The 56788-nt window shown below is 65.1% G+C and carries 52 protein-coding genes and 1 tRNA gene (1 of these 53 running past the window's edge); 25 read left to right on the top strand and 28 right to left on the bottom strand.

Going from position 1 to position 56788, the window contains the following annotated elements; all coding sequences use genetic code 11:
• The 4 genes in view from odhB to UNPA324_RS01840 are tightly spaced (at most 56 nt apart) and all read left to right on the top strand, a layout consistent with a single transcriptional unit that may run on beyond the window.
• Positions 1–997, top strand: the 3' portion of a protein-coding gene (gene odhB / locus UNPA324_RS01855; RefSeq protein ID WP_128918855.1) for a 2-oxoglutarate dehydrogenase complex dihydrolipoyllysine-residue succinyltransferase. The gene continues 239 nt to the left of window position 1, outside the view; the window shows 997 of its 1236 coding nt (coding positions 240–1236); its start codon lies beyond the left edge, outside the window; it ends in the stop codon at positions 995–997.
• 52 nt (positions 998–1049) lie between these two features.
• On the top strand, positions 1050–1811 hold the full coding sequence (locus UNPA324_RS01850) for an SDR family oxidoreductase (RefSeq protein ID WP_128918854.1): 762 nt from the start codon (positions 1050–1052) through the stop codon (positions 1809–1811).
• 56 nt (positions 1812–1867) lie between these two features.
• Positions 1868–3268, top strand: coding sequence for a dihydrolipoyl dehydrogenase (lpdA, locus tag UNPA324_RS01845; protein WP_141933172.1), 1401 nt, complete (start codon positions 1868–1870; stop codon positions 3266–3268).
• A 34-nt stretch (positions 3269–3302) separates the two neighbouring features.
• Positions 3303–3833, top strand: coding sequence for a hypothetical protein (locus UNPA324_RS01840; RefSeq protein ID WP_128918852.1), 531 nt, complete (start codon positions 3303–3305; stop codon positions 3831–3833).
• A 179-nt stretch (positions 3834–4012) separates the two neighbouring features.
• Here UNPA324_RS01840 and UNPA324_RS01835 read toward each other — a convergent pair whose 3' ends face one another.
• Entirely contained in the window at positions 4013–4600 is a 588-nt protein-coding gene (locus UNPA324_RS01835; RefSeq protein ID WP_141933170.1) for a DUF4337 domain-containing protein, read from the bottom strand.
• Between the two features lie 230 nt (positions 4601–4830).
• Entirely contained in the window at positions 4831–5796 is a 966-nt protein-coding gene (locus UNPA324_RS01830) for a tyrosine recombinase XerC (protein WP_141933168.1), read from the bottom strand.
• 122 nt (positions 5797–5918) lie between these two features.
• On the opposite strand from UNPA324_RS01830, the gene UNPA324_RS01825 reads away from it, so the two are divergent.
• Entirely contained in the window at positions 5919–8129 is a 2211-nt protein-coding gene (locus UNPA324_RS01825; RefSeq protein ID WP_141933167.1) for a primosomal protein N', read from the top strand.
• A 408-nt stretch (positions 8130–8537) separates the two neighbouring features.
• Here UNPA324_RS01825 and UNPA324_RS01820 read toward each other — a convergent pair whose 3' ends face one another.
• A complete protein-coding gene (locus UNPA324_RS01820) occupies positions 8538–9035 on the bottom strand; it encodes a septal ring lytic transglycosylase RlpA family protein (protein ID WP_128918848.1) in 498 nt (165 codons plus the stop codon).
• Between the two features lie 682 nt (positions 9036–9717).
• Here UNPA324_RS01820 and UNPA324_RS01815 point away from each other — a divergent pair.
• From UNPA324_RS01815 to UNPA324_RS01790, 6 genes are all read left to right on the top strand, one after another.
• Complete coding sequence (locus UNPA324_RS01815; protein WP_141933166.1) at positions 9718–10278, top strand: F0F1 ATP synthase subunit delta; 561 nt, start codon at positions 9718–9720, stop codon at positions 10276–10278.
• Positions 10278–11807 carry a F0F1 ATP synthase subunit alpha gene (gene atpA, locus UNPA324_RS01810; protein WP_128918846.1) on the top strand — a complete coding sequence of 510 codons (1530 nt, stop codon included), beginning with the start codon at positions 10278–10280 and terminating at the stop codon, positions 11805–11807. Before UNPA324_RS01815 ends, atpA begins: the two co-directional genes overlap by 1 nt.
• A gap of 145 nt (positions 11808–11952) precedes the next feature.
• Positions 11953–12825 (top strand): F0F1 ATP synthase subunit gamma, encoded by an 873-nt coding sequence (locus tag UNPA324_RS01805; protein ID WP_128918845.1) that lies wholly within the window; start codon positions 11953–11955, stop codon positions 12823–12825.
• A gap of 81 nt (positions 12826–12906) precedes the next feature.
• A complete protein-coding gene (atpD, locus tag UNPA324_RS01800) occupies positions 12907–14340 on the top strand; it encodes a F0F1 ATP synthase subunit beta (RefSeq protein WP_128918844.1) in 1434 nt (477 codons plus the stop codon).
• Positions 14341–14432: 92 nt separating this feature from the next.
• Positions 14433–14840, top strand: coding sequence for a F0F1 ATP synthase subunit epsilon (locus tag UNPA324_RS01795; RefSeq protein WP_128918843.1), 408 nt, complete (start codon positions 14433–14435; stop codon positions 14838–14840).
• A gap of 149 nt (positions 14841–14989) precedes the next feature.
• Positions 14990–16648, top strand: coding sequence for an adenylate/guanylate cyclase domain-containing protein (locus tag UNPA324_RS01790; RefSeq protein WP_141933164.1), 1659 nt, complete (start codon positions 14990–14992; stop codon positions 16646–16648).
• A gap of 141 nt (positions 16649–16789) precedes the next feature.
• On the opposite strand, the gene UNPA324_RS01785 is transcribed toward UNPA324_RS01790, so the two are convergent.
• The 10 genes from UNPA324_RS01785 to proB form a co-directional block, all read right to left on the bottom strand.
• The gene (locus UNPA324_RS01785; RefSeq protein ID WP_141933162.1) at positions 16790–17290 is read right to left on the bottom strand and encodes an RNA pyrophosphohydrolase; all 501 of its coding nucleotides are present in this window, start codon (positions 17288–17290) and stop codon (positions 16790–16792) included.
• 64 nt (positions 17291–17354) lie between these two features.
• Positions 17355–17861, bottom strand: coding sequence for an RNA pyrophosphohydrolase (locus UNPA324_RS01780; protein WP_128918841.1), 507 nt, complete (start codon positions 17859–17861; stop codon positions 17355–17357).
• A gap of 77 nt (positions 17862–17938) precedes the next feature.
• Positions 17939–19147 carry a divergent polysaccharide deacetylase family protein gene (locus UNPA324_RS01775; RefSeq protein ID WP_141933160.1) on the bottom strand — a complete coding sequence of 403 codons (1209 nt, stop codon included), beginning with the start codon at positions 19145–19147 and terminating at the stop codon, positions 17939–17941.
• 147 nt (positions 19148–19294) lie between these two features.
• A complete protein-coding gene (locus UNPA324_RS01770; RefSeq protein WP_128918839.1) occupies positions 19295–20653 on the bottom strand; it encodes a S41 family peptidase in 1359 nt (452 codons plus the stop codon).
• The gene (locus UNPA324_RS01765; RefSeq protein ID WP_128918838.1) at positions 20650–21975 is read right to left on the bottom strand and encodes a murein hydrolase activator EnvC family protein; all 1326 of its coding nucleotides are present in this window, start codon (positions 21973–21975) and stop codon (positions 20650–20652) included. The genes UNPA324_RS01770 and UNPA324_RS01765 overlap by 4 nt, the downstream gene beginning before the upstream one ends.
• Before the next feature lie 32 nt (positions 21976–22007).
• Positions 22008–22490, bottom strand: a complete 483-nt coding sequence (rlmH, locus tag UNPA324_RS01760; RefSeq protein WP_141933158.1) for a 23S rRNA (pseudouridine(1915)-N(3))-methyltransferase RlmH — start codon at positions 22488–22490, stop codon at positions 22008–22010.
• Between the two features lie 95 nt (positions 22491–22585).
• Positions 22586–22942 carry a ribosome silencing factor gene (gene rsfS / locus UNPA324_RS01755; protein ID WP_100179365.1) on the bottom strand — a complete coding sequence of 119 codons (357 nt, stop codon included), beginning with the start codon at positions 22940–22942 and terminating at the stop codon, positions 22586–22588.
• Positions 22943–23150: 208 nt separating this feature from the next.
• Positions 23151–23795 (bottom strand): nicotinate-nucleotide adenylyltransferase, encoded by a 645-nt coding sequence (locus tag UNPA324_RS01750; protein WP_164936177.1) that lies wholly within the window; start codon positions 23793–23795, stop codon positions 23151–23153.
• Positions 23796–23815: 20 nt separating this feature from the next.
• The gene (locus UNPA324_RS01745; RefSeq protein WP_141933156.1) at positions 23816–25111 is read right to left on the bottom strand and encodes a glutamate-5-semialdehyde dehydrogenase; all 1296 of its coding nucleotides are present in this window, start codon (positions 25109–25111) and stop codon (positions 23816–23818) included.
• Between the two features lie 223 nt (positions 25112–25334).
• Entirely contained in the window at positions 25335–26456 is a 1122-nt protein-coding gene (proB, locus tag UNPA324_RS01740; RefSeq protein ID WP_128918835.1) for a glutamate 5-kinase, read from the bottom strand.
• 191 nt (positions 26457–26647) lie between these two features.
• Here proB and UNPA324_RS01735 point away from each other — a divergent pair, with 191 nt between their 5' ends.
• Entirely contained in the window at positions 26648–27649 is a 1002-nt protein-coding gene (locus UNPA324_RS01735) for a Bug family tripartite tricarboxylate transporter substrate binding protein (protein WP_246667093.1), read from the top strand.
• A complete protein-coding gene (gene comJ, locus UNPA324_RS01730) occupies positions 27604–28170 on the top strand; it encodes a competence protein ComJ (RefSeq protein ID WP_141933153.1) in 567 nt (188 codons plus the stop codon). Before UNPA324_RS01735 ends, comJ begins: the two co-directional genes overlap by 46 nt.
• A 135-nt stretch (positions 28171–28305) precedes the next feature.
• Here comJ and UNPA324_RS01725 read toward each other — a convergent pair whose 3' ends face one another.
• The 3 genes from UNPA324_RS01725 to UNPA324_RS01715 form a co-directional block, all read right to left on the bottom strand.
• Positions 28306–29940 (bottom strand): alkaline phosphatase family protein, encoded by a 1635-nt coding sequence (locus UNPA324_RS01725; protein ID WP_141933151.1) that lies wholly within the window; start codon positions 29938–29940, stop codon positions 28306–28308.
• A 204-nt stretch (positions 29941–30144) separates the two neighbouring features.
• A complete protein-coding gene (gene obgE / locus UNPA324_RS01720) occupies positions 30145–31185 on the bottom strand; it encodes a GTPase ObgE (RefSeq protein ID WP_128918831.1) in 1041 nt (346 codons plus the stop codon).
• A gap of 271 nt (positions 31186–31456) precedes the next feature.
• On the bottom strand, positions 31457–31936 hold the full coding sequence (locus UNPA324_RS01715) for a MaoC family dehydratase (RefSeq protein WP_141933149.1): 480 nt from the start codon (positions 31934–31936) through the stop codon (positions 31457–31459).
• 262 nt (positions 31937–32198) lie between these two features.
• Between UNPA324_RS01715 and UNPA324_RS01710 the strand changes: the two genes are divergently transcribed.
• Positions 32199–33113, top strand: coding sequence for a DMT family transporter (locus tag UNPA324_RS01710; RefSeq protein ID WP_128918829.1), 915 nt, complete (start codon positions 32199–32201; stop codon positions 33111–33113).
• An 89-nt stretch (positions 33114–33202) separates the two neighbouring features.
• On the opposite strand, the gene UNPA324_RS01705 is transcribed toward UNPA324_RS01710, so the two are convergent.
• The 3 genes from UNPA324_RS01705 to rplU all read right to left on the bottom strand — a co-directional run bounded on the left by UNPA324_RS01705 (position 33203) and on the right by rplU (position 34705).
• Complete coding sequence (locus UNPA324_RS01705) at positions 33203–33796, bottom strand: GNAT family N-acetyltransferase (protein ID WP_164936175.1); 594 nt, start codon at positions 33794–33796, stop codon at positions 33203–33205.
• A 150-nt stretch (positions 33797–33946) separates the two neighbouring features.
• Positions 33947–34216 carry a 50S ribosomal protein L27 gene (rpmA, locus tag UNPA324_RS01700; protein ID WP_024338898.1) on the bottom strand — a complete coding sequence of 90 codons (270 nt, stop codon included), beginning with the start codon at positions 34214–34216 and terminating at the stop codon, positions 33947–33949.
• 102 nt (positions 34217–34318) lie between these two features.
• Complete coding sequence (gene rplU, locus UNPA324_RS01695; RefSeq protein WP_128918827.1) at positions 34319–34705, bottom strand: 50S ribosomal protein L21; 387 nt, start codon at positions 34703–34705, stop codon at positions 34319–34321.
• A gap of 331 nt (positions 34706–35036) precedes the next feature.
• On the opposite strand from rplU, the gene UNPA324_RS01690 reads away from it, so the two are divergent.
• Entirely contained in the window at positions 35037–36167 is a 1131-nt protein-coding gene (locus tag UNPA324_RS01690; RefSeq protein WP_128918826.1) for an ROK family protein, read from the top strand.
• A gap of 184 nt (positions 36168–36351) precedes the next feature.
• On the opposite strand, the gene UNPA324_RS01685 is transcribed toward UNPA324_RS01690, so the two are convergent.
• Positions 36352–37215 carry an alpha/beta fold hydrolase gene (locus tag UNPA324_RS01685; RefSeq protein ID WP_141933148.1) on the bottom strand — a complete coding sequence of 288 codons (864 nt, stop codon included), beginning with the start codon at positions 37213–37215 and terminating at the stop codon, positions 36352–36354.
• 133 nt (positions 37216–37348) lie between these two features.
• Between UNPA324_RS01685 and UNPA324_RS01680 the strand changes: the two genes are divergently transcribed.
• The 5 genes from UNPA324_RS01680 to UNPA324_RS01660 all read left to right on the top strand — a co-directional run bounded on the left by UNPA324_RS01680 (position 37349) and on the right by UNPA324_RS01660 (position 41879).
• A tRNA-Ser gene (locus tag UNPA324_RS01680) sits at positions 37349–37438 on the top strand.
• Between the two features lie 3 nt (positions 37439–37441).
• Positions 37442–38809: an FAD-dependent monooxygenase gene (locus tag UNPA324_RS01675; RefSeq protein WP_246667092.1), complete on the top strand. Its 1368-nt coding sequence runs from the start codon at positions 37442–37444 to the stop codon at positions 38807–38809.
• 72 nt (positions 38810–38881) lie between these two features.
• Positions 38882–39862, top strand: a complete 981-nt coding sequence (locus UNPA324_RS01670) for a Bug family tripartite tricarboxylate transporter substrate binding protein (RefSeq protein WP_164936174.1) — start codon at positions 38882–38884, stop codon at positions 39860–39862.
• A gap of 152 nt (positions 39863–40014) precedes the next feature.
• Complete coding sequence (locus UNPA324_RS01665) at positions 40015–41286, top strand: DUF2157 domain-containing protein (RefSeq protein WP_141933146.1); 1272 nt, start codon at positions 40015–40017, stop codon at positions 41284–41286.
• Positions 41283–41879, top strand: a complete 597-nt coding sequence (locus UNPA324_RS01660; RefSeq protein WP_141933144.1) for a GDYXXLXY domain-containing protein — start codon at positions 41283–41285, stop codon at positions 41877–41879. Before UNPA324_RS01665 ends, UNPA324_RS01660 begins: the two co-directional genes overlap by 4 nt.
• Before the next feature lie 7 nt (positions 41880–41886).
• Here the strand turns inward: UNPA324_RS01660 and UNPA324_RS01655 are convergent, their stop codons facing one another.
• On the bottom strand, positions 41887–43293 hold the full coding sequence (locus UNPA324_RS01655) for an aminotransferase-like domain-containing protein (protein ID WP_141933142.1): 1407 nt from the start codon (positions 43291–43293) through the stop codon (positions 41887–41889).
• 119 nt (positions 43294–43412) lie between these two features.
• Here UNPA324_RS01655 and UNPA324_RS01650 point away from each other — a divergent pair, with 119 nt between their 5' ends.
• On the top strand, positions 43413–44273 hold the full coding sequence (locus UNPA324_RS01650; RefSeq protein WP_141933140.1) for a DMT family transporter: 861 nt from the start codon (positions 43413–43415) through the stop codon (positions 44271–44273).
• A 12-nt stretch (positions 44274–44285) separates the two neighbouring features.
• Here UNPA324_RS01650 and UNPA324_RS01645 read toward each other — a convergent pair whose 3' ends face one another.
• Positions 44286–45227 carry a LysR family transcriptional regulator gene (locus UNPA324_RS01645; RefSeq protein WP_141933138.1) on the bottom strand — a complete coding sequence of 314 codons (942 nt, stop codon included), beginning with the start codon at positions 45225–45227 and terminating at the stop codon, positions 44286–44288.
• A gap of 90 nt (positions 45228–45317) precedes the next feature.
• Here UNPA324_RS01645 and UNPA324_RS01640 point away from each other — a divergent pair, with 90 nt between their 5' ends.
• Positions 45318–46217 (top strand): NAD(P)H-dependent oxidoreductase, encoded by a 900-nt coding sequence (locus tag UNPA324_RS01640; protein WP_141933136.1) that lies wholly within the window; start codon positions 45318–45320, stop codon positions 46215–46217.
• A 43-nt stretch (positions 46218–46260) separates the two neighbouring features.
• Here UNPA324_RS01640 and UNPA324_RS01635 read toward each other — a convergent pair whose 3' ends face one another.
• Entirely contained in the window at positions 46261–47469 is a 1209-nt protein-coding gene (locus tag UNPA324_RS01635) for an EAL domain-containing response regulator (protein WP_128918815.1), read from the bottom strand.
• 701 nt (positions 47470–48170) lie between these two features.
• Positions 48171–49334, bottom strand: a complete 1164-nt coding sequence (locus UNPA324_RS01630; RefSeq protein ID WP_141933134.1) for a hypothetical protein — start codon at positions 49332–49334, stop codon at positions 48171–48173.
• 323 nt (positions 49335–49657) lie between these two features.
• Here UNPA324_RS01630 and UNPA324_RS01625 point away from each other — a divergent pair, with 323 nt between their 5' ends.
• Entirely contained in the window at positions 49658–50281 is a 624-nt protein-coding gene (locus UNPA324_RS01625) for a helix-turn-helix domain-containing protein (protein ID WP_141933133.1), read from the top strand.
• Between the two features lie 81 nt (positions 50282–50362).
• Here UNPA324_RS01625 and UNPA324_RS01620 read toward each other — a convergent pair whose 3' ends face one another.
• The 4 genes from UNPA324_RS01620 to UNPA324_RS01605 all read right to left on the bottom strand — a co-directional run bounded on the left by UNPA324_RS01620 (position 50363) and on the right by UNPA324_RS01605 (position 52839).
• Positions 50363–50611, bottom strand: a complete 249-nt coding sequence (locus UNPA324_RS01620; RefSeq protein ID WP_128919919.1) for a hypothetical protein — start codon at positions 50609–50611, stop codon at positions 50363–50365.
• Positions 50612–50710: 99 nt separating this feature from the next.
• A complete protein-coding gene (locus tag UNPA324_RS01615) occupies positions 50711–51088 on the bottom strand; it encodes an Hpt domain-containing protein (protein WP_164936333.1) in 378 nt (125 codons plus the stop codon).
• Between the two features lie 155 nt (positions 51089–51243).
• Positions 51244–51942, bottom strand: coding sequence for a Crp/Fnr family transcriptional regulator (locus tag UNPA324_RS01610; protein ID WP_181769256.1), 699 nt, complete (start codon positions 51940–51942; stop codon positions 51244–51246).
• 153 nt (positions 51943–52095) lie between these two features.
• Entirely contained in the window at positions 52096–52839 is a 744-nt protein-coding gene (locus tag UNPA324_RS01605; RefSeq protein WP_141933131.1) for a Crp/Fnr family transcriptional regulator, read from the bottom strand.
• A 437-nt stretch (positions 52840–53276) separates the two neighbouring features.
• On the opposite strand from UNPA324_RS01605, the gene UNPA324_RS01600 reads away from it, so the two are divergent.
• Complete coding sequence (locus UNPA324_RS01600) at positions 53277–53744, top strand: response regulator (RefSeq protein WP_181769634.1); 468 nt, start codon at positions 53277–53279, stop codon at positions 53742–53744.
• A gap of 425 nt (positions 53745–54169) precedes the next feature.
• A partial coding sequence (locus UNPA324_RS01595) for a hybrid sensor histidine kinase/response regulator (protein ID WP_141938638.1) occupies positions 54170–56788 on the top strand: 2619 nt, incomplete at its 3' end.

Genomic DNA, 56788 nt, shown 5'->3' with positions numbered 1-56788 from the left:
CGCAGCGAAACCCGCCGCGGCACCCGCCAAGCCCGCCGCAGCTCCGGCGCCCGCCGCTGCTGCGCCAGCTCCGGCAGCCAAGGCTGCGCCGGCCGATGCCCCGCTGGCGCCTTCGGTGCGAAAACTCTCCGCCGAGACCGGCATCGATGCTTCCACCGTTCCGGGCTCCGGCAAGGACGGCCGCGTCACCAAGGGCGACATGCTCGCTGCGATCGAGCGCGCGGCCTCGGCGCCGACCCCGGTCAACCAGCCCGCCGCCGCCGTACAGGTCCGCGCGCCGTCACCGGCCGATGACGCGGCCCGCGAAGAGCGCGTCAAGATGACCCGGCTGCGCCAGACCATCGCGCGCCGCCTCAAGGACGTGCAGAACACCGCGGCCATGCTGACGACCTTCAACGAGGTCGACATGACCAACGTCATGGCGCTGCGGGCCCACTACAAGGATGCGTTCGAGAAGAAGCACGGCGCCAAGCTCGGCTTCATGGGCTTCTTCACCAAGGCCGTCGTGCAGGCGCTCAAGGACATCCCGGCCGTCAACGCCGAGATCGACGGCACCGACCTGATCTACAAGAACTATTATCACATCGGCGTCGCCGTCGGCACCGACAAGGGCCTCGTCGTGCCCGTGGTGCGCGACTGCGACCACAAGTCGATCTCCGACATCGAGAAGAGCATCGCCGATTTCGGCCGCCGCGCCCGTGACGGCCAGCTCAAGATCGACGAGATGCAGGGCGGCACCTTCACCATCACCAATGGCGGCATCTACGGCTCGCTGATGTCGACCCCGATCCTGAACGCGCCGCAGTCCGGTATCCTCGGCATGCACAAGATCCAGGAGCGGCCGATGGTCGTCGGCGGCAAGATCGAGGTCCGCCCGATGATGTATCTGGCGCTGTCCTACGATCACCGCGTCATCGACGGCAAGGAAGCCGTCACCTTCCTGGTTCGGGTCAAGGAGAGCCTGGAAGATCCGGCGCGCCTGGTGCTCGATCTCTGATCCCTGATGCTCTGCGAGCGCCGTCGCCCTTCGCGACGGCGCGTGTCGAACCATGGAGGCGCGCGTGACGGATAAAGTCGTTGTCATCACCGGCGGCAGCCGCGGAATCGGTCGCGCGACTGCTCTTGCAGTCGCCGCGCGCGGCTTCCGCGTCGTGGTCGGCTATGCCAGCAACAAGAAGGCCGCCGACGAGGTGGTGGCGCAGATCGAGGCCAGCAACGGCAAGGCCATCGCGGTGAAATGCGACGTCGCCGAGGAAAGCGATATCCTCGAATTGTTCAAGGCGGCGGACAAGTTCGGCACCCTCGGGGCGCTCGTCAACAATGGCGGCATCGTCGGCCAGAGCGGCGTGCGCGTCGATGAGATGTCGGCCGAGCGCATCCAGCGCGTGATGGCGGTCAACGTCACCGGCTCCATCCTCTGCGCGCGCGAGGCGGTGAAGCGGATGTCGACCAGGCACGGCGGCAAGGGCGGCGTCATCGTCAATCTGTCGTCGGTCGCCGCCAAGCTCGGCGCCCCCAACACCTATGTCGATTACGCCGCGTCCAAGGGCGCGGTCGATTCCTTCACCATCGGTCTCGGCTATGAGGTCGCGGCCGAAGGCATCCGCGTCGCCGCGATCCGTCCCGGCCTGATCGACACCGAGATCCACGCTGCCGGCGGCGAGCCCGACCGGGCCCATCGTCTGGCCCATATGGTGCCGATGAAGCGCGTCGGCACATCAGATGAAATCGCCAACGCCATCGTCTGGCTGATGTCGGACGAGGCCTCCTACGTCACCTCAGCCATTCTCGATGTGTCCGGCGGACGCTGACGCGCCGGCGGACGCTGACACATCCTCATCACGCTAAACTTACGGGACTTTCTCTCATGGCTACCTACGATCTCGTCGTCATCGGCACCGGACCGGGCGGTTATGTCTGCGCGGTGCGCGCCAGCCAGCTCGGCATGAAGGTCGCCGTGGTCGAAAAGAACGCCACGCTCGGCGGCACCTGCCTCAATGTCGGCTGCATGCCGTCGAAGGCGCTGCTGCACGCCTCCGAGATGTTCGAGGAAGCCAGCCATTCCTTCGCCAAGATGGGCGTCAGCGTGTCCGCGCCGAAGCTCGATCTTCCGGCGATGATGAACTTCAAGCAGCAGGGCATCGACGGCAACGTCAAGGGCGTCGAATTCCTGATGAAGAAGAACAAGATCGACGTGCTGAAGGGCACCGGCAAGATCTTGGGCACCGGCAAGGTCGAGGTTGCCGCCGACGGCAAGTCGCAGGTGGTCGAGACCAAGGCCATCGTCATCGCCACCGGCTCGGACATCGCGCGCCTCAAGGGCATCGAGATCGACGAAAAGCGCATCGTGTCCTCGACCGGCGCGCTGTCGCTGGAGAAGGTGCCGGGCAGAATACTGGTCATCGGCGCCGGTGTGATCGGGCTCGAACTCGGCTCGGTGTGGCGCCGACTCGGGTCCGAAGTCATGGTCGTCGAATTCCTCGATCGAATCCTGCCTGGCATGGACGGCGAGATCGCCAAGCAATTCCAGCGCATCCTGGAAAAGCAGGGATTTGCATTCAAGCTCGGTTCGAAGGTCACCGGCGTCGAAGTGAACAGCAAGGCACTGCTTGCGAAAATCGAACCGGCTGCGGGTGGCGCGGCCGAGACCATCGAGGCCGACGTCGTTCTCGTCTGCATCGGCCGCGTGCCGTACACCGACGGGCTGGGCCTGAAGGAAGCCGGCGTCGCGCTGGACGCGCGCGGCCGCGTCCAGATCGATCCGCATTTTGCCACCAGCCTCAAGGGCGTCTATGCCATCGGCGACGTCGTTGCAGGTCCGATGCTTGCGCACAAGGCCGAGGATGAGGGCGTTGCGGTGGCCGAGATCATCGCCGGCCAGGCCGGCCATGTGAATTACGATGTGATCCCGGGCGTCGTGTATACCACGCCGGAAGTGTCCTCCGTCGGCAAGACCGAGGAGGAGCTGAAGCAGGCCGGCACCGCTTATACCGTCGGAAAGTTTCCCTTCACCGCCAACGGCCGCTCCAAGGTCAACCAGACCACCGACGGCTTTGTGAAGATTCTCGCAGATGCGAAGACCGATCGCGTGCTCGGCGTGCACATTATCGGCCGCGAAGCCGGCGAAATGATCCACGAGGCGGCCGTTCTCATGGAGTTTCGCGGCAGTGCGGAAGATCTCGCGCGCACCTGTCACGCGCATCCGACCCGCTCGGAGGCCATCAAGGAGGCCGCGCTTGCAGTCGGCAAGCGGGCCATCCATATGTAACAACGCGCCCAGCACCGAATCGGGCGGGAAACACATGCTGCGCCGCCTCCTTCAACCGGTCTGGGTCCTGCTTGCGATCGTCTTCCTGATCGAAGCCTGGCTATGGGACCATCTCGAGCCGATCGTTGCGAAGGTCGTCGCAGCCATTCCGCTGGCGCGCTTCAAGCAATGGCTGACGGAGCGCGTCGATGCGCTGTCGCCGGCCATGACACTGATCGTGTTCGCCGTGCCTGTCATCCCGCTGTTTCCGCTCAAGCTGGTCGGCCTGTGGCTGCTCACGCATGAGTACTGGACCAGCGCGGTCTTCACGATCCTGTTCGCAAAGCTGCTCGGCGTCGGCGTCACCGCCTTCGTGTTCGACGTGACGCGCGACAAGCTTCTGGAGATGCACTGGTTCGAGCGGATCTACGAGCTGGTGCTGAGGCTGCGCGCCAAGGCCGCCGAGCTGGTCGACCCGATCAAGCAGCGCATCCGCGAGCTGATCGCCGGCAACGGCGAGGGCTGGTCGTCACGGACGCTCCGCCTGATCCAGCGCTTCAGGAAGAGCGTGCACCAGGCGCGGTGAGCTGCCGGCCACATATTCGGTGTTCGCCACACACTCGCTGTCATCGCCCGGCTTAACCGGGCGATCCAGTATTCCAGAGACAGAGAGATTAGAACCGAGAAGCCGCGGTGTACTGGATGCCCCGGTCAAGCCGGGGCATGACACTGTCTGTGTGGCGTCAAACCGCGCGCCTCAACACCCTAATGCAGATGCAACAGATGCGGCCACCACAGGCCGAGCGCGGTCATGAACAGGCCGGCGAGCGTCAGGAAGCCGCTGACATAGGCCAGCGCGAACATGCCGGTGATGATGGTGGCCGAGGCCAGCACGATGCCGATCTGGAAGGCGGCCGAGGCCAGCTCGAAGTGATGGTATTTCGCGGTCGCCTCGTCGCGGTCGTGCTCGGCATGCTTGGCCTTCTCGGCGAGCTGCTCGGTGCCTTCGCCGGTCTCGGGCTCGGAGCGGTAGCGCTGCGCCGTCTTGGTCCAGTCGTCGACCTGCTTCTGCACGGCGGGCTTCTGCGCCTCGTCCGCGGCGGCGAGCGTGAGCTTGCCCTGTTCGGCCGCGGTCGCCACCACGGTGCGGCGGATGCTCTTGGCCTGGAAGAACGCCCAGAGGTTGGCGGCTTCGACGTTCTTGCTGATCGATTCGGTCTGGGCGCCCTTGCCGAGCGTCTCCGAGACCGCCAGGAACAGCGCCAGCACGGCGATCAGGAGCGCGATCTTCTTGTTCGAGCCGGACGCGTGTTCGGCGTGCTCGGCATGCTCCATGCTTTCATGTGCGCTCATAAGTCCCTCCTGCCTCGGTTCCGCAACGATTGACCGAACCGCGCGGCGTGCGCAAGAGGCCTGAGCGCTATGACGTCAGTATGTCAGCGGCTCTCGTGTCCCGGACGCGGCGCAGCGTGTAACGCTGCGACGCTGAGCCTGGACCCAGAAGCTACAGGCGATCACGCGCTGGGATGGGCCCCGGCTCAGCAGCGCTGCGCTGCGTCCGGGGCACGAGAGCTCGCCAAGTGTCACCGCCGCGGATGCGCGCTGGCATAGACCTCCAGCAGCCGCTCGGAATCGATGCCGGTATAGACCTGGGTGGTCGAGAGCGAGGAATGGCCGAGCAATTCCTGGATGGCGCGCAAGTCGCCGCCGCGCGAGAGCAGATGGGTGGCAAAGGAATGACGCAGCGCGTGCGGCGTGGCGCTGTCGGGAAGGCCGAGCGCGCCGCGCAGCCGCTCCATCGCGAGCTGGATGATGCGCGGACTCAGGTGACCGCCGCGCGCGCCGACGAAGATCGGGCCCTCCGCCGGCAGCGGATACGGGCACATCGCAACGTATTCCTGCACCAGCTCGAGCACGTTCTGCAGCACCGGCACCATGCGGGTCTTGTTGCCCTTGCCGGTGACGACGAGCACGTCGCCTTCGCCTGCCTTCGGCACCTCGCGGCGCTTCAGGCCGAGTGCCTCGGAGATGCGCAGGCCGGAGCCGTACAGAAGCGCCATCACCGCGGCGTCGCGCGCCAGGATCCAGGTTTCGCGATCCTCGCCGGCGCGCTCGTCGGCATCCGCAAGACGTTTAGCCGAGGCCATCGGCAATGGTTTCGGCAGGCTCTTCGCCACCTTCGGCGCGCGAATGGCGGAGAGTGCGCCGACCTTGCCCTTGCCCTCGCGTTCGAGGAAGCGCCCGAACGAGCGCAAGCCTGCGAGCGCACGCATCAGGCTGCGGCCAGCGATGTCGTCGGCCCTGCGCATCGCCATGAAGGCGCGCACGTCGGTCGCTTCCAGCGCGGCGAAGCGCTTGAGCGTGACGCGTTCGCCCCAATGGGCACAAAGGAAATCCAGGCATTGCCGCAAGTCGCGGCCATAGGCCTCCAGCGTCTTCGGCGACAGCCGCCGCTCGGCGCCGAGATGCGACAGCCAGCGCGTCATCTCCTGCGCGATCGAGGGATCGGCGCTGGCGAGCTCGATTTGGGGTGCGGCGGCTTTGCTCATCGCTCTGGACGGAATGATTCCGCTCAGTATATCGCATCACACTCGTTTATCGTTCGCTAAGGCGGGCCCCCGACGCTACCTTGACGCCTCCGGGTTCCGATTCTCCCTGCAAAGACCAGTTGATGGATCATTCGTCGCGCCGCACGACCACCCCCGCCAACGCGACCGGCATGGTCGACGTGCTGGTGCCGGTCGCGCTCGACCAGACCTATTCCTACAAGGTGCCGCGCGGGATGGAGCTGAAGGCGGGCGATCTCATCGGCGTGCCGCTCGGGCCGCGCGAGGTGCTGGCGGTGGTCTGGGGCGAAAACGCCAATCCGGATCCACGCCTGCACAACCGCCTCAAGGAGGTCAGCGAGAAGCTCGACATCCCGCCGCTGAAGCCCGAGCTGCGCCAGGTGGTCGACTGGGTCGCCAATTACACGCTGAGCCCGCGCGGCATGGTGCTGCGCATGTGCCTGCGGATGGGCGAGAATCTCGGCCCCGAGCGGCTGCGTCCCGGCGTGCGCCTCGTCGGCGATCCGCCGAAGCGGCTGACGCCGGCGCGGCAGCGCGTGCTCGAGGTGCTGTCGGACCGGCTGCTGCATGGCAAGTCCGAGGCGGCCAAGGAGGCGGGCGTCTCGGCCGGCGTGATCGACGGCCTCGTCGATGAGGGCACGCTCACGGTCGAGCCGATGCCGCCGCCGGCGCCGCCGCCGGTCCCCGATCCGGAGTTCGGCCGGCCGGATTTTTCCCCGCTGCAGCGGGCCGGCGTGGATGCGATGCGCGCGCTCGCGGCCAACGGCACCTTCCACGTCGCGCTGCTCGACGGCGTCACCGGCTCGGGCAAGACCGAGGTCTATTTCGAGGCGGTGGCGGAAACCATCCGCCGCGGCAAGCAATCGCTGATCCTGATGCCGGAGATCGCGCTTACCGGCCAGTTTCTCGATCGCTTCGCGCAGCGTTTCGGCGTGCGCCCGATCGAGTGGCACTCCGAGCTCACTCCGCGCACCCGCGCGCGCAATTGGGCGGCGATCTCCTCAGGCACCGCGCCGGTCGTGGTCGGCGCGCGCTCGGCGCTGTTTCTTCCCTACGCCAATCTCGGCCTGATCGTGGTCGATGAGGAGCACGACCAGGCCTACAAGCAAGACGAGGGCGTGCATTATCACGCCCGCGACATGGCGGTGGTGCGCGCGCATATCGCCAAGATCCCGGTCGTGCTGGCCTCGGCGACGCCGTCGGTCGAATCCGAGGTCAATGCGCGCAAGAACCGCTATCAGCGCATCGCGCTGCCCTCGCGCTTCGGCGGCCAGCACATGCCGCATATCGAGGCCATCGACCTGCGCCGCGAGCCGCCCGCGCGCGGCCGCTTCATCTCGCCGCGGCTTGCCGGCGAGATCAGGACCGCAATCGAAAAGCGCGAGCAGGCGCTGCTGTTCCTCAATCGCCGCGGCTATGCGCCGCTGACGCTGTGCCGTGCTTGCGGCCATCGCTTCGCCTGCACCATCTGCGATGCCTGGCTGGTCGATCACCGCTTCCGCCAGCGCCTGGTCTGTCACCATTGCGGCTTCTCGATGCCGCGCCCGCATCTCTGTCCGAACTGTTCGGCCGAAGAATCGCTGGTCGCGGTCGGGCCCGGGGTCGAGCGCTTGCAGGAGGAGGCGGCCGCGTTGTTCCCGCAAGCCCGCACCATGGTGCTGTCGAGCGATCTCATCACCTCGATCGAGACGATGCGCATCGAGCTCGCCGAGATCGCGGAGGGCCGCGTCGACATCATCATCGGCACCCAGCTCGTGGCCAAGGGCCACAACTTTCCCCGCCTCAATCTGGTCGGCGTGGTCGACGCGGATCTCGGCCTGTCCAACGGCGATCCCCGTGCGGCGGAGCGCACCTGGCAATTGCTCAACCAGGTGATCGGCCGCGCCGGGCGCGAGCAGGGCCGCGGCGTCGGCTACTTGCAGACGCACCAGCCCGACCATCCCGTGATGAAGGCGCTGATCGCCTGCGACCGCGAGGCCTTCTACGACAGCGAGATCGAGCTGCGCGAGAAGACGCTGTATCCGCCGTTCGGCCGGCTCGCGAGCTTGATCATCTCCGCCGGCGACCGCCCGAGCGCGGAAGGCCTGGGCCGCAAGCTTGTTGCGCTTGCGCCGCGCGACGAGCGCGTCGTCGTGCTCGGCCCGGCGGAGGCGCCGCTCGCCGTCATCAAGGGCCGCTACCGCTTCCGCATCCTGGTGAAATCGGCGCGCAATTTCGATCTGTCGGACTATTTGCGCAACTGGCTCGCGGTCTGCCCGAAGCCGACGGGCAATCAGAAGCTCGAAGTCGACGTCGATCCGCAGAGCTTTTTGTAGAGGCGGCGCACACTCTCTCCCCGTCATTGCGAGGAGCTCTTGCGACCAAGCAATCCAGAATCCCTCCGCGGAAAGCTTCCGCCTTCGCCAAGGCTTCGGCGGACAAGTCGCTCCGCTCGCTATGACGGCGAGACAGCAGTGCGCACTCTCGCCTCTCGTGCCCCGGACGCAGTGCAGCGCCCCTCAGCGCTGCGCTGCAGAGCCGGGGCCCACGTCGCTACGCTGTACCGTGTTGCTCTGGGTCCCGGCTCTGCGCCGCAACGCCTGGCGGCGCTGCTGCTTGTCCGGGACACGCTCGGCAACGACGGGCCAAACAAAAAGCCCACGGTCCCCCAAGACCGCGGGCTTGTTTCGTGCGCGCATCAAACTGATGAAAACTGCGCGTTCGATCAGACGCTTGATCGCGCCTTAGGAGACGACTTCCGCGGTGACGCGGCCGACGCCGGCGCCGGTGAGGCCGATGGCGCGGGCGGCGCCCGTGGAGAGGTCGAGAACCCGGCCGCGAACGAACGGGCCGCGGTCATTGATGGTGACGATGACGCTCGAGCCGCGATGGGTGACGCGCAGCTTGGTGCCGAACGGCAGCGAGCGGTGCGCCGCGGTCAAGGCGTTCTGGTTGAAGCGCTGGCCCGAGGCCGTGCGGCTGCCGGACTCGTTGCCGTAATAGGAGGCCATGCCGGAGAAGCTGTGGCCGGTGCCCGAGGTCGGATTCATCGACGCATTGGCGTTGCGCCAATCGGAAGTCGCGTTGGAATCGGCCTGAGCCTGGTGGCGGTGGTGATGCCGGTGATGCCGGGATTTGGCGGAAGCTTCGGTGGCAGTTCCACCGATGAGGAGAGTTGCGGCAACGAAAGCGATCGCCGTGCGCGGCCGGGTCGCAAAGCCCAGCGTCTTGAAAGACAGCATTTAGTGGTCCCTAAGCTAGTATTGCCACATATGTGGCTAGTGGAGCCCCCATCAGTTTGCGAGCGGTTTGGCGTTTCGATTCCCAATGCGGCGTGATTTGGGCAGTAAATCCATTCTGTGTCGTCATGAAACATCTTGTTACTCGAAGCCGATATTCAGCTGATGTTCCGTAATCTTCGCCTTTAACGATTCATTAACCTATTGATTACTTCAAAATACTGTAAAACGAAGTCATCGCTTCCAGAATTTAGAATTGGGTAAGTATTCGGCGAGTGGAACTCAGGGCGCCGGAATCACGCCTCAGCGATCTGTGTTCATGGCCGCTATGCGCTGGAGGCAGGAACCAATGAGAGGGAGGGCGGCGAGAGGCCCCGCCAATTTGCGACCCGGCAGGTCGCCATCCGAGTCCCTGGTCAGTCCTGATCCGATCTTCGGATCAGGCCGTCATCGACCTGGTGCAGCGTGCGACGAACTGGCGACAGAACCTCGTGCCTTTAATTTGGCGTCATGTTGCACCTGCGCGCCTGCTATGTTAGCAAAGCCGCGATTTTAACGAGCCCGGCACGTTCCGTGCTGGTCGAAAATCGAAGTCCCGCTTGAATTCCAAGGGCTTGGATCGCTAGGCGCCGCTTCGTGGCGACGGTTTTTCCCTTGCGAGTTTGACAGCAAAAAGAGCGCGTCTGTGGCTGCAGAAGATACGTCCGTTTCCGGTGTGTCCGGCCGTTATGCAACGGCCTTGTTCGAACTGGCCCGCGACCAGAAAGTGGTCGACGAGGTCAAAGCCGATCTCGAGAAATTCGAGGCGCTGCTGAACGAGAGCGCCGATCTCAAGCGCCTCGTCCGCAGCCCGGTGTTCGCGGCCGACGCCCAGTCCAAGGCCCTCGCGGCCGTGCTGGACAAGGCCGGCATTGCCGGGATCTCCGCCAATTTCCTTAAAGTGCTGACCGCCAACCGCCGCCTGTTCGCGGTGGCCGATGTCATCCGCGCCTACCGCGTCCTCGTTGCCAAGTTCAAGGGCGAGACGACGGCCGACGTGACCGTGGCGGAAGCGCTCTCTGACAAGAATCTCGACGCCCTCAAGGTTGCCCTGAAGTCGGTGACCGGCAAGGACGTCGCGCTGAACGTGAAAGTCGATCCCGCGATCATCGGTGGCCTTGTCGTCAAGCTGGGCAGCCGCATGGTCGATGGTTCGCTTCGCACCAAACTCAATTCGATCAAGCACGCGATGAAAGAGGCAGGCTGATGGACATCCGCGCCGCGGAAATTTCCGCGATCCTCAAGGACCAGATCAAGAATTTCGGCCAGGAAGCTGAAGTTTCCGAAGTCGGACAGGTGCTGTCCGTCGGCGACGGTATCGCCCGCGTCTACGGTCTGGACAACGTCCAGGCCGGTGAAATGGTCGAGTTCGAGAACGGCACCCGCGGCATGGCGCTGAACCTCGAAACCGACAACGTCGGTGTCGTTATTTTCGGTGCCGACCGTGAAATCAAGGAAGGCCAGACCGTCAAGCGCACCCGCGCCATCGTGGACGCGCCGGTCGGCAAGGGCCTGCTCGGCCGCGTCGTCGACGCGCTCGGCAATCCCATCGACGGCAAGGGTCCGATCCAGGCCGACAAGCGTATGCGCGTCGACGTCAAGGCGCCCGGCATCATCCCGCGCAAGTCGGTGAGCGAGCCGATGGCGACCGGCCTCAAGGCGATCGATGCCCTGATCCCGATCGGCCGTGGCCAGCGCGAGCTGATCATCGGCGACCGTCAGACCGGCAAGACCGCGATCGCGCTCGACACCATCCTGAACCAGAAGCCGCTCAACGCGCAGCCGGACGAGAACATCAAGCTGTACTGCGTCTACGTCGCGGTCGGCCAGAAGCGTTCGACCGTTGCTCAGTTCGTGAAGGTGCTGGAAGAGCAGGGCGCGCTCGAATATTCGATCGTCGTCGCCGCCACGGCGTCGGATCCGGCGCCGATGCAGTACATCGCGCCGTTCACCGGCTGCACCATGGGCGAGTACTTCCGCGACAACGGCATGCACGCCGTCATCATCTATGACGATCTGTCCAAGCAGGCCGTCGCCTACCGCCAGATGTCGCTGCTGCTGCGCCGCCCGCCGGGCCGCGAAGCCTATCCGGGCGACGTGTTCTATCTGCACTCCCGCCTGCTCGAGCGCGCGGCGAAGCTGAACAAGGACCAGGGCTCGGGCTCGCTGACGGCGCTGCCGGTCATCGAAACCCAGGCCAACGACGTCTCGGCCTACATCCCGACCAACGTCATCTCGATCACCGACGGCCAGATCTTTCTGGAGACTGACCTGTTCTTCCAGGGCATCCGTCCCGCGGTGAACGTCGGTCTGTCGGTGTCGCGCGTTGGTTCGTCGGCGCAGACCAAGGCCACCAAGAAGGTTGCCGGCAAGATCAAGGGCGAGCTCGCGCAGTACCGCGAAATGGCGGCGTTCGCGCAGTTCGGCTCCGACCTCGACGCCTCGACCCAGCGCCTGCTGAACCGCGGCTCGCGCCTCACCGAACTCCTGAAGCAGCCGCAATTCTCGCCGCTGAAGATGGAAGAGCAGGTCTGCGTGATCTGGGCCGGCACCAACGGCTATCTCGATCCGCTTCCGGTCAACAAGGTGCGTGCGTTCGAGGACGGTCTGCTGTCGCTGCTGCGCGGCAAGCACGTCGACATCCTCAACGCGATCCGCGACAGCCGCGACCTCTCCGACGACACCGCCGGCAAGCTGAAGTCGGTGGTCGAAGGCTTTGCGAAGAGCTTCGCGTAACGGCAAGCATGGCCGGATCCGTCCGGCCATGACCGCTTCGCGAGAGGCGAACCAATAAGAAGCGTGCCCGGCGCCCGGCCGGGCATTGCGGTAGGGACAGGCTAGCGGTCCGACGCTTCAGTCGAATCGCCGGGGTGAACGAAGAATGGCGTCACTTAAAGACATGCGCGTCCGCATCGCCTCCACCAAGGCGACGCAAAAGATCACCAAGGCCATGCAGATGGTCGCGGCCTCGAAGCTGCGCCGCGCGCAGACCGCCGCCGAAGCTGCGCGTCCCTATGCCGACAAGATGAGCGCGGTGATCTCCAACATCGCCAGCGCCGCCGCGGGCTCACCCGGCGCGCCGGTGCTGCTGGCCGGCACCGGCAGGGACCAGGTTCACCTGCTGCTGGTCTGCACCGGCGAGCGCGGCCTGTCCGGCGCCTTCAACTCGTCGATCGTGCGCCTCGCCCGCGAGCGCGCTTTGGCGCTGATGGCGCAGGGCAAGGACGTGAAGTTCTTCTGCGTCGGCCGCAAGGGTTACGAGCAGCTGCGCCGCCAGTTCGACAAGCAGATCGTCGAGCATCTCGACCTGCGCAGCGTCCGCCAGCTCGGCTTCGTCAATGCCGAGGACATCGCCAAGAAGGTGCTGGCGCGTTTCGACAACGGTGAATTCGACGTCTGCACGCTGTTCTATTCGCGCTTCCGCTCGGTGATCGCGCAGATCCCGACCGCCCAGCAGATCATTCCGCTGGTGGTCGAGGAGGGCGCTGCCGCCAACACGACGTCTTACGAATACGAGCCGGAAGAGGACGAGATCCTCGCCCGTCTTCTGCCGCGCAATCTCGCGGTCCAGATCTTCCGCGCGCTGCTCGAGAACAACGCCTCGTTCTACGGCGCGCAGATGAGCGCGATGGACAACGCGACGCGCAACGCCGGTGAGATGATCCGCAAGCAGACGCTGGTCTACAACCGCACGCGTCAGGCGCAGATCACCAAGGAACTGATCGAAATCATCTCGGGCGCCGAGGCCGTCTGATCAAGACGCTTCAGTACCCACTCAACCCAACATCCCGGTCGTAGACCGTGGCTTAGAAGTTCGGATCGAAGGAGACATTCAATGGCAGCCCAGGTCGGTCGCGTCACCCAGGTCATCGGCGCCGTCGTCGACGTGCAATTCGAAGGCCACCTCCCGGCCATTCTCAATTCGCTCGAGACCAAGAACGGCGGCAACCGCCTGGTGCTCGAAGTCGCCCAGCATCTCGGCGAGTCCACGGTCCGCACGATCGCGATGGACACCACCGAAGGTCTGGTCCGCGGCCAGGAAGTGACCGACACCGGCGCTCCGATCCGCGTTCCCGTCGGCGAAGGCACGCTGGGTCGCATCATCAACGTCATCGGCGAGCCGATCGACGAAGCCGGTCCCGTCAAGACCGAAGGCCTGCGCGCCATCCACCAGGAAGCGCCGACCTACACCGACCAGTCGACTGAAGCTGAGATTCTCGTCACCGGCATCAAGGTCGTCGATCTTCTTGCTCCATATGCAAAGGGCGGCAAGATCGGCCTGTTTGGCGGCGCCGGCGTCGGCAAGACCGTGCTGATTCAGGAGCTGATCAACAACGTCGCCAAGGCGCACGGCGGTTACTCGGTATTCGCCGGCGTCGGCGAGCGCACCCGCGAGGGCAACGACCTCTATCACGAGTTCATCGAGTCCAAGGTCAACGCAGATCCGAAGAACCCCGATCCGAGCGTGAAGTCGAAGTGCGCGCTGGTGTTCGGTCAGATGAACGAGCCGCCCGGCGCCCGCGCCCGCGTCGCGCTCACCGGCCTCACCATCGCGGAAGACTTCCGCGACCAGGGCCAGGACGTGCTGTTCTTCGTCGACAACATCTTCCGCTTCACCCAGGCCGGCTCGGAAGTGTCGGCGCTGCTCGGCCGTATTCCGTCGGCGGTGGGTTATCAGCCGACGCTCGCCACCGACATGGGCGCGCTGCAGGAGCGCATCACCACCACGCAGAAGGGCTCGATCACCTCGGTGCAGGCCATCTACGTTCCGGCCGACGACTTGACCGACCCGGCGCCGGCGACCTCGTTCGCGCATCTTGACGCGACCACCACGCTGTCGCGCTCGATCGCCGAAAAGGGCATCTACCCGGCGGTGGACCCGCTCGACTCGACCTCGCGCATGTTGCAGGTGCACGTCGTCGGCGAGGAGCATTACACGGTCGCCCGTCAGGTCCAGCAGGTGCTGCAGCGCTACAAGGCGCTCCAGGACATCATCGCCATTCTCGGCATGGACGAGCTTTCGGAAGAGGACAAGCTGACCGTGGCTCGCGCCCGCAAGGTCGAGCGCTTCATGTCGCAGCCGTTCCACGTCGCCGAAATCTTCACGGGCTCGCCGGGCAAGTTCGTCGACCTCGCCGACACCATCAAGGGCTTCAAGGGCCTGGTGGAAGGCAAGTACGACCACCTGCCGGAAGCCGCCTTCTACATGGTCGGCACCATCGAAGAGGCCGTCGAGAAGGGCAAGAAGCTGGCTGCTGAGGCGGCCTAAGGGCGAATGGCGAATAGGGAGTAGCGAATAGATTCGCTGCTCCCCCTCGGTTCGCCACTCGCCATTCGCTATTCGCTACTCGCAGGTACACCATGGCCACCTTCCATTTCGATCTCGTGTCTCCGGAAAAGCTCGCCTTCTCGGGCGAGGTTGATCAGGTCGACATCCCCGGCGTCGAGGGTGACTTCGGCGTGCTGGCCGGGCATGCGCCGGTCGTCGCGGCGATCCGCCCCGGCATTCTCACCATCAGCACCGCTGGCCGCCACGAGAAAGTCATCGTGCTCGGCGGCCTCGCCGAAGTCTCCGAAAGGGGCCTGACCGTGCTCGCCGACGTCGCGACGTCGCTGGCCGAGCTCGACCGCGCCCAGTTCGCCGAGACGATCGCGGAGATGGAAGAGGGGCTGAAGGAGCACGAAGGCGGCGAACTCGATCACGCGATCGAGCGGCTCGACCACTTCAAGAGCATCCAGCAGCAGCTCAACTCGACGGCTATGCACTAAGCCCCGGGGCACCGCTCCGGGGCCAAGCTCGAAATTTCTGAATAGATTCAGCGCTCGTCACCGACCGTGGCGGGCGCTGAAACTTTGTTGCACCGTGCTACCGATCGCGGCATTCTCCTTGTGAATGTTGTTCCCGGGGCGGGGCGCAGATGAAACGCAAGATCGCAGCGATCTTCGCAGCCGATATTGCCGGTTACTCGAGGCTGGTCGCGGAAGACGAGGAGGAGACGCTGCGGCGCCTGGCCTCCTATCGCGAGGTCGTCGACGATTTCATCGCCAGGGCCAGCGGGCGCATCTTCAACACGGCCGGCGACGCCGTGCTCGCGGAATTCCCCAGCGCCGTCGATGCGGTGCGCTGCGCGATCGACATCCAGGAAAGCTTGCGTACCCGCAACATGGCCTATCCGCCGAGCCGGCAGATGTCGTTCCGCATCGGCATCACCATCGGCGACGTGGTCGAGCGCGACGGCGATCTGCTGGGCGACGGCGTCAACATCGCGGCAAGGCTGGAAGGGCTCGCCGAGGTCGGCGGCATCTGCGTCTCGCGCGCGGTGCACGAGCAGGTCGCCAACAAGCTCTCGGTACAGTTTGCCGATATCGGCGCGCAGGAGGTGAAGAATATCCCGACGCCGGTGCACGCCTACATGGTGGCGATGCGGCGCGAGGACGGGAGCTATGGCAAGCCGCAGCTGAAGAAGCCGGCCTCCAAGCTCGCCGCCGCCCCGGTGTGGATGTGGCCGCTGGCGGTCGCGGTGGTCTCGATCGTCGGCATCGGTGTCACCGGCTCTCTCTACAACACCAAGCTCAAGCAGACCGCGAATGTCGCAGCGGCGCCGGCCGTGACGCCCAGCGCAACACCGACGTCGAGTGCCGCGGCGTCGAGCCCAACGCCGACCCAGCTGGCCAAGGCGCCGATGGCACCGCCCAATGCCGGCGCCCCGACGGCACCAACGCCGGTGCCCTCGCCATCGGCATCGCCGATGGCCGGCAAGCTTGCGGCGGATAGCGTGCCCTTCATCAACGAGCGCGTGCGCAATTTCCTCGCCGGCGACTATTCCACTGCCGGCGATTACAAGGCCTTCGCGCTCAATGTCGGCGGCTTCACCGGCTCGGCGCTGAACCAGGCAAGCGAGGAGGCCGCGCGCAACGCCGCGCTCGAGCAGTGCCAGAAGCGCGCCGATGCCGCGCAATCGCCGCGGCGCTGCGAGCTCTATGCCGTCGGCAACACGATCGTCTACACCCACGGCAAGCCGCCGATGCCGCCGCCGCCCTACGTCCGGCATGATGCGATGACCGAGCGGGCCTTCGCGTCTAAGGATTTTCCGATCGTGCGCGAGCCGCAGAAAGTGCGGATCGAGAACATATTCGTGCCGGCGGCGAAATCCCGCTCGGTCGCGCTCGGCCCGGGCGGACAATATTTCATGGTGCTCGGCGCCTCATCCGCCGAGGAGGCGGCGCGGCGGTCGCTGGAATCGTGCGGCGCGATCGCCGGCGTCGCGTGCATGGTCGTCGCGGCCGACGACAATTTCGTCGTGCCGATCCCGACCCTGTTCAGGATCACCGGCTTCTTCCATGCCGCCTCCAACGCCTCGATCCTGGCCGATGCGCGCGGCGAGGTGGTGCGCAAGCTCGGCGACGCCATGGGCTGGAATGCGGTCGCCGTCGGCACCGCCGGCCGGCCCGGCCTCGGCCTCAAGGCCGCCGACGAGCAGGCCGCCGTCAATTCCGCCCTCGGCGACTGCGCCAAGCGCGACAGCGATTGCCACGTCATCGCGATCGGCCCATTCACGGTGGGACCTGCGAATTAGCTCTCAATGTGACGAGCCTCGACCGACGCCGCGACGGCGGAGGGAATGAGAGAGTGGGGCTCTCTCCAACCGCAAATTTCCGGCGAAAATATCTCAACGATTTCAACCCCGTTCTACTGTGCATGGGGTTGTTTCGCGGTTTTAGTTTCCGAAGGGCGCGAAGTGCTGGGCCACAGCACGGTAAACGTCCCGCCGGAACGGCACCACGAGATCGGCGACACGGTCGAGGCGCTCCCAACGCCAGGCGTCGAACTCTGCGGGCTGGCCGTTGCGGGGCGTCAGCGGGTCGATCTCGTCGTCGCGGCCGGTGAAGCGCAGCGCGAACCATTTTTGCCGCTGGCCGCGGAATTTCGCCAGGCGATGCGTCTGCGGGCCGTCGTAAGGCGGGAATTCGTAAGTGAACCAATCGGTCTCGCCGAGATAGTCGGCGCTGACGACGCTGGTCTCCTCCCAGAGCTCGCGCATCGCGGCATCACGCAGGTTCTCGCCCTCGTCGACGCCGCCCTGCGGCATCTGCCAGTCGAGCCCGGGCAGGATGATCTCAGGGCCATCGCCCTTGAAGCGGTGGCCGATCAGCACGCGGCCGTCGGCATTGAAGAGGGCGATGCCCACGTTGGGGCGGTAGGGTTTTTGATCAGTCACGCGCGCATCTCTCGTCGTCTTTCCAGGCGATGCCTTAGCACCGAACCCGGAACGGCGATCTGAATTAATCCTCCGCCAGCGCGGAAAATTCCTGCACCACGCGCTCATAGACCGGGCGCTTGAACGGAATGATCAGCCCGGTCAGATTCTTCATCGGCTCCCAGCGCCAGCTGACGAATTCGGCCTTGTGGCCGCCGCCGCCGGGCTTTTCGACGTTGATCTCGCTGTCCTTGCCGGTGAAGCGCACCGCGTACCATTTCTGGCGCTGGCCGCGGTAGCGGCCCTTCCAGGCGCGTCCGGCGACCGTGCGCGGAATGTCGTAAGTGAGCCAGTCCGGGACCTCGCCGAGCCGCTCGACCGAGCGCACGCTGGTCTCCTCATAGAGCTCGCGCTTGGCGGCTTCCCAGGTGTCCTCGCCGGGATCGACGCCGCCTTGCGGCATCTGCCAGACATGGGTGTCGTCGACATGTTCGATGCCGCCGGCGCGGCGGCCGATGAACACCAGTCCCTTTGTGTTGATCAGCATCACGCCGACACAGGTCCGGTAGGGCAGATCCTCGTAACGCGCCATTCCGCCAGACCTCTCGCATGCTGCCGGTACGGCTTGACCCGCCCCCGCCAGGACAAGCGCCGTACCAATTTGTTGATTTAGCTGGATTTTGATTTCAGCATCGCGGTTGTCAATGGCACCAAAAGAATACCCCGGTCGCCCAATGTCTTGGTCCAGGCGGCGATGCGGTCGATCGAGACCGGGAGGGCGGAGGCCGTGCCGACGGCGATGCCGCGCTCGCGTGCCGCCGATTCGAGCTTGTTCAGGGCGCGGTCGATCTCGGTCGCCGTCGGCACCACGTCGATCGCGATGTCGCCCTTGCCGAACGGCATGGCCTGGTTCGCTGCCGCCTGGGCTGCGATGCTGCGGGGTGAGGAGCCGTCGTCGAAGAAGCCGAGGCCCCGCTTGGCGGCCTCGCGGATGATCGGCTGCATCGCCGGCTCGGTCGCGATGAAGCGCGCACCCATGAAATTGGCGATGCCGGCATAGCCCTGCATCCGGCTCAGATGCCAGTACAGGCGGTCCATGTTCTGGTCGGCGCTGAGCGAGGTCAGCAGCGTCTGCGGACCCGGGTCGTTGTCGGGAAAATCGTAGGGCTCCATCGGGATCTGCAGGAAGATCTCGTGGCGCTGCGCGCGGGCCCGTTCGGCGAGCTTGCCGGGATCGGCGCCATAGGGCGTGAAGGCCAGCGTCACCGCCCCCGGCAGCTTCATGATGGCGTCGGTGGTCTTGGCGGCGCCGACGCCGAGGCCGCCAATCACGATGGCGACCACCGGCATCTTGGCGGCCTTGGCGCGATCAGCCTCCGCCGCATAGACATTGAACGGCTTCAGATCGCCGGCGACCATGGGGATCATGCCGTAGCGGGACTTCTCCAGCAGCTTCTGGTCGATCCCGGCCATGACCGCCGGCGGGGCTGACGCTGCGGCATCGCCCTTATCGGCGGCTTCGCCGGCACCGATCACCACGTCGTGGCGGGCGCCTGTGGAGCCGTCGATCATGGTGACGGTCTTCTGCTCGCCGGGAGCGGCCTGCTTCGGCGCTTCCTTGGTCTTGTGCTTGCTGTCCTGAGCGGCGGCCGGCTTCTCGTCCGCTGCCTTGTCGATCGGCTTGATCGCAATCCGTGTCATCGGCTCGCCGCCGAGCGGATCCTTGTTGAAGATGGCGAAGCCGGCAAAGGTGACCAGGAACAGGCCGAGCAGGACGGCGAGCAGCTGCATGGCCGTGAACGGCAGCCGCAGCCGGCGTTTCCGGCGCGGCTTGTCCTGTCCGAGCGGGGCGCTCAGATCATCGGCCGTTTCAGTCATGCGCGATCCCGAATCACTGCGAATGACGATACCACGCCGAGGTCAAGCGGCGGCAGGCCGGGATAGGCCGGGGATGCCAGGAGTTCCCAAGCAAAAAGGGCGGCTCCGGGAGCCGCCCTTTGCGTTGGGATCGCGTGAGACGCCGACCTAGTTCGCCGCTTTGGGCTTGTCGGTCGTGGCCTTGGTGTCGCCGCCAGGCGTGGGCGCCGCCGAGGCGCTGTTCTTGATGCCGTGGAGCAGGTCGCCGGCGAGCTTGAGCGCCTTGTCGTCCTTGGCGTCCGGCGGGACGTAGGACTGCGAGCCGGTCTTCTCGTCGCCGTCGTTCTTGAGATGGCCGCGCAGCGAAGCCTCGCCCTTGGTGTCGGTGCGCGCCTTCAGCTCGTCCGGCACGTCCTGCAGCACTTCGATGTCGGGAACGATGCCCTTGGCCTGGATCGATTTGCCGGACGGCGTGTAATAGCGCGCCGTGGTCAGCCGCAGCGCGCCGTTGCCCGAGCCGAGCGGAATGATGGTCTGCACCGAGCCCTTGCCGAACGAGCGGGTGCCGACGATGGTCGCGCGCTTGTGGTCCTGCAGCGCGCCGGCGACGATCTCCGACGCCGAGGCCGAGCCGCCATTGACCAGCACGATGACCGGCTTGCCCTTGGTGAGGTCGCCCGCATGCGCGGTGCGGCGCTGGGTCTCCTCGGCATTGCGGCCGCGGGTCGAGACGATCTCGCCCTTCTCCAGGAAGGAGTCGGAGACGGTGACCGCTTCCTCGAGCAGGCCGCCCGGATTGTTGCGCAGGTCGATGATGTAGCCCTTGAGCTTGTCGCCGATCTGATTCGAGAGGTTGGTGACCTCGCGCTTCAGGCCTTCGGTGGTCTGCTCGTTGAAGGTGGTGATGCGGATATAGGCGATGTCGTCCTGCTCGACGCGCGCGCGCACCGAGCGGACGCGGATGTTGTCGCGCACCAGGGTGACGTCGATCGGATTGTCCTGACCCTTGCGGATGATCTTGAGCTTGATCTTGGTGTTGACCGGGCCGCGCATCTTCTCGACCGCCTGGTTCAGGGTCAGGCCCTGCACCGCCTCGTCGTCGAGATTGGTGATGATGTCGTTGGCCATGACGCCGGCGCGCGAGGCCGGCGTGTCGTCGATCGGCGAGACCACTTTGATGAGGCCGTCTTCCATCGTGACTTCGATGCCGAGGCCGCCGAACTCACCGCGCGTCTGCACCTGCATGTCGCGGAAGCTCTTGGCGTCCATGTAGCTCGAATGCGGATCGAGGCCAGTGAGCATGCCGCTGATGGCGGATTCGATCAGCTTGGTGTCGTCGGGCTTCTCGACATAGTCGGAGCGCACGCGCTCGAAGACGTCGCCGAACAGATTGAGCTGGCGATAGGTGTCCGCAGTGGCCGCTCGCGCGCTGGAGCCCATGAACACCGCGCGGGGCTGGGTCACGAACAGCGTCAGCGCCGCACCGGTGGCTGCGCTGAGGAGGATTACTGAAGTCTTGCGCATCATCCGCGAACCTTCTCGCCTTCATTTGCGGCCCACCATGGGCCTGGATCGATTGGAGTGCCGTCCTTACGGAACTCGACATACAGCACAGGTTGACTCGCGTTCGTCGCGAGAATGGAGGCGACTTGAGATGTCGACCCCATGGTCGCGACCGGCTCCCCCGTGAGCACAAACTGTCCGATGTTGACCGAAATACGCTCCATACCGGCGATCAGGACATGATACCCGCCCCCGGCATTGAGGATCAAGAGTTGTCCATAGCTGCGGAACGGGCCGGAATAGACCACCCAGCCGTCACACGGCGTTGTGACCTGGGAGCCTGGCTTGGTTGCCAGCGAAATGCCTTTCTGGACCCCGCCGACCCCGTCGGAACCGCCAAAATCCCTGATCTTGTTACCATTAACCGGAAGCGGCAGGAGACCCCTAGCCGAGGCAAAGGCGATCGCGGGGGTGGTCCGGGACCGGTCCTTGAATGCGCCCGGACCTGACTTGGCGCTGGCGGCCGCCTTGGCCTCGGCCTGCTTTGCGGCCTCGGCGGCCTTCTCAGCGGCCTTGGCGGCGCTTTGCAGATCCTGCTCCATCTTGGTGATCAGGCCCTGGAGATCGCCGACCTGCTTTGAAAGCATGATCGCGCGCGAGTTTTCGGCGTTGAGATCTTTTTCGCGCGCCGCCTGCTGGCGCTGCCGCTCGTCGACCAAGGCCGTGAGCCGGGTCTGGTCGCTGCGGACCCGGTCGCGGTCCGAGGCGAGCTGGTCGCGCTCGGTGGCGATGGTCTTGCGCAAGGCAACGAGTTCGCCGAGCTCGCTTGCGATCTTTTCGGCGCGGCCGCGCAATTCCGGCACCACGGCGCCGAGCAGCATCGCCGTGCGTAAGGATTGCAGCGCATCTTCGGGCCGCACCAGCAGCGCCGGCGGCGTTCGCCGTCCGGCCCGCTGCAATGCCGCCAGCACCTCGACGATGTCGGCGCGGCGCGAATCCAGCGACGCGCGCATCTCCTGCTCGCGGCCGTTCAGGTTTCGCAGCCGCGCCTCCGTATCGTCGATCTTGGTCTCCACGGCGCGCACATTGGCGGCGGTGTCGATCAGCTGCTGATTGAGCTGGGTGCGGTCCTGGCCGAGCGCGGTGATCTCGGCCTTGAGCTTGGCCTGTGCTTCCTCCGCGCTCTTCTGCCTGGCGCGGGCGGCTTCCAGCTCCTGCTCGCGCTGCTTGATGGCATCGGGCGAGACGGCTGCGGTCTGGGGCGCCGGGGTCGCCGTCTGAGCTTGCGCGAGGCTTGTGCCGGCAACGCTTGTGATCAGCAACAGGTTGAGGAGCGGCGCTCGCATCGTGTCGGCAAAGGTGCTCGTTGTGGCGCGCATCACGCGCGGTGATAGGGGTGGCCGGCCAGAATGGTGGCGGCCCGGTAAAGCTGTTCCAGAAGCATGACGCGGACCATTTGGTGCGGCCAGGTCGCAGAGCCGAACGCGATCGCGAGCTTGGCCTTACGGCGCAATTCGGGCGAAAGTCCGTCCGCCCCTCCGATCACGAAGATAGTATGTCCGGCGCCTTCGTCCCGCCAGCGCGCAAGATGCCGTGCGAATACGGTGGAATCGAGATTCTGGCCGCGCTCGTCCAGCGCCACCAGGATCGATTTTTCCGGAATATGCGCGGCGATCGCCGCGGCCTCTTCGCTCATCCGCGTCGCAGTGTCGCGCGCGCGGCTCTCGGGGATTTCGTGGATGCTGAGCTCGCGGAATCCGAGCCTGCGGCCGGCCTCCTCGAAGCGCTCGAAATAGCGGTCGGCAAGCTCCCGTTCGGGGCCCTGCTTCAGCCGGCCCACCGCAATGACAGCAACACGCATGATCTCTTCAGGGTCGCGTTTTCAACACCGCGCGCATGATGCGCGCGCACGACGCTAGCATGCGCGTCAGCCGATTCGAAATCGGCCCGATGAGCCTAGATCGCCTTCGCCGCCCCTGGGCCCTGAGTGTACAATCGCTCGAGATTGTAGAACTCGCGGACTTCGGGTCTGAATACGTGCACGATCACGTCGCCGGAATCGATCAGCACCCAGTCGCAATTGGGCAAGCCCTCGACATGGATGTTCTTGATACCGTTTTCCTTCAGGCTCTTGGTGACGTTTTCCGCGATCGCGCCGACGTGCCGGTTGGCCCGGCCCGTGGTGACGATCATGTAGTCGGAGTACGCCGATTTGCCGCGAAGGTCGATGGTGACCGTCTCTTCCGCCTTCATGTCCTCGAGGCGGGAGAGGATCAGGCTCAGCGTCTTGTCGGCGTCGGGTTGCGCCTTCAAGGCCGCAGCTTTGGTCGATGTTTTACGCGTCGGCTTGGCAACCTTGGGTAAAACAGACTTGGACAATACAGATGTGGTCAGGGACCATTCCTTTCACTGTATCGCGAACGCCGAATCCGGCGCCCACCGGCTACACTACATCATGTGGGGTTAAGGGTTTCAATATGCCAGAGAGGCGGAAGTCCACACCACCTTCGTCCCCTCCGTCTCACGTCGTTCCCTTCCAGCTCCCGTCCGGGTTCCGCAGGCCCGTCGAGGACAGATTCAGCTTCAATCCGGTCAGAAATACCCAGGCCGGCGCTGGCCGATCCGCAAGCAGGGCCGCCTTATCCTCGGGCAGACGGTAGCGCGATAACGCCTGGGCTGCGGGGGAGGCGAGGGCGCGAAAGCTCTGCGGCGGACGGTCGATGACTGCGACCGGCACCTGGGCGGCGATGCGCCGCCAGTCCTGCCAAAGGTGGAATTGAGCGAGATTGTCAGCGCCCATGATCCAGACAAAGCGCAGGCCCGAGAAGCGGCGGCGCAAGGTGTTGATCGTGTCGATAGTGTAGCGCGTACGGATGACGGATTCGAGACAGCTGACCTCGATGCGCGGATCGTTCGCGACCTCGCGCGCGGCCCGCATGCGCGCGCCGAGCTCATGCAGCGTGCCGTTCTCCTTCAGCGGATTGCCGGGGGTGACCAGCCACCAGACCCGATCGAGCTGCAATCGCTTGAGCGCGAACTGGCTGATGGCGCGATGCGCCTGATGCGGCGGATTGAACGAGCCGCCGAGCAGGCCGATGCGCATGCCCTCCGTGTGGGGCGGAGCCGCTTGCGCCACGGAACGCGGCAAGACGAAATTGTTGCTCAATGCCCCGCGCCTCGCGACGTTTACGGCCGGGTCTGCCCGGTGCCGTGGACGCGATATTTGAAGCTCGTCAATTGCTCGGCGCCGACAGGCCCGCGGGCATGGAATCGGCCGGTGGCGATGCCGATCTCGGCACCGAAGCCGAACTCGCCGCCATCGGCGAACTGCGTCGAGGCGTTGTGCAGCACGATTGCGGAATCGACCTCGCTGAGGAATTTCTTCGCGGCAGCCTCATCGGCGCTCACGATCGCATCGGTGTGATGCGAGCCGTGGTTCTGGATGTGCGCGATCGCGCCGTCGACGCCGTCCACCACCTTCGCCGCGATGATCGCGTCGAGATATTCGGTGTCCCAATCGTCTTCGCTGGCGGGTCTTACGCGCGGGTCCGTTTTCTGTACCGCGTCGTCGCCGCGCACTTCGCAGCCGGCATCTAACAGCATCTCGACCAGCGGTTTCAGATTCTTCGCAACAGCCGCGCGATCGACCAGCAGCGTCTCGGCCGCGCCGCAGACGCCGGTGCGGCGCATTTTTGCGTTGAGCACGATCGACTTCGCCATGGCGAGATCGGCGCTGGCATCGACATAGACGTGATTGACGCCTTCGAGATGCGCGAAGACAGGCACGCGCGCTTCTTGCTCGATGCGCGCGACGAGGCTTTTTCCTCCGCGAGGCACGATCACGTCGATCGCGCCATTCAATCCTGACAGCATCATGCCGACCGCGGCGCGGTCGCGCGTCGGCACCAGCGTGATCGCAGCCTCGGGCAGGCCGGCTTCGCGCAGGCCCTGCACCAGGCATGCATGGATCGCCCGGCACGAACGGAAACTGTCCGAGCCGCCGCGCAGGATCACGGCATTGCCGGATTTCAGGCACAGCACGCCGGCGTCCGCGGCGACGTTCGGCCGGCTCTCGAAGATGACGCCGACGACGCCGAGCGGCACGCGCACGCGCTCGATGGTCATGCCGTTCGGCCGCTGCCAGCTCTCAGTGACGATGCCGACGGGATCGGCGATACCGCGCACGATGCCGATGCCCTCGGCCATGCCCTCGATGCGCGCCGGCGTCAGCGTCAGGCGGTCGATGAAGGACGAGGTGGCGTTGCCGGAGGCGCGGGCTTCGGCGACGTCCTCGGCATTGGCCGCGAGGATCGCCGCAGCTTGCTGACGGATCGCCCGCACCATGGCCTCCAGCGCCCGGTTCTTCTGCTCCGGCGGCGCCAGCGCCAGCACGCGCGCCGCAGCGCGGGCCCGGCTCCCGAGATCGGACATCAGGGCCTGAAGATCGGCATTGCCGTCGACAGCTTTGAGGGGGGCGGCCATGGGGGTCAAAACCTTCTGCTAAGGCGGTGTCCTAGCACGGAAATCCCGCTTTTGCGAAGGGCGGGGAGGGTATGGCAGGTCTCCCGTCACGTTAGTGCAACTAGGCCATTGGCCAACCTCGACGTCATGGCCGGGCTTGACCCGGCCATCCACGGCTTTTCGGCGCGAAGAACGTGGATGCCCGGGACAGGCCCGGGCATGACGGTTGCAGGCCGGCTTCGTGCTACCCGCCCACAACCAGATCGTCGCGATGGATCATCTCCGCGCGGCCGCTGATGCCGAGGATGGTCATCACATCAGGGGACGAGCGGCCCCTGATCCGCTCGGCCTCATCGGCGTCATAGGCGATCAGGCCGCGGCCGACCTCGCTGGTATCAGGGCCGCGCACGATCACGGCATCGCCGCGGGCGAACTGGCCCTCGACCTTGATCACGCCGGCCGGCAGCAAGCTGGCGCCGGCACGCAGCGCCGTCACCGCGCCGGCATCGATCGTCAGCGTGCCCTTCGGCTCCAGCGTGCCCGCGATCCAGCGCTTGCGCGAGGTGATGGGGTTGGCCGGCGTCAGGAACCAGGTGCAGCGGCCGCCATCGGCGATCGCCTGCAGGGGGTGCTCGATCTTACCGGAGGCAATCAGCATATGCGTGCCGCCGGTGGTGGCGATCTTGGCCGCTTCGACCTTGGTGCGCATGCCGCCGCGCGACAGCTCGGACTCGGCGTCTCCAGCCACCGCCTCGATCTCCGAGGAGATGCTCTCGACCACCGGAATCAGTCTTGCGTTCGGATTGTTCTTCGGCGGGGCGTCGTAGAGGCCGTCGATGTCGGACAGCAGCACCAGCAAGTCGGCGCTCGCCATGGTGGCGACGCGCGCGGCAAGGCGGTCGTTGTCGCCGTAGCGGATCTCGTTGGTCGCCACAGTGTCGTTCTCGTTGATCACGGGGATCGCGCGCCATTCCAAGAGCTTGCCGATGGTGGAGCGCGCGTTGAGATAGCGACGGCGCTCCTCGGTGTCCTGCAGCGTCACCAGGATCTGGCCGGCGCCGATGCCGTGGGCCCCAAGCACCTCCGACCAGATCCGCGCCAGCGCGATCTGGCCGACGGCGGCGGCGGCCTGGCTTTCTTCCAGCTTCAGCGGACCGCGCGGCAATTTGAGCCGGCTGCGGCCAAGCGCGATCGAGCCGGAGGAGACGACGAGGACGTCGCGCCCGTCCTTGTGCAGCCTGGCCATGTCATCGGCGAGCGCGGCCAGCCAGGACGCCCGCACCTCGCCCTTGTCGGAATCGACCAGCAGCGCTGAGCCGACCTTGACCACGATGCGGCGGAATTGACTGAGTTCGGGGCTGGCCATGATGCGCCTGGACGATCTGCTCTGCGTTGGAAACGGCGGAGCGAGAGAGCGGCGCCGATAGGCCCGCTTTTGCAGCAGGACGATGGCCGGCGCAAGGCGGCCAGGATGGTAAACGGCAAATGTCGGCCTTGTCCGCGACGCGTCTCTGGTCCTAACTGATGCCAACCAAAATGGGGTCAAAGGGGAAACGCATGGATCGCCGCACATTCATGGCCGGATGTCTCGGAGGATCTCTTGGAGGATCTCTTGGGGGATATCTCGGCCTGCCGCTGCTGGCGCAAACGGGCGGGGCGCAAGCGCAGGCCGGGCTGACAAAAATCATCTTCCCATTCGCGGCCGGCGCGGGCGGCGACACGCTGTGCCGGCTGATCGCGCAGGAGATGGCGCCGGTGCTGCAGCGGACCATCGTGGTCGAGAACCGCACCGGCGGCGACGGCCTGATCGGCATCAAGGCGGTGAAGGGCGCGAGCCCCGACGGCAGCATGGTGCTGGTGACGACGGGCCCCACCATGTACCTGCTGCCGATGGTCGAGACGACGCCGAGCTTCGACACCGCCAAGGATTTCGTGCCGGTGTCGCTGCTGGCGCGGTTCGAATTCGCGCTGGTGATCAATCCGGCGGTCGAGGCCACCGATTTCAAGAGCTTTGTGACATGGCTGAAGGCGCATCCGGACAGGACGTCGTTCGGCGTGCCCAGTAATGGCACCATTCCGCACTTCATGGGCTCCAAGCTCGAAAAGGATCTCGGCATTCCCCTGACCCGCGTGCCCTATCGCGGCAGCGCGCCGATCCTCAATGATCTCGTCGGAGGCCACATTTCTTTTGGGATCACCACGTTGGCGGATGCGCTGCCGCAGCACCGCGCCAAGGGCGTGAAGATCATTGCGGTGTCGAGTGCGGAACGCTCGCCCTTCGCGCCCGAGGTTCCCACGTTGAAGGAGAGCAGCATCGATCTCGTTGCCGACGCCTGGTACGGCATGTGGCTTCCCGCCGGCAGCCCGCCGGAGTTTGCGAGCAAGCTGGGCGCCGCCGCGAGCGCGGCGCTCGCCAAGCCCGAGGTGAAGGAGAAGCTGACGGCGATCGGGCTGATTCCGGTCGGATCCACCCCGGAAGGATTGACGAAGGAGCTCGCCGCGAACATCGCGCTGTGGCAGCCGATCGTGAAGGCGACGGGCTACAAGATCGAGAATTGAATCTGGTTTGCGGGCTCATGACACAGCGGTTACTCGGCGCAGCGCGCGTATTTGCGAGCAATTATCAGATCGTCGTGTGCGACGATCCATTCACGCCCCTCGATGACGAGCAGAACTGGGACGCGGAGAAAACAAAACGAGGTTTTGCTGGCGTGCCGGCGTTTCGGATGATTGGCACGGAAGCTGATCTCAACGACCACTGGGTTGAGCTGGTGTCGTGCGACCGGCCCCCTTCATCGGATGAATGGCAGCGGATCACCTGCGTGCATTTCCATTCCGGAAGCGGGCGGATCCACGTCATGTCGGTGATCGATAGCGATCCGCCAATTTCTGCGGATATCGAGCGGGGCGACTATGCCGTCTACGCGGCGGCGCAAAATCTCGGGATCGATCAGTCGAGCCTGGGTGAAACCGGGAAACTCTCGGATGCCGAAATTGCCGAGCGAAGGGACATTGAATGGCATCGGCTCTTTCTGGTGCCAGGTAAGCCTGAATTTGAAGGGCGCGTGGTTGATCGCTAGCTAGCCGCGCGCTCTATCCCCTCATCCTGAGGAGCGCGCTTTTGCGCGCGTCTCGAAGGATGAAAGGCCCGGCTGTCGCAGCGGGGCCTGCATGGTTCGAGACGGCGCTTGCACGCCTCCTCACCATGAGGGTCTTCACATCTTCGCGCGCTGCGCGATGCCGTCCTTGATCGCCGCGAGCTCTGCCTCATCCCAGATGCCGATCAAGACCCCGCCTTTCACCTGCAGCTGATTGTCCGCATAGGCCGCGATCTTTTCGCGCGGCGTGGTGATGTGGTCGTTCGGATGCAGGGCCCAGTCGAACAGCTCGGCCTGCAGCCGCGCGATGATGCCGGCACATTCAGGATCGTCGCCGCGGTCCAAATACTCTTCCGGATCGGTTTCGAGGTCGTACAGCATCGGGCGGAAGCCGGAGGCGTGGATGTATTTCCAGCGGCCATCGAACACCATGAACAGGCGACAGCGTTCGATCGGCTGGTTCAGCTTCAGCCGCACGTCCTGCATGGCGTAGTCGTATTCGGAGAACGCCACCTTGCGCCAATCGCTCGGCGTGGGGCCGCGCAGCAGCGACAGCAGCGAACGCCCTTCGAGAATGTGGCTCGGCACCTTGCCGCCGAAATAATCGACGAATGTCGGCGCAAGGTCGATGCCTTCCACCAGCGCATCGCTGCGCGTGCCGCGCGTGGCGTCGGCTTCCTGCGAGGGATCGATGATGATCAAGGGAATCTTCGCCGATTGTTCGTGGAACAGATCCTTCTCGCCCATCCAGTGATCGCCGAGATAATCGCCGTGATCGGAGGTGAACACGATCATGGTGGTGTCCAGGAGATCGCGCTCCTCCAGAAACTTCATCAGCACGCCCATCTGGTCGTCGATCTGGGTGATCAGGCCCATATAGGTCGGGATCACCTTCTCGCGGGCATCGTCGCGTGCCATGTTGCGGGAGTAGCGCATATCCATGTAGGCGCCGAACACCGGATGCGGATTCTGCCGCTCGCGCATCGAGCGGATCGCCGGGATCATGTCGTCGGTCGAATACATGCTGGCATAGGGCTCTGGCGCGATATAGGGCCAGTGCGGCTTGATGTAGGAGAGGTGCAGGCACCACGGCCGGCCGTCGGTCTCGGCCTCGCGGATGAAGTCCATCGCGCGGCGCGTCATGTAGGGCGTCTCGGAATGCTCGTCGGGCACGCGCGCGGCCTTGTCGGCGTGCACCAGCAGCCAGCCGTTCTGCAAGCTGCCGTCTTCCGACGCGCCTGAGTTGGCCCAATGCTCCCAGGGATTGGTGGCCTCGAAACCTTGCTGGCGCAGGTACTCGTCATATTTGGGACGCGGCCGACCGGTCGGATGCAGGCCGTCATCACGTTCATAGGGTTCAAAACCGCATTCGGCGACATGCACGCCGATCATTGATTCCGGCGGGATGCCGAGCGCCTTCATGCCTTCGAGGTCGGGCGCCATGTGGGTCTTGCCGACCAGCACGTTGCGCACGCCGATCTTCTTCAGGTGGTCGCCGAGCGTGGGCTCGCCGACACGCAGCGGCCAGCCGTTCCAGTGCGAGCCATGCGAGCGCATGTAGCGACCGGTGTAGAACGACATCCGCGACGGGCCGCAGATCGGCGATTGCACATAGGCCTTGCTGAACAGTACGCCGCGCTTGGCCATGGCGTTGATGTTCGGCGTCTTTAGCGTGGGATGGCCGGTGCAGCCGAGATAGTCATAGCGAAGCTGGTCACACATGATCCAGAGAACGTTCTTCGCGCGCGCCATGCTTTGCCCTTTCCGCACATTCGTCGTTCGATGCTGCGATATAGGAGCCGCGATGACAACCTCTCCCGAAGGGAGAGGTTGATTTGCGCAGCAAATCGGGTGGGGGGTGCCACAAGAGGCAGAGCCCCTCACCCGGCGCTACGCGCCGACCTCTCCCCATGGGGAGAGGTGTCAGATCGGGGCTGCGATCTCACACTGTCCGAATCACGCCGACCACGGCTCCGCTTCGGCCGCGCTCTTGGCCTTGGCTGACACCGGGCTTTCGCCGATCACATCCGCGAGCGCGCGCAAGGCTTCCTTCACGCCCTGGCCGGTGGCGCCGGAGAGCAGCAGCGGCGTCTTCTTGGCGGCGCGCTTCAGCCGGTCCTTCTGCTTCTTGAGCTCGTCCGGCTCGACCGCGTCGATCTTGTTCAGTGCCACGATCTCGATCTTGTCGGTGAGCTGGCCGGCATAGGCGTCGAGCTCCTTGCGCACCGTCTTGTAGGCCTTGCCGGCATGCTCGCAGGTGGCATCGATCAGGTGCAGCAGCACGCGGCAGCGCTCGACATGGCCGAGGAAGCGGTCGCCGAGGCCGGCGCCTTCGTGCGCGCCCTCGATCAGGCCGGGAATGTCGGCCAGCACGAATTCGCGGCCGTCGGCGTTCACGACGCCGAGCTGCGGATGCAGCGTGGTGAAGGGATAGTCGGCGATCTTCGGCTTTGCCGCGCTGACCTTGGAAAGGAAGGTCGACTTGCCGGCATTGGGCAGGCCGACGAGACCGGCATCGGCGATCAGCTTCAGACGGAGCCAGATCCAGCGTTCCTCGCCCGGCTGGCCGGGATTGGCGTTGCGCGGCGCGCGGTTGGTCGACGACTTGAAATGCGCATTGCCGAAGCCGCCGTTGCCGCCCTCGGCCAGCACGAACTTCTCGCCGACCTTGGTGAAGTCGTGGATCAGCGTCTCGCGGTCCTCGTCGAAGATTTGCGTGCCCATCGGCACCTTGAGCACGATGTTCTTGCCGTTGGCGCCGTGACGGTCCGAGCCCGAGCCGTTCTCGCCCTTCTGGGCCTTGAAGTGCTGCTGGTAGCGGTAGTCGATCAGCGTGTTGAGGCCGTCGGCGACCTCGATGATGACGTTGCCGCCGCGGCCGCCATTGCCGCCGGAGGGGCCGCCGAATTCGATGAACTTCTCGCGGCGGAACGCCACGCAGCCGTTTCCGCCGTCACCGGAGCGGATGTAGACCTTTGCTTCGTCGAGGAATTTCATGGGCCATAGGTAGGCCAGCCAGTCCCGCGCGGCAACCCGGATAGACCCGCAAATCGGCCGAAATTCCGCGAATTGCGACCCTTGCTTAACCAGCCGGCGGCCATTCCTGCTCGTCGTCCCGGACAAGCGAAGCGCAGATCCGGGACCCCCGCGCGAGCGCTCGCGCTCGTCGCGATAGCCACAGGGAGCGGTTTGGCGAAGACTGGTCAATGCTATTCGGTGAAACGACGTGGGCCTGTAGTTATGGATCCCCGCGTTCACGGGGATGACGTCAGATGGGTCGCTTCCGGACCAGGAATTTTTGCATTCCCTCCAGCACCAGCTCCTTGCGCTGGTTGAATACAGTGCTGCGTAGCTTCACCGCGCCGGTCGTGCGTCCCGGCACCAGCTCGGTGACCTCGAGCGCCGGATAGATCGTGTCGTCGGCGAACACCGGTTTGAGAAACCGGCTCGACTGCTCGAGGAAACCGACCAGGGACTCCTCGACCATGAACGGAAACAGGCCGGCGCCGGGCGCGGTGTGGATCAGGGTCTGGAAACCGTGGGCGAGCAGATGCGGCATGCCGCGGCTGCGGCAATATTCCACGTCGTAGTGCACGGGATGGGTGTCGCCGCTCGCGGTCTGGAACGCCGCGAAGATGGCCGAGGTCTGGGTGCGGCTCGGCAGCACGAAGCGTTCGCCGACGACGAAATCCTCAAACCAGCGTTGCGTGGGGATCATGCGATGCCGGGTCGGGTCGAAATCGGTCATGTCAGTGCTCTCTGCTCGTGATCGGCTTATCGCTACCGCGATGCTAACGGTGCGACAATCCGGTCAATTCGGCTTGCGCGGGCTTGTCGCGGCGGCTCACGTCATTAAAACGACCGCAAGCGACTCTATTCGCCGGATTTCCGCGCTCTCTCCGCTCGTCATTGCGAGCGAAGCGAAGCAATCCAGTCTGTCTCTGCGGAAGCAGACTGGATTGCTTCGTCGCAAGAGCTCCTCGCAATGACGGCTCCCACACGCGACAGCAATGCCCCTCTTCAAGAACCTCTCCGCCTATGATGATCGCTCGGCGCGCCTCGCCGGCATTGCACTCATGGTGCTGTCGATCTTCATGTTCTCGTTCGGCGATGCCATGGGCAAGTTCCTGGTCGGGACTTATTCGGTGGGGCAGCTGTTGTTCCTGCGCGCCTGCGCCGCGCTGCTGTTGCTGTCGCCGCTGATCTGGAAGCAGCGTCACCAGTTCCTGCATCTGGAGCGGCCGGGCCTGCAGCTGTTCCGCGTGGTGCTCTCGACGCTCGAGGTCGCCGCCTTCTTCCTTGCGACGGTCTATCTGCCGCTCGCCGACGTCATCACCTATTATCTCGCCGGCCCGATCTTCGTCACCGCGATGTCGGCGATCTTCCTGGGCGAGAAGGTCGGCTGGCGCCGCTGGACCGCGATCCTGATCGGCTTCTGCGGCGTCTTGATCGCGCTGCGGCCGTCGGCGCAGACCGTCAGCCTGCCGGCGCTGATCGCGCTCGGCGGCAGCCTGTCATTCGCGACCCTGATGCTGATCACGCGCAGCCTGCGCAAGACGCCCGACATCGTGATGGCGTCCTCGCAGTTCGTCGGCACGTTCTCGCTGGGCGCGGTGCTGTCGGCGTTTCACTGGGTGCCGCCGACCGCTGGCAGCCTCGTGTTCTTCGCGCTGGCCGGCGTAATTTCGGTCACCGCGCTGTTCTGCGTCAACCGCTCGCTCAAGCTTGCACCGGCCAGCGTCGTGGTGCCTTACCAATATTCGATGATCGTCTGGGCGGTGATCTTCGGCTTCGTCGTGTTCGGCGACGTGCCGTCGATCGCCACGCTCATCGGCGCCGCCATCATCATCGGCGCCGGATTCTACATTTACTTGCGCGAGCGTGATCTCGGCCGCGACAGCGCCGAGGTGAATCCGCCGGCTTGAACGCAGCCGAACAACTCCGCTGTCGTCCCGGACAAGCGCGCCTGAAGCGCGCGCCGATCCGGGACGACAGTCGCGTATGTGGTGCGCCCCTACCTCATCCGCCTCGCGCTGCTCCAGCTCTTCAGCGAGGCCCACACGCCGCGCGACAGGCGGAAGCAGTCGACCGGCGTCGACGAGCCCAGCGCCAAAAATCGGTGCAGCTGGACGCCGCTCCACTGGAAGCCGCACTTCTCCAGCACCTTGCGCGAGGCCGGATTGGTGACGCGCGCGCCGGCATAGAGATGATCGTCCTCGAACTCCTCGAAGAAGAAGTCGATCGCGCCGCGTGCCGCCTCGGTGGCAAAGCCCCGGCCCCAATGCTCGACGCCGAGCCAGTAGCCGAGCTCGGCATTGCCAGGCGTGGAGCAGTCGATGCCGACCATGCCGACCGGCCCGGTATCGTGCTCGATCAGGAACACGGTCTCGCTGCCGAGCGCGGCGGTGGCGCGGATGAATGCGACGGCGTCGTCCTGCGAATAGGGATGCGGCAGCCGGCGGGTGTTTTCCGCGACGCGGCGGTCGTTGGCGAGCCGGGCGATGGTCCTGACGTCGGCAAGCGTCGGCCGCCGCAACGTCAGCCGTTCGGTGGCGACGACGCTGGGTCTCGCCTCAGCCAAGGTCACGCTCGAGAAATCCTGCAACATGTCCGGCTCCGTGAAAGTCACTAAGTCAAAGTGAGCAAGTCAAAAGAAAAGGGGAGGCCGGTTTCCCGCCTCCCCTTGGAGCCTTCGATCGCTATGATCTGGACTCCGCCGGTTCAGTCGGGACCGGCGGACTCCAATTTGATCCACCGTCTATTCAGCAGCCTCTGCGATCGGGAGTACCGATACGAAGGTGCGGCCGTTGGCTTTGGCCTGGAACGCAACACGACCCTCGATCTTGGCGAACAGAGTATGGTCCGTGCCCATGCCGACATTAAGGCCGGGGTGCCAGGTGGTGCCGCGCTGACGCGCAATGATGTTGCCGGGAGTGACGACCTCCCCGCCGAACGCCTTGATACCGAGGCGCTTGCCCTTGGAATCGCGTCCGTTACGCGATGAACCGCCTGCTTTTTTGTGAGCCATGGCTCGTCTCCGAAATCCTGCGTAGTTCTAGGTCAATTCCTTGACGGAATCATTTCAAAATTTCTCACGCATCAATTCGTGAATTGGCGTGATCAATTCCAGTTATTCGGCGGCTTCCGCTGCCGGCTCTTTCGCCACCTTTTCCTTCTTCGGACGCGGGCCCTTGGTGGGCTTGGCGTTGTCCGTCAGGATCTCGCTGACGCGCAGAACCGTGATCTCGTCGCGATAGCCGCGCTTGCGGCGCGAGTTCTTGCGGCGGCGCTTCTTGAACGCGATGACCTTGGGGCCGCGCTTGTGGTCGAGCACCTCGACCGCAACGGACGCGCCTGCGACCGTCGGAACGCCCAGCACCGGCGTGTCGCCGCCGACCACCAGAACTTCATTCAACTGCACGATCGAGCCGACTTCGCCTTCGATCTTGCCTACTTCGAGAACATCATCCGGCACGACGCGGTATTGCTTGCCGCCGGTTTTGATGACTGCGAACATCGTTCTTTCTCCGTGTTCAATCCCGGCCTCACGACGGATTGTCAGGGGCCGGCTTTTTGTCAGTCGCTAAGGGTTCATGCGAGTTTTGTGCGGGCGGGGCTTATCCCTTTGAAAACCCACGCAAAAACAAGCGGCGCGAGAAACGCCCCGCGCCGGCTGTGGGACTTATAGCCGCCGCGCGCTGGGAGTCAAGGAAAACTGCCGAAAAGCGCCCGGATTTGAAGGATTTGGGCCCATCCCGGCGCGTCGGCCGAATCTGCGGCCGGTTTGCAACCAACGGGTTCCCTCCCCGTTGTGTCCTCGCAAATCAGACACGCGGGCAAGGGCTCTCATGGCAACGGACGAACTGGTCAAGACGACGGGCATCGCCCAGCACGGGGCAGGCCGGCTGCCGTCGGTCGACGTCGACAGTTTCAACATCGAGATCAAGGACGACGACGGCTTTCTCGGCGACCGCGCCAGCAAGGGGGCGTTTCGCGAGATCCTCGAAGAGTGGCGCAAGCCGCTGCGCAAGTCCGGCGAGGATCCCTTTGGCGACGAGCCGTCCGACAAGATCAGCAAGAAGGCCCTCGATGCCGTTCTGATCGGCGACGATACCGAGGCCACCGCCGTCGTGCACAGTGCGATCGAGGATTTCGCGCAGGAGCTGGCTTACGTCACGCGGCGGTTTCTCAAGACCAAGGCCTGGGCCAAGACCGAATGCATCGTGGTCGGCGGCGGCTTTCGTGCCAGCCGGCTCGGCGAAATTGCCATTGCCCGGGCCGAGATCATCCTGAAATCGGAAGGCTTCAAGGTCGACCTGGTGCCGATCCGCTTCGATCCGGATGATGCCGGCTTGATCGGGGCCCTGCACCTTGCGCCGTCCTGGATTTTCGAGGCCTATGACAGCATCCTGGCGGTCGACATCGGCGGAACCAACATCCGCTGCGGCATCGTCGAGACGCGCTGGAAGAAGGCGCCCGATCTGTCCAAGGCGGTCGTCTTCAAATCCGATCTGTGGCGCCACGCTGATGACGAGCCGAGCCGCGAGGCTGCGGTCAAGCGGCTGGTCAAGATGCTTCAAGGCCTGATCGAGGACGCCGAGGCCGAAGGCTTCAAGCTCGCACCCTTCATCGGCATCGCCTGTCCCGGCGTGATCAACGCGGACGGCTCCATCGAAAAGGGCGCGCAGAACCTCCCCGGCAATTGGGAGAGCAGCAAGTTCAACCTGCCGGCGAGCCTGGTCGAGGCCATCCCTGTCATCGGCGAGCACGACACGGCGGTCCTGATGCACAATGACGGCGTGGTGCAGGGCCTCTCCGAAGTGCCGTTCATGCAGGACGTCGAGCGCTGGGGCGTGCTCACGATCGGCACCGGGCTCGGCAATGCCCGCTTCACCAACCGCCGCAAGGACAACGGCAAGGACAAAGACCGGGATTCCACGGAGAATGGGAAGAAAAAGAGCAAGTCGGACAAGGAGTAACCTTGACCGGTTAGGTTAAGGACCGGATTGCGTTGCGGCGCGCCCGCCGCACGCTAGGGTCGAATCGTCGCTTCCAGCTGGCCGGCGAAGCCGCCCTTCCCAGCCAGTATTTCAATGAGCGGCACCGGGACCGCCAGTGTTTACCGCGTCTGGCGGTCCCACCCCGTTTTCGGATCGGTCGACCTCAACTCCAGCCGATGCGCTGAAAGAACGCTGCGATCTCCATCGCCGCGTGATCCGGATCTTCCCGATGCGGGAAGTGGCCGACATCCGGAAACATCGCAAGATCGAGCTCGCTGAAAGTCTCCCCCAGCCGGTCGGTCCACGCATAGGGAAACAGCGGATCGTGCTCGGCCCAGCGGACGCAGGCCGGCACGCTGATCGGCGGCAGCAGCGGCGCTTCGCCCTTCATCATCGCAAGACGCCCGGCATGCGAGGCACGATAATGCGCAAAGCCGCCGGCGAGATTGCCGTCCCTAAAGAAGTTGTCGGCGAACGCCTCGAGCACGTCGTCGAAGGCATCTTTCCGATGCGCCCAACCCTTGAGGAAGTGGATGATATAGAGCTGGCAGCTCTCCCGGCTCGCACCGACCAGCGCTGGCGCCATCTCCATCTGATGAAAGGACTGGTACCAGATGTGGTTGAGCCGGTCCGGCGCGCCCATCCGCGGCCCGATCCCGGGATAGACGAAATCGAAGAAAAACAATCCGGCCAGCCGCCCCGATGCCTGCCGCGCCAGCGGCTGCATCACGGCGCCGCCGACATCGTGGCCGACCACCCCGAATCGGTCGATGCCGAGCCGATCCATCAGCGCCAGCATATCGGTGGCATGGCCATCCGGCCCGTAAGGCCCGTCAGGCTTGTCGCTATCGCCGAAGCCGCGCAGATCGGGTGCGATCAGCATGAAACGGTCGGCCAGCCGTGCCATGACCGGCTCCCAGGTCAGCCAGAATTCCGGCCAACCATGCAGCAAAAGCAGCGGTTTGCCCGCTCCAGTGCGGACCAGGTGGAAATTGGCGCCGTTGGCCTCGATCGTCAGATGCTCCATGGGGGTTCCTCCGAGGTGAGGTGCGGGGTGAAAGAGGCAGCGGATTTTCCCCTTTCGCGCCTTGTCTGGCCCGCCATCCTCGCCTATTAACGCCCCCAACCACAGGGGCCGCAGCTCCTATATGGCGCCTTCAGGAGAGGTGGCAGAGTGGTTGAATGCACCGCACTCGAAATGCGGCATAGGTGCAAGCCTATCGGGGGTTCGAATCCCTCCCTCTCCGCCATAATTGAAAACCGCGCCGAGAAACCTCCTCAGAATCAGCCTGATACCGGCGAATCTCACCCCGACGCCAGAGCCGCCGCACCGGATCAACCAGGTCTATCTCGAACCGATCCTGTTCAGTCATGCCGCCGCGCAGTCGCGCATCACCATTCTGGCGCGCACGGAAGTCGTGTCCATCGAGCAGGATGACGACCATGTGGTCGCGCTGGCGCGCGACCTCGACAGCGGAAATTCGCTTCGTATCGAAGCCAGCTTCGTGATCGGCTGCGATGGCAGCCGCTCGCTTGTTCGCAAATCGATCGGCGCCAACCTGTCCGGCACGCCCGTGATCCAGCGCGTGCAATCGACCTTCATTGAAGCGCCGCAACTCAAAGAGCTGATGGGCACGCACAAGCCAGCCTGGATGGTGCTCTCGCTCAACCCGCGACGCGCGGGCACCACGGTTGCGATCGATGGTCGCGATCGCTGGCTGATCCACAATCACCTGAAGCCCGATGAGCCCGAATTCGACTCGGTCGATCGCGATTGGTCCATCCGCGCCATTCTCGGCGTTGACGAGCGCTTTGAATATCGGGTGCTCAGCAAGGAGGACTGGGTCGGGCGCCGGCTGGTGGCCGATCGCTTCCGCGACCGCAGGGTCTTCATCTGTGGCGACGCCGCGCATTTGTGGATGCCCTATGCGGGCTACGGCATGAATGCGGGCATCGCCGACGCCGTCGACCTCTGCTGGCAATTGGCGGCGCATCTGAACGGATGGGCGCCGGTATCGATCCTCGATGCTTACGAGGCGGAGCGTCAGCCCATCACTGAACAAGTGTCGCGTTTTGCGATGGACCACGCGATGAAGATGATGGCGCAGCGCGGCGGCGTCTCGGCGGAGATCGAGGACGACACGCCGCGTGGCCATGCGGCGCGCGCGGCGCTGGCCAGGGCGGCCTATGACCTCAACGTGCAGCAATATTGCTGCGCCGGATTGAACTTCGGCTATTACTACGATGCCTCGCCGATCATCGTCTATGACGGCGAGACGCCTCCGGCCTATGCGATGGGCAGCTTCACCCCCTCCACGGTGCCGGGCGCTCGCGCCCCACATCTGTTCCTGCGCGACGGGCGATCGCTCTACGATGCCTTCGGGGTCGGCTACACGTTGCTGCGGTTCGACTCGGCCATCGATGTGGCGCCGCTGACCTCCGCAGCAGAGACACGTGGTATGCCGCTGGCGCTGGTCGACGTTGCGCCGGACGAGGCGAACGGGGCTTATGCCGAAAAGCTGGTGCTGGTCCGGCCCGACCAGCACATCGCCTGGCGCGGGCAGGTCGCACCCGAGGATCCGGTGGGCTTGTTGGCACAACTCACCGGCGCGGCGGCGTAATACGAATATCAAGCCGCCTGTCTGGCGGCGGCCGGCCTGGTGATCACAAGAAGACGCATCGAGGAGGAGAACGTGTTTCACGTTGCAAGGCGCCGCATCCTGGCCGTGCTGACGGCCGCGACTTTCGCCGCGCTGCCGCTGGAGGCGGTTGAGGCGGCCTATCCGGAGCAATTGATCAAGATCATCGTGACCTTCCCACCCGGCGGCAGTGCCGACACCGTCATCCGCGCGCTCGAACCACTGGTCACCGCAGAACTCAAGCAGGGACTGGTGATCGAGAACCGCGCCGGGGCAGGGGGCAATATCGGCATGGGGGCGGTCGCACAGGCGAAGCCGGACGGCTATACGCTCGGCGTGGCGCCGGCAGGTGCGCTGACGGTGAATCCGCATCTCAACTCGTCGCTGCCGTTCGAACTGAAGGATCTCGCACCCATTACCCTGCTCGCGGAAATCCCCTTCGTGCTCGTCGCGTCCGCCGACATTCCTGCGCACAATACGGCCGAAACGATCGCGCTCGCCAAGGCCAAACCGGGCACGCTTTCGATCGGCCATGGCGGCAACTCGACTGCGATGCATTTGACCGCCGCGCTGTTCACGCAGAAGACCGGGATTACGATGGAGTTGGTCCCTTATCGCGGCACCGCACCGGCGACGGTCGACGTCCTCGCGGGCCACGTCCCCTTCGCGGTGCTGGATATCCCGTCATCGCGGCAATTGATCCTGGAGCGCAAGCTCAACGCGATCGGCGTTTCCTCGGCGCGCCGCCTTGCGTCCTTGCCCGATGTGCCGACCCTCGCCGAGAGTGGCGTTGCGGGCTTCGAATCCGTCGGTTGGTTCGGGCTCGTTGCTCCCTCAGGCACGCCTGCAGATGTCATCGGCAGGTTGAATGAGGCGTTCACGAAAGCGCTGAAGGACCCGTCGGTGGTCGAGAAGATCAGGACGCTTGGCGCGGAGCCTGCGCCGATGTCACCCGAACAGTTCGCCCGTTTCATTCAGGACGAAAGCACGAAATGGCGCAAGCTCATCAGCGAGGCCGGTATCAAGGCGAACTAGACGTCACCCGATTGCCTGGTTGGCTGAGGCGTTGCGCAGTAACCGACAACTCGGTATTCCCGCAGCCGGCGACGATAGCTTGAACCTGCCGCCTCCACGCCCCGACCTAGCAGTGCCCCGCCCGCCGGCCGGGGCCGAGGTGATCCACGACAATGTTCGAAAAGTCCTACCGCGACCGCCTCAACGCCGATCTTGCGCGATGGGAGGCCGATGGCGTGATTGCGCCGGCGGCGGCCGCTTCCATCCGCAATGCGCTGCCGCAGCTAGCGCCGGGCATCAACATCGCCGTGGTCGTCGGCATCGTCGGCGGTTTGCTGATCGCGGCCGCGTTCCTCGCCTTCGTGGCGGCGCACTGGACCGAGATCGCGCGGCTGGCGCGGTTCGCGATCCTGCTCGCCGGCATGGTCGCTACCTATGCCCTCGGGGCCTGGTTCGCCGCGAGCGGCCGCAATGTTCTTGCCGATCTCTGCGCCAGCGTCGGTGCGATCATCTTCGGGGCGGGCATCGCGCTGGTCGGCCAGATGTATCATCTCGGCGAGGATTTTGCCGGTGGCATGCTGCTGTGGTCGATCGGCGCGTTCGCCGCCGCATTCCTGACCGCCTCGCGCGGGGCGCTCGCGGTCGGCCTCGTCGCCGCCAGCATCTGGACCTGCATGCGGACTTACGACGCGCCTGATGTGCTGCATCTTCCGTTCGTGGCGGTCTGGCTGATCGCTGCTGGTCTCGCTTTTGCGTGGAATTCCCGCGTCGCCGCCCACCTCGTCGCGGTCGCGGTGCTGCCGTGGTGGATCGCGACGTCGCTTCGCTTCGAGTTCGACGGGTCCCAGCCGTCCTTCGTGCTCGCGAACGGTGCGGCCTTGCTGTTCGGCGCCGGGCTCGCGATCGCGGCTATGCCCTCGCCGCGGGCGATGCGACTTGGCAGCGTTCTGTCGATCTACGGCGCGTTCGCGCTGGCCGCTGTCGCGGCGCTCGAGGTGACCACGGTCGACGACATCTTTCGCGTTCGGAGCAGCACAATGTCCGGCCAGCCGCTGTGGGCGATCCTGTGCGGGGTCGCCGGGGTGATCCTCACCCTCGTCTCCGCCACGCTCACCAGGCGCCCGGGCGACATCCTCAGCGCCTGCGCGATCGCCCTCGTGCTGCTCGCCGCGCCGCTCTGGCCGGTCTCGACCGCCGGCGAGCCCTGGCTCGCTTATGCCGTGCTGCTGTGCGCCATGCTCTGCCTCGTCGTCTCAGGCGTGCTCGATGACGTGCGCCCGCGCATCGTCGCCGGCTGGCTCGGCATTGCAGGCGTCATCGCCGGCATCACCTGGGCGGTGAAGGGCTCGCTGCTCGGCCGCTCGGCATTCCTGGCGGCGGCCGGCATCGTCGCCGTCGTGTTTGCAACGGCGCTCAATCGCGCGCTGCCGAGGGCAGAACGATGATCTTGTCCATCGCAACATTCTGGCAGCGCATCCCGAAAGCCGTGCTGTTCGGTGTCGCCGTCCTTGTTCAATGCGTGCTGCTGGTCCTGATGGTCGCCGACCGCATGCAGATCCTGCGCGAAGGCACGGAGGTGACCTTGCAGACGCAGCCGGTCGATCCGCGCGATTTCCTGCGCGGCGACTATGTCGTACTGCGCTACGACATCTCGCAAGTGCCGGCCGGCGCGCTCGCCGGCAAGCCGACTGACGCGCGCAATCCGGTCGTATTCGTCAGGCTCGCGCCCAATGCCGACGGCCTTTACGCCGCCGTCTCGGTGCATGCCGAGCCTCTGCCGGTGACGGCGCCCGAGGTGCTGATCCGCGGCCGCGTCAGCTCTTCCTGCGGATCAACCGTCCGCACCTTCTGCGACAGGCTGACGGTCAAGTACGGTCTCGAAAGCTATTTCGTGCCGGAAGGCGAGGGCGGCAAGCTCGAGCAGGCCCGCAACCAGCAGAAGCTGCGGATCGTCGCCGCCGTGCTACCCTCGGGCCGCGCCGCCATCAAGCGGCTGCTGCTCGACGGTGTGCCGGTGTACGAGGAGCCGCTATACTGACCGACGATTACTTTGGCGTCGCCTTCAGCACCCGCCGCAGCACGTCCCACACGAGGGGATCGTTCATCTGCGTCACGTTGAAGCGCATGAAGTGCGAGGCGGTCTGCGACACGCTGAACACGTTGCCGGGCGCCAGCACCACATTGTCCTCGAGCGCCGCGCGCGCGACCTGGGTGGCGTCCTGCCCGCCGGTGAGGCGGCACCACAGGAAGAATCCGCCGCGCGGCATCAGCCAGGGCTCGATGCCGATCGCCTGAAGTTTTCGCGCCACATCGCGGCGCGTCCGCGTCAGCTTTTGCCGGAGCTCCTCCATGTGCTTGCGATAGCCGCCGCCGGCCAGCACCTTTGCGATGATCTCGGTCGCGACCGGACTGGAGCCGCCGAAACTGGTTGCGACCTGGAGGTCGATGAGATGCTCGATCCAGTCGGCCCGCGCGGCGATGTAGCCTGAGCGTACCGAGGCCGACAGCGTCTTGGAGAAGCTGCCGATGCGGATCACGCGATTGAGCCCGTCGAGCGCGGCAAGCCGCGGCGAGCGCTCCGGCTCGAGGTCGCCGAAAATGTCGTCCTCGATGATGATGAGGTCGTGCGCGGCGGCGGCGGTCAAAAGCCGGTGCGCGGTCGCAAGCGACAGCGTCGCGCCGGTCGGGTTGTGCAGGGCCGAATTGGTGATGTAGAGCCGCGGCCGCTCGGTCCTGAGGATCTGCTCGAAGCGCGCGACATCGGGGCCCGTCGGCGTAGTGGGCACGCCGACGATCCTGGCCTGATGCGCCCGCAGCAGCGCGCGGAAATTGAAGTAGCAGGGATCGTCGACCAGTACCGTATCTGCGGGACGGAGCAGGAAGCGGCAGACGAGGTCGGTTGCCTGCGTCCCCGAGCCCGTCAGCATGAGCTGATCGACAGATGCGGCAATCGCATCCTCGGCAAGGCGCGCGAGCAGCAGCCGGCGCAGCACAAGTCCGCCGCGGGTGCTGCCATAATCGGTCAACAGATCCGCCTCGGTCCGCGCCAGTGCACGAATAGCGCGGCGCAAGCCCGCCTCCGGCATCCAGCTCGCCGGCAGCCAGCCACAGCCGGGCTTGGGGACGGCAGCGTCGGCATCGAGCGATTGCCTGGAGACCCAGAACGGATCGACTTCCCGGTCGCGCCGCGGCTCGACTTCGGTCAGCGCCAGCGGCGGCATGATCGTCGGCGAGACATAGAAGCCCGAGCCGCGACGGGCCCGGATCAGGCCCTCGGCGGCCAGGCGGTCATAGGCTTCCACCACGGTGGAGGGCGAGACGCCCATCGCTGCGGCGAGGCTGCGGATCGACGGCAGGCGGTCGCCGGCGCCGAGCGCGCGGCACGCGACCTTGGCGCGGATCGCGCTCATCACGTCGAGGGTCCGCGTGCCGCTGCGACCTCCGCTTTGCATCTCGCTGGCCAAGTGTATGACCTTCCATATCCATACAGTTTGGCCAGATTGTACTGGATTGTCACTGGTCTCGCCACCGCCGAAGGCCGAGTGTCGCGGCCCGAAAGGATGGGACGGACATGCAATCTGCGGGCAGCGGCTGGGGCAACGGACTTCTCGGCGTCATCATCTTCAGCGGCTCGTTGCCGGCGACGCGCGTGGCGGTCGGCGGCTTCTCGGCGCTGTTCCTGACGTCCGCGCGCGCGGTCATCGCCGCGCTGATTGGTCTTGCGGTGCTCGGCCTGCTCTATCAGGCCCGGCCGCAGCGCAAGGATCTCGCTTCCCTCACCATCGTCGCCGTCGGCGTCGTGGTCGGCTTTCCCCTGCTGACGGCGCTTGCGCTCCAGCACATCACGTCCGCGCATTCGATCGTCTTCATCGGCCTTTTGCCATTGTCGACGGCGATCTTCGCCGTGCTGCGCGGCGGCGAGCGGCCGCAGCCGCTGTTCTGGCTGTTTGCTGGTCTCGGCAGTGCCACGGTGGCCGGCTTTGCCTTGTCGGGCGACGGCTCGGCCTCAATCACCGGCGATCTCCTGATGGTCGCCGCGATCGTGCTGTGCGGGCTCGGCTACGCCGAAGGCGCGGCGCTGTCGCGCCGGCTCGGCGGCTGGCAGGTGATCTCCTGGGCGCTCCTGCTCGCGCTGCCGCTGATGGTGCCGCTCGCGATCCTGACCTGGCCGTCCGCCTGGAGCGGTGTTAGCGCGCTTGCCTGGATCGGGCTCGCTTACGTCTCGATCTTCAGCATGTTCGTCGGCTTCATCTTCTGGTACCGCGGCCTCGCGCTCGGCGGCATCGCGCGGGTCGGCCAGCTGCAGCAGCTCCAGCCGTTCTTCGGCCTCGCGCTCGCAGGACTTCTGCTGCACGAGCCCGTCGCCTGGAGCATGATCGCCGCGACAATGCTCGTGGTCGTCTGCGTCTTCTTCGCGCGGCGATTTGCGTGACGACAACCCCCGTTAGCTCCGTCTTCTGCCCGATTGGACCTGTTCGATCCCGGGGATTCGCGCGATTTGCCCGGCGAGGAAATCGACCAGCAACCGCACCCGTGCGACGCCGGATCGCTCCGGCACGATCAGCATGTTCAGCGGAACGGGAGGCGGCGAATAGTGCGCAAGCACGCGCTCGAGTTTGCCGGTCGCGAGAAGGTCGTGGATGAGCCAAAGATGTGTGGGTCCGATACCGCGACCGGCCGCGAGCGCCTCTCGCGCCGCAAGTCCGTGATCCACGCGCAATCGCCCTGCGAATGGGACCTCATGGCGTCCGCCGCGGCGTCCTTGCAGCACGAGCACATCACTGCCGGCGACGTTGGACATTCTGATGCCCTGGTGGCTTGCGAGGTCTCGCGGGCGCGCGGGCCTGCCGTGCTCGGCAAGATAGCCGGGCGCGGCGACGAGCACGCGCCGCGACTGCCCCAGCGATCTCAGCTTCATCGAACTCTCGGCGAGCGGCCCCAAGCGGAGCGCGACATCGACACCTTCCCTCACGAGGTCGACCCGTTCGTCGGTCAGGCTGAGATCCGCCGACACATCAGGATAACGGTTCTGGAAAGCGAAGATGAGGCGGCTGACGTGGAGCACGCCGAACGCCGCGGTGCAGGATATCCGTATCGTTCCGGCGGGCGCGCCTCGGGCGCTGCGCGCCTCGTCGCCGGCGTGTTCGACCAGGCGCAGGATCTGCACGCAATCGGCATAATAGCGGCGCCCCTCCTCCGTCATCGTCACGCTGCGCGTGGTCCGCGTGAGCAGCGGTACGCCCACGGCCTGCTCCAGCTCCCTTATGTGCCGTGTCACGGTGGGCTGCCCAACCCCAAGCTCGCGTGCGACGGCCGACAGGTTTCCCCGCTCGGCGACCCTCACGAAGCTTCGCATTCGCTCGAGGCTGACCTCCGATCTATCCATTTTTCGGCATAATCCTATTCATTTCCGACATCTACCGGATTGCTTTCCGCCGCGCTAGCTGCGTGACATCCTCAACGAATGGTGCCGATCATGAAGGTGTTGGTTGTGTTTGCGCATCCCGAGCAGCGTTCGCTCAACGGCTCGCTGCGGGATGTTGCGGTCAGGGAGCTCGAGGCCCAGGGCCACGACGTGCAAGTGTCGGACCTTTATGCCCAGGGCTGGACGTCGGCCGTCGGCCGCGCCGACTTCGCGACGCTGCCGGTGGACGCGCGGCTTGCGCCCGCCGCTGCGTCCAAGCAGGCTTTCGAGACCGGCACGCTCACCCCTGATGTCAAGGGCGAGATCGAGAAGCTGCTGTGGGCCGACATGCTGATCCTGCAATTCCCGCTGTGGTGGTTCAGCATGCCGGCGATCCTGAAGGGGTGGGTCGATCGTGTGTTCGCCTACGGCTTCGCGTATGGCGTCGGCGAGCACAGCGACAAGCGATGGGGCGACCGCTACGGCCAGGGCAAATTAGCCGGCAGACGCGCGATGCTGATCGTGACGGCCGGCGGCTGGCAGGAGCATTACTCGGCTCGCGGGATCAACGGGCCGATCGACGACCTGCTGTTTCCGATCCATCACGGCATTCTCTATTATCCGGGATATGAGGTCCTTCCACCGTTCGTCGTCTATAAGGCCGACAAGCTCGACGAAGCCGGCTTCGAAGCGACCGCCGAACGTTTGCGGGAGAGGATGAGGACGCTTGCGACGGCCTCGCCCATTCCCTATCGGCGCCAAAACGGCGGCGACTACCTGATTCCGAGCATGCAGCTCCGCGTCGGGCTCGAGGCTTCCGAGGCGAGCGGCTTCGCGATTCACCTCGTGCGTGCCGAGGCGAATATCCCGCCCGGGGAGTCTGGCGCCGGGTCGTCGCCCACCGATGTCCGCGCCGCGACAGCGCGCGTGCAGGGACTGTCCAGGCAGGCCGGCCGACGCGCGCGAGATTGACGATTCGCGCGCGCGTGCATCGACGTAGGAGCCGCGAACGAGCTCACTCCATCACAGTTTTCGTCAGCGTCGAGCGCGCGAACTTCTTCAGCGGCATCGGCTTGCCGAACAGGAAGCCCTGCACGAGGTCGAAGCCGAGCTCGTTGGCCATGACGAGGTCGGCGCGGCTCTCGACTCCCTGCGCCACCGCGCGCGCGCCATAACCCTGCGCGAGCTCGACGATGTGGCGGCACACCGTGCGCTTGAGCCGGTCATTGCCGCTACCGGTGACGAATTGCCGGTCGGCCTTCAGTTTGACGAAGGGAATCCTGTCCAGCTCCATCAGCGCCGGCCAGTTGACGCCGAGATTGTCGATCGACAGGCCGATATTGTGCAGGCCGACCTCGCGCGCGACCTCGGTCAGGAGATCGAGGTCGCGGATCGCCTCCTCGCTGTCGATCTCGACCGTCAGCCCGCCGAAGGCCGGATGCGTCGGCACGCGGCGGCAGAGGTCGCGCACCGCTTGCGGCTCTCTGAGATAGGAAGCGGGAAGATTGATCGACAGGTCGACCGGGCTTTGCTGTTCCAGCAGATAGTGCCAGTCCTGCATGGCGCGATCGATCACGAACTCCGACAGATCGCGCAAATGCGGATCGTGCGGCTCCGGAATGAAATAGGCCGGCGGCACGACGCCCCAGGTCGGATGCCGCATTCGCACCAGCGCCTCGGCGCCGCTGCGGACCAGCGTGCGCGCTTCGATCTTTGGCTGGTACCAAAGCTCCAACCAGCCGGCATGCAAGGCTTCGCCGACATGGACGGCCGGGCTCGGCGCCGGTTCCTCCGGCAGCAGCGTCGCGACACGCTCGCGCAGCGTCTCCGCGGCGAAGGGCGTGGTCAGCGGCGGCAGCATGGCAAGGCCATATTCCTCGCCGACCTGCCGCACCGCCTTGACGATGATCGATTCGCGGGCGCCGACCGCCAGAACTTTCCCGGCGAAGGCCTCACGCACCAATATCTCCAGAAACCGTCCCGGCTCGATGCCGTCGGTGGCGACGCCGAGCAGGATCAGATCCGGCAATTCGGTGGCCAGCACGGTCCGCAACTCGTCCGCGCTGGCGCATTCGCTGGTGACGAAGCCAAGATCCTCCAGCACTTCGCTGAGGAAGGCGCGCAAGTGACGCTTGCTGTCGGCCACGCAGGCCCGCGGCGTCACCTTTCGCCGCCCGAAGGTCACAGGCCTTCGTCCGACGAGTTCAACCATCCCATCGTTCATCCTACACCACTCCCGTTCCGTGACGGTTTCTTAAACGGCGAGCGTGGGTTCAAATAAGGAGAGCTTCACATCGTTGTTGAATTATTTGAGTAACGTTAAACCCTGCAACTCGAGCTAATTTTTCGACAGTCTGTTCGAAAAGAATCCGCATACCCCAGCACCGCACGCGCAACGACTGCCAGCGCATGAGAATTTCTCTCGCGCGGCATAGAAGCGTGTTGTCGGCCAACGGGCGCAGGCGAGCGATGCAGTGGTGTGTCCTTTCGAAGCACCGGCGAGACCGTGAAGGATTAATTGCTGGCGGCTTTTTCGGGATGCGCGGCCCGTCGTGCGCGCCGACGGCGGTGAACAGGTTGGCGTCGCCCGTGGTGAGCGTGTCTGCGTCGCGCAGACGCGTCTTTCACGAGCGAGCGACACTGGCTTTGCAAGCGCCCGCCTTCGCGCGATGCGGGCATGTTTCATTGGCGCTCGCGATGGTTCTGCGACGACGCGGCCGGACCTGCGGCCACGAATGTGAAGCGCATCACACGCGTATTGTTGCACATGCGCTATTGCTCCGGGCAGCCGGTGGTGGGCTGTCGAGGATTACGACAATGACGACGCGGCGGATGATTTACTGGTGGTTCAGGGTTGTGATGTCAGGGCGATTTCTCGATCGCTTCCTGTGCCTGCCGCGCGCGCATTAGGCGCCTTGCGCGATATCAGCTCTGCCCGATCAATTTGCGAAACGCCGCCGCGCCGTCCTGCACGGCGTCGCGTCCCTTCCAGGCCAGATAAGTCAGCTTGCCACTGATCGTGTCGTGGCTGCGCAGCCGGCGTGACCCGAGAATATGGCCGACATTGTCGGGGAAGCGGCTTACCTCGGCCGAGACCAGGGTCGCGATCGCGTCCATCAATTGTTGAAGGCGGACGCCCCATTCGCAATGCTCGATGCCGTCGATGCGCACCTTGAGCGCATATTCGGTGTCGTAGATCTCGGCGAGCAGGTCGCGGGCGACCAGCACCCGGTTGTGCCGGAGCGCGACACGAAGCGCGAGGCGCTTGTCGTCGAGCCGGTCGAGCACCATGGGAACGACGCAGGCATAGGGCGTGGCGGCAACGTCGGCCGCGCTCTTGCTCGCGGCCGCTTTGGTGGCGAGACGCACCAATTGCCAGGACGTCGTCAGGCGCCTCGCCACCAGCGTCAGCGCGTAGGGCAGTGCTTCGGGATGGGCCTTCTTGAAGGCGTCGAGTTGCGCGGTGGTCCGAACAACCTGACCGTCGTCGAATTTCGCGATCTTCTCGGGCAGTTTTTCGTTGAATTTCGGCAGCGCATAGCCGGCGCGCAGCACATGCAGTATCTTCTTGACGTCGTCGAAGGCGCTGCGTGACGCGGTGTATTGCGCGAGCTTGCCGCGCGCGAATTCGGCGCTGTCCGCGGAAGCGAAGGTGCTCTCTAGAACCTTGACGACCTTGGTCTGGAAGGTCGACGCGATCTTCAGGACCTCCTTCTGGTTGTTGGCGGTGACCTGGTCGCTGATCGCCTTGATGTAGTCGCGTGCCATGGTCGGCAGCAGATCGCGGCAGATCCACTCCCAGATCGGAGTGAGCGTGTTACGCGAGATCCGCCCCATATTGGCGTGCTCGGGCGCGCCGTCGATCAGCAGCAGCTCGAGCGGCGCGAAGAAGTAGCGCGAAGGACTGGTGGCGCGCGCCTGGGTCGATCCATCCTTGCGAAATTCGGCGCGCAAGCGGGACTGGATCTCGGCCGAACCCGGCATGTCGATGCCGCACAGCTCGAGCCGCTCGAGTTCGCTGAGCAGACAGCTGCGCGACAGCGGCGTCAGCCTCTGCAAGAATTCCGACAGCCGATCGATCTCATTCATGGCACGCAATCTTTCGCAGCGTTTCCCGCGCGCGTGCGGGCCCAATGCGTGGAGGCATTTGCGCGCTCTCAACCTCGCTAGAGAAGCAAGTCGCCGTTAATTATTCCGTAAAAACCGGGGGGCCGACGTCGGGCGCGGGCGATTAGGGCCCGTTTGCCCCTGATTTCGGTTGAAAATTCAACCTTCGCGCGGGCGCTCGCGGACGGACGCAAGCACAAATTGTGCCTGCGCCGCCATTTTAGCGCAAAACTGCCAAAATCACCGTAGTCTTACGGAGCAAAAAGTTAACCACAGACCGCCCCGGGTTCCGCTAAATGAGTGACATGGGGTCACAGAATGATACGGCCATCGATTCGCGGCCGTCGGAATGGGACGAAAGCAGCGCTGCTCCAACTGAAGAGCTCGATTTCGTCCGCCTGAGCGCTGCCCGGGCCAAGGCGGCCGACGAAATGGCTGCCGCCATCGCCCGAGAGCTCAACGGTCCCCTGACTGCGCTGCTGCTCTACATGGGCGAGATCAAGCATCACAGCGATCAGCTCGCACCGATTGCCGGCGACCGTGCCTATTTGCAGCGGGTGGTCGAGAATGCGCTGGCACAAACCGAGCGCGTTTGCGGCCTGGTCAAGCAGCTTGCCGGCCCCGACAAGGCCGGCTTGCCGACCCCGTCCGGCGTCGAGGACACCGACACGAAGGCCATGCGCGCCCAGCAAGCCCAGCGCGTGCCGAGTGCCGAACTCCTCGGCCCGTCGGGCCAGAAGCGCCTGACCAAGCGCGAGCGCGAGGTGCTGAGGCTGATCAGCGAAGGTTACTCGAACAAGCAGGGCGCGCTTCGGATGCAGATCAGTCCGCGCACCTTCGAGAGCCATCGTGCCGAGGCGATGCGCAAGCTCGGTGCGCGCAACACCGCGGACCTCGTCCGTGCGGCGCTGCTGCATTCAATCGACTGAGGCTGGCGTGTTGCATCGCCGGCAGGCGGTGCGGACAAGGCCCGAGATGTTTTCTCGAGAAGTCTGGAAGCCGGATCGCGCTCAGAAATAGTCTTCGGCGAAGGGACGCGCGCGCGAGGCGGGGCGCAGCGGCTTGATCTCTTCTTTGGGGCCGTTCGGGATGATCGTGATGATCCAGCGGGGCGGCATGCTCGATTCCTGCTCCAGCACCGAACGCACAAAGCCGGTGACCGTCGACTCGCCAGCCTTCACCGTCGCCATCCGGCCGTTGAACTGGGCGATGCGGAAGCGCCGAACTTCTTTCTGGTCCGCGGTCTCGTAGGTGAACATGGAAACCCTCCTGGTTTTCCGGGACTATCGCCACCTATGATTAGCCATCTCTAAAAATCCCACGCCGTAGAAGTACGGCGGGAATGCACGCGCGAGTGGTCAGCGCGGCGGCTCCTGTGCGCGCGCGGCGGCATAGGCGGCATCCATCAGGTCCAGGAGATCGCGGAATTCGACGTCGCTGAGCCTCTCCGCGGTCTTCTCCAACGCGAGCGCCAGCGCCGCGAGCCTGACATAGCCGAACGTTCCGGCCGCGCTCTTCAGCGAATGCGCTTCGCGCGCGATCCTGGCCTGGTGCTGCGCGAGCGAAAGCGTCCGGAACAGTTGCAGGCGCGCGCAGGTCTCGCTCCAGAACACCTCGCGCACTTCACGGGCACCGTCCTCGCCGATCTCGCGCACCAGCGCTTCGTATGCGCGAGGCTCGCGCGGGGGCTCGGAATCGAGCGCCTTCTGCGCGGGCGCGACGGTGACGTCAAACATGGTCTTGCTGCCTTGATCACGGGTCATTGGTCGCGCGGCACGTCCCGGCGCGAGGGCACACCCCGTGTCTACGGCATTCGAATTTCAGTTCCGGTAGCAGGACATGAGGTGTTTGCGGGCCGGCATTAGCCGGCGGTTCACCATGCGAGCCGCGGTCAGCGCGCGCCGAGCAGCCGGTCGTACTGGGCCTTCACGGTGGCGTAGCATTCGCAGGTCGTCTGGCGCAGGCCGTCGAGGTTGACGATCTGGATGTGTCCGCGGCTGTAATGGATGAAATTGGCCTGCTGCAACGTATTGGCGACCAGCGACACGCTGTTGCGCCGCGCCCCGATCATCTGCGCCATGGCCTCCTGGGTCAGCAGCAGCCGGTAATCGCCGGACAGGTCGTGCGTGTGCAACAGGCAGCGCGACAGCCGCGCCTCCACCGGATGGGCGGCATTGCAGCCCGCGGTCTGCTGGACCTGGGCGTAAACCGCTAGCCCGTGGCGAGTCAGCAAGGTGCGCAAGGTGCTGCTCTGATCGGCGGCGATCCGCAGCCGGTCGAGATCCATCACCGACGCAAGGCCTGGAACCAGCACGATGGCCGTGTTCAACGCGCGCGCATCGCCCATGGTTGAGAGCGTCCCGAGCAGGCTGTCGCGGCCGATCATGGCGACCTGCACATGCTCGCCCCTGGCGAGTTTCACCACCAGCGAGATGACGCCGCGGTGGGGAAAATAGGCGCGCGTCAGCGTCTCGCCGGTCTCGACCAGCACGGCGTCATGGGGCAGATCAACTGTTCGCAGATGCGGGCGGATCAATTCATAATCGTCTGCCAGCAGCGCGGACAGGAAACCATTGGACGAACGCACCATCGTTTCCAAAGCTGCCTCCCCGTTTCCCGCATGATCGTATCGCGATACGCGAAATCACGTCCTGCGCGAGTAGGTTCCATCATGTTTCCGTCGGGATATATTGGCAATTGGGACAAGATGTCCGCCCCGATGATCGTTCCCGTGAGGCTGCATTCACGCCGGCACACCATGATGGCCCCAGCCGTCGTCACGGCATGGCTCCACCAGGCGCAAATGGTGGGCCTTCACCGCCGCATAGCAGTCGCAGGACGTCGTCTGCAGCGCCCGCAGATCGAGGATCCGGATGTGGCCCCGGCTGTAGTGGATGACGCCGGCGCGCTGGAGGTCGTGTGCGACCAGCGAGATGGCATTTCGCCGGACGCCGATCATCTGCGCCAGCGCTTCCTGGGTCAGCGGCAGCATTTCACCATGGGACAGGTCGCGGGCGCGCAAGAGCCAGCGCGCGAGCCGGGCCTCGACCGGGTGCAACGTGTTGCAGAGCAGCGACTGCTGCGCATGCGCGAGCAAGGTCTGCTCGTGGCGGACCATCAGCTGGCGAAACGACGCGCTTGCGGCGGCGACGGCTCGGAAGGCCGCGATTTCCAGCGCGGAAGCGGTGCCGGGGAACAGCACGGTCGCGTCCGACAGCGCGATACCGTCGGCCAGGGCGGCGCCGCTGCCCACCACGCTGTCGCGGCCCAGCATCGCAACCTCGATCATCTGTCCTTCGGACAGGCCCACTGTGATCGAAACCGATCCGCTATGGGGAAAGTAGACGTATCTCAGCGCAGTCCCGGCCTCGCCCAAGACAGACTTCCTGACCATTTCGACCGTTGCGAGATGCGGACGCAGCAGATCGAAAGCCGGCGCGTCGAGCAATTGCAGCAGCTGATTGGGCGGGGGTCCGCTCGCGGTCATGCAAGTCAATCCGGCGGGTTCGATGGGGCCAATTCTGCCGTTCGTCGTTCAGTTGCACGGTGAATAAATACTATTGTAAAGGTTGTAGCGGCGTCCATATACTCGTTAGAGGGCAGACAGGCCGTCTGATTTGCGGCCGAAATAAGAAGGGCGTTGATTCGCTCGTGAGCGGGGCGCGTCTGCTGCATGGGCATGCAGGAAAAAGCGGTAAGGGGGCTTCATGAGCCGGAAGCATTGCATCCGTGCTGCCGATCGGACACCGGTTGACCCGCGCCGCCTCGTCCGTCGGGCGAGTGATTACGATTCTCCAACATTGCCTTGGGCCTTGGCGCCCGATGCCGCAAATCTCGTCTCCGTTCTTCTCGGCTCGCCAATGACGTTTGCGACCATCCCTCTCTTGATTGAAAGCAAAGGAGGAAGGCGTGTCCCACGGTCCGATGATTGAATCGCCGAAACCGGAAGCTCACGAGAGAACCGAGTGCCAACGCCATATTCTCGTCGTCGACGACGACCCGATGGTGTGCATGGCCATCGAGGTCTATCTTCAGCGCAACAATTCTCGAGTGACGATTGCCGATGGAGGTGAAGCCGGACTGCGCGCCCTCGAACATGGACAGTTCGACCTGATGATCGTCGACATCTTCATGCCGCATATGCGCGGGTTCGAATCGATCCGGATCTTCCACGAGCGCGCGTCGGTCGTTCCGCTGATCGCGATGTCCGGCTACGCCTTCGCCAATCTGAATTCGCCTGCACCCGATTTCCTCCGGATGGCGCTGGAACTCGGTGCCGCACGCTGTCTGCGCAAGCCGTTCACGCCGCACGCGCTGCTCGCCGCCATCAACGACTGCCTGGCCGAGCATCGTCCCGACGGCGGCATGGCCTCGGCCGCGCGGATGGGTTAGCGCAGCGCAGGCCACGATGACGACGAGGTAACCGTTCGTTTACCGCAAGCGCGGATCCTGCAGTCGGCGGCAACTACGCGAAACGAGGAGCGCGAACGCATCCGCGCTTGCGGGCGGCTCGGTCCAACGTTCCGGACTCTGGCCCTATGGTCTTTCACGAGCAGGACTTTCCCGCGCGCTTCGCCCAGCTGTTGTCGGTCTGTTTACCGCGCGCCATCCCGCCGCTGCGGCGCAGCCGGATTTGCCGAAAAGCGCCGCGGCATGCCGCCGAACCCCAAACTTCTCTTCAATATCCGTATTAGCACGGAGGATGAAATTAACGGGACTGTGAAAGGGGATGTCTAACGATCCAGAGGAGGGCTTCCGTCCGTGCCAAGGGTGGCTCAGGCGTCGAGGTCCGGGTTCAGGTCAGTAAGGCGTAGTTCATGGATGATCTGTTGCGGGAGTTTCTGACGGAGACCAGCGAGAGCCTGGACACCGTGGACAATCAATTGGTGAAGTTCGAGCAGGAGCCGAACAACGCCAAGATCCTGGATAACATCTTCCGCCTGGTCCACACCATCAAGGGCACGTGCGGCTTCCTCGGCCTGCCCAGGCTTGAAGCGCTGGCGCATGCCGGCGAGACGCTGATGGGCAAATTCCGTGACGGCATGCCGGTGACGGCCGAAGCGGTGACGGTGATCCTGTCCTCGATCGACCGCATCAAGGAGATTCTGGCCGGCCTGGAAGCGACCGAGGCCGAGCCCGAGGGCACCGACCGCGACCTCATCGACAAGCTGGAAGCGATGGTCGAGCAGGGCATGGCGGCAATGTCAGCGTCGGCCTCGCCGATCGCGTCAGGCTCGGCGCAGCCGATGCCGGCGGCAGGTTCTGCTCCCGTTACTGACGCCCCGCCTCTGGCGCCGGAAGCCCCGGCTGCCGCACCCGCCAAGGAGATGACCTCGGGCTCGCTGATCGACCAGACCCTGGAGCGCCCGTTGCGTCCCGGCGAAGTCTCGCTCGACGAGCTCGAGCGTGCCTTCCGCGAGACCGCGATCGAAGCGCCGGTGCCTGCGCCCGTTGCCAAGGTTGAGGCTGTACCCGCGCCGGCCGCCGAAGCCCCTGTTGCGAAGGAAGCCGCAAAACCCGCCGCCAAGGAGAAGGTCGCGCCGAAGAAGTCGATGGCCGACGAGGTGGCGAGCGAGGGCGACCGCGTCGCCAACCAGTCGATCCGCGTCAACGTGGATACGCTGGAGCATCTGATGACCATGGTCTCCGAGCTGGTCCTGACCCGCAACCAGCTGCTGGAGATCTCCCGCCGCAACGAGGACACCGAGTTCAAGGTGCCGTTGCAGCGCCTGTCCAACGTCACCGCCGAGCTGCAGGAAGGCGTCATGAAGACGCGCATGCAGCCGATCGGCAATGCCTGGCAGAAGCTGCCCCGCATCGTCCGCGACCTCTCGAGCGAACTCGGCAAGCAGATCGAGCTGGAGATGCACGGCGCCGACACCGAGCTCGACCGCCAGGTGCTCGATCTGATCAAGGATCCGCTCACCCACATGGTGCGCAACTCCGCCGATCATGGCCTTGAGACCCCCGCCGAGCGTCTCGCGAGCGGCAAGGGCGAGCAGGGCACCATCCGCCTGTCCGCCTATCACGAGGGCGGCCACATCATCATCTGCATCGCCGACAACGGCAGAGGCCTCAACACCGAGAAGATCAAGGCCAAGGCGATCTCGTCCGGCCTCGTCACCGAGGCCGAGCTCGAGAAGATGAGCGAAGCCCAGATCCACAAGTTCATCTTCGCGCCGGGCTTCTCGACCGCGGCCGCCATCACCTCGGTCTCCGGCCGCGGCGTCGGCATGGACGTGGTGCGCACCAATATCGATCAGATCGGCGGCACCATCGACATCAAGTCGGTGGCCGGCGAAGGATCTTCGGTCACCATCAAGATCCCGCTGACGCTGGCCATCGTCTCCGCGCTGATCGTGGAAGCTGCCGGCGACCGCTTCGCGATCCCGCAGCTCTCGGTGGTCGAGCTGGTGCGGGCCCGCGCCAATTCCGAGCACCGCATCGAGCGCATCAAGGATACCGCGGTGCTCAGGCTGCGCAACAAGCTGCTGCCGCTGATCCATCTGAAGAAGCTCTTGAAGATCGACGACGGCGCGGCCAGCGATCCCGAGAACGGCTTCATCGTGGTCACGCAAGTGGGCAGCCAGACCTTCGGCATCGTCGTCGACGGCGTGTTCCACACCGAAGAAATCGTGGTCAAGCCGATGTCGACCAAGCTGCGTCACATCGACATGTTCTCCGGCAACACCATTTTGGGCGATGGCGCCGTCATCATGATCATCGACCCCAACGGCATTGCCAAGGCGCTCGGCGCCGCCGGCTCCTCGGCCCATGACATGGGCGACGAGAACGGCGCCCATCACATCGGCTCGGGCGAGCAGACCACCTCGCTGCTGGTGTTCCGCGCCGGCTCGTCGCAGCCCAAGGCGGTCCCGCTCGGGCTCGTCACGCGCCTCGAAGAGCTGCCGGCCGACAAGATCGAGTTCAGTAACGGCCGCTACATGGTGCAATACCGCGAGCAGCTGATGCCGCTGGTGGCCATGGAAGGCGTCACCATCGCCAGCCAAGGCGCCCAGCCGATCCTGGTGTTCGCCGACGACGGCCGCTCCATGGGCCTCGTCGTCGACGAGATCATCGACATCGTCGAGGAACGGCTCAACATCGAGGTCGGCGGCTCCTCCTCCGGCATTCTCGGCTCGGCCGTGATCAAGGGCCAGGCCACCGAGGTGATCGACGTCGGCCACTTCCTGCCGATGGCGTTCGCCGACTGGTTCACCCGCAAGGAGATGAAGCCGTCGCTGCACTCGCAGTCGGTGCTGCTGGTCGACGATAGCGCGTTCTTCCGCAACATGCTGGCGCCCGTGCTCAAGGCCGCCGGCTACCGCGTCCGCACCGCGCCGACCGCGCAGGAGGGCCTCGCCGCGCTGCGCGCCCAAACCTTCGACGTGGTACTGACCGACATCGAGATGCCCGACATGAACGGGTTCGAGTTT

Source organism: Bradyrhizobium sp. UNPA324, from assembly GCF_006658635.1.
Classification (GTDB): Bacteria; Pseudomonadota; Alphaproteobacteria; order Rhizobiales; family Xanthobacteraceae; genus Bradyrhizobium; species Bradyrhizobium nanningense.
The sequence above is the reverse complement of the archived record's forward strand: the minus strand, read 5'-3'. Positions and strand labels throughout refer to the sequence as shown.

Coding starts and splice junctions, on each gene's coding strand:
- UNPA324_RS01850 (WP_128918854.1), top strand. CDS start 1,050: ATGGAGGCGCGCGTGACGGATAAAGTCGTTGTCATCACCGGCGGCAGC.
- lpdA (WP_141933172.1), top strand. CDS start 1,868: ATGGCTACCTACGATCTCGTCGTCATCGGCACCGGACCGGGCGGTTAT.
- UNPA324_RS01840 (WP_128918852.1), top strand. CDS start 3,303: ATGCTGCGCCGCCTCCTTCAACCGGTCTGGGTCCTGCTTGCGATCGTC.
- UNPA324_RS01835 (WP_141933170.1), bottom strand. CDS start 4,600: ATGAGCGCACATGAAAGCATGGAGCATGCCGAGCACGCCGAACACGCG.
- UNPA324_RS01830 (WP_141933168.1), bottom strand. CDS start 5,796: ATGAGCAAAGCCGCCGCACCCCAAATCGAGCTCGCCAGCGCCGATCCC.
- UNPA324_RS01825 (WP_141933167.1), top strand. CDS start 5,919: ATGGATCATTCGTCGCGCCGCACGACCACCCCCGCCAACGCGACCGGC.
- UNPA324_RS01820 (WP_128918848.1), bottom strand. CDS start 9,035: ATGCTGTCTTTCAAGACGCTGGGCTTTGCGACCCGGCCGCGCACGGCG.
- atpA (WP_128918846.1), top strand. CDS start 10,278: ATGGACATCCGCGCCGCGGAAATTTCCGCGATCCTCAAGGACCAGATC.
- UNPA324_RS01805 (WP_128918845.1), top strand. CDS start 11,953: ATGGCGTCACTTAAAGACATGCGCGTCCGCATCGCCTCCACCAAGGCG.
- atpD (WP_128918844.1), top strand. CDS start 12,907: ATGGCAGCCCAGGTCGGTCGCGTCACCCAGGTCATCGGCGCCGTCGTC.
- UNPA324_RS01795 (WP_128918843.1), top strand. CDS start 14,433: ATGGCCACCTTCCATTTCGATCTCGTGTCTCCGGAAAAGCTCGCCTTC.
- UNPA324_RS01790 (WP_141933164.1), top strand. CDS start 14,990: ATGAAACGCAAGATCGCAGCGATCTTCGCAGCCGATATTGCCGGTTAC.
- UNPA324_RS01780 (WP_128918841.1), bottom strand. CDS start 17,861: ATGGCGCGTTACGAGGATCTGCCCTACCGGACCTGTGTCGGCGTGATG.
- UNPA324_RS01775 (WP_141933160.1), bottom strand. CDS start 19,147: ATGACTGAAACGGCCGATGATCTGAGCGCCCCGCTCGGACAGGACAAG.
- UNPA324_RS01770 (WP_128918839.1), bottom strand. CDS start 20,653: ATGATGCGCAAGACTTCAGTAATCCTCCTCAGCGCAGCCACCGGTGCG.
- UNPA324_RS01765 (WP_128918838.1), bottom strand. CDS start 21,975: ATGCGAGCGCCGCTCCTCAACCTGTTGCTGATCACAAGCGTTGCCGGC.
- rlmH (WP_141933158.1), bottom strand. CDS start 22,490: ATGCGTGTTGCTGTCATTGCGGTGGGCCGGCTGAAGCAGGGCCCCGAA.
- UNPA324_RS01745 (WP_141933156.1), bottom strand. CDS start 25,111: ATGGCCGCCCCCCTCAAAGCTGTCGACGGCAATGCCGATCTTCAGGCC.
- proB (WP_128918835.1), bottom strand. CDS start 26,456: ATGGCCAGCCCCGAACTCAGTCAATTCCGCCGCATCGTGGTCAAGGTC.
- UNPA324_RS01735 (WP_246667093.1), top strand. CDS start 26,648: ATGGATCGCCGCACATTCATGGCCGGATGTCTCGGAGGATCTCTTGGA.
- UNPA324_RS01725 (WP_141933151.1), bottom strand. CDS start 29,940: ATGGCGCGCGCGAAGAACGTTCTCTGGATCATGTGTGACCAGCTTCGC.
- obgE (WP_128918831.1), bottom strand. CDS start 31,185: ATGAAATTCCTCGACGAAGCAAAGGTCTACATCCGCTCCGGTGACGGC.
- UNPA324_RS01715 (WP_141933149.1), bottom strand. CDS start 31,936: ATGACCGATTTCGACCCGACCCGGCATCGCATGATCCCCACGCAACGC.
- UNPA324_RS01710 (WP_128918829.1), top strand. CDS start 32,199: ATGCCCCTCTTCAAGAACCTCTCCGCCTATGATGATCGCTCGGCGCGC.
- UNPA324_RS01705 (WP_164936175.1), bottom strand. CDS start 33,796: ATGTTGCAGGATTTCTCGAGCGTGACCTTGGCTGAGGCGAGACCCAGC.
- rpmA (WP_024338898.1), bottom strand. CDS start 34,216: ATGGCTCACAAAAAAGCAGGCGGTTCATCGCGTAACGGACGCGATTCC.
- rplU (WP_128918827.1), bottom strand. CDS start 34,705: ATGTTCGCAGTCATCAAAACCGGCGGCAAGCAATACCGCGTCGTGCCG.
- UNPA324_RS01690 (WP_128918826.1), top strand. CDS start 35,037: ATGGCAACGGACGAACTGGTCAAGACGACGGGCATCGCCCAGCACGGG.
- UNPA324_RS01685 (WP_141933148.1), bottom strand. CDS start 37,215: ATGGAGCATCTGACGATCGAGGCCAACGGCGCCAATTTCCACCTGGTC.
- UNPA324_RS01665 (WP_141933146.1), top strand. CDS start 40,015: ATGTTCGAAAAGTCCTACCGCGACCGCCTCAACGCCGATCTTGCGCGA.
- UNPA324_RS01660 (WP_141933144.1), top strand. CDS start 41,283: ATGATCTTGTCCATCGCAACATTCTGGCAGCGCATCCCGAAAGCCGTG.
- UNPA324_RS01655 (WP_141933142.1), bottom strand. CDS start 43,293: ATGCAAAGCGGAGGTCGCAGCGGCACGCGGACCCTCGACGTGATGAGC.
- UNPA324_RS01650 (WP_141933140.1), top strand. CDS start 43,413: ATGCAATCTGCGGGCAGCGGCTGGGGCAACGGACTTCTCGGCGTCATC.
- UNPA324_RS01645 (WP_141933138.1), bottom strand. CDS start 45,227: ATGGATAGATCGGAGGTCAGCCTCGAGCGAATGCGAAGCTTCGTGAGG.
- UNPA324_RS01640 (WP_141933136.1), top strand. CDS start 45,318: ATGAAGGTGTTGGTTGTGTTTGCGCATCCCGAGCAGCGTTCGCTCAAC.
- UNPA324_RS01635 (WP_128918815.1), bottom strand. CDS start 47,469: ATGAACGATGGGATGGTTGAACTCGTCGGACGAAGGCCTGTGACCTTC.
- UNPA324_RS01630 (WP_141933134.1), bottom strand. CDS start 49,334: ATGAATGAGATCGATCGGCTGTCGGAATTCTTGCAGAGGCTGACGCCG.
- UNPA324_RS01625 (WP_141933133.1), top strand. CDS start 49,658: ATGGGGTCACAGAATGATACGGCCATCGATTCGCGGCCGTCGGAATGG.
- UNPA324_RS01620 (WP_128919919.1), bottom strand. CDS start 50,611: ATGTTCACCTACGAGACCGCGGACCAGAAAGAAGTTCGGCGCTTCCGC.
- UNPA324_RS01615 (WP_164936333.1), bottom strand. CDS start 51,088: ATGTTTGACGTCACCGTCGCGCCCGCGCAGAAGGCGCTCGATTCCGAG.
- UNPA324_RS01610 (WP_181769256.1), bottom strand. CDS start 51,942: ATGGTGCGTTCGTCCAATGGTTTCCTGTCCGCGCTGCTGGCAGACGAT.
- UNPA324_RS01605 (WP_141933131.1), bottom strand. CDS start 52,839: ATGACCGCGAGCGGACCCCCGCCCAATCAGCTGCTGCAATTGCTCGAC.
- UNPA324_RS01600 (WP_181769634.1), top strand. CDS start 53,277: ATGATTGAATCGCCGAAACCGGAAGCTCACGAGAGAACCGAGTGCCAA.